Origin of the sequence: uncultured Mailhella sp. (assembly GCF_947631555.1) — a bacterium.
Taxonomy (GTDB): domain Bacteria; phylum Desulfobacterota; class Desulfovibrionia; order Desulfovibrionales; family Desulfovibrionaceae; genus Mailhella.
Genome location: NZ_CANRLT010000015.1, coordinates 1 through 42076, shown reverse-complemented (window position 1 = coordinate 42076; position 42076 = coordinate 1). Strand labels below are relative to the sequence as shown.

The window sequence follows — 42076 nt, the reverse complement described above, 5'->3', positions numbered from 1 at the left end:
ACAAACCCATTTTTAACAAAAGCCTCAGAACCACATTTCCGGCAATGCATCTCGGTACCCTCCGTTTTTTTTTGAAGGATAGCATAATTTCAAACATTTGTCATTATAAAAGTCAGTGTCTCCTGTTGTTCGGCCTGTTGCTCTTCTGGACATTTCGGACTATGCTGACAGACAGTGGTCATCCGATGAGATGAGGATGTCCCGTCTGTGGCACATGTTGCAATCCTGTACTTCTGAATTTGTCCGAACTTAAACTTTAGGAAACGACTGTATGAACAAACAGCAGCTTGCGGCCAAGATTTGGGAATCAGCGAATAAAATGCGTTCCAAAATTGAGGCTAATGAATATAAGGACTATATTCTTGGTTTTATATTTTATAAGTTTCTTTCTGATAAAGAAGTTCAGTTTTTGAAAAAAAACGATTGGACTGATGAATATATTGTTGACCTGAATGAAGATGATGCAGAGTCTGTGCAGATGGTTCGGCAGAATATTGGCTATTTCATATCCTACGATGGGCTTTTTTCCACATGGATAGCCAAAGGTATGGATTTTTCCGCTTCTGACGTAACGGATGCCATTTCTGCTTTTAATCGAAATATCAATCCCCATCACAAAAAAGTATTTGAGGGTATTTTCAAAACACTGGAAACCGGCCTTTCCAAGCTGGGGGAAACTTCCGGGGCACGAACAAAAGCCATCCGTGATTTGATTTATTTGATAAAAGACATTCCCATGGATGGCCGGCAGGATTATGATGTTCTTGGTTTCATTTATGAATATCTGATCAGCAACTTTGCGGCGAATGCCGGGAAAAAGGCGGGCGAGTTCTACACTCCCCATGAAGTCTCGCTGCTCATGTCAGAAATTGTGGCGCATCATCTGAAGGGAAGAAGTGCGATAAAGATTTACGATCCGACAAGCGGTTCCGGCTCTTTGCTGATCAATATCGGAAAAAGTACGGCACGCTATGTGGGCAGTGAAGATCATATTCAATACTATGCACAGGAGCTGAAGGAAAACACCTACAATCTGACACGCATGAATCTTGTCATGCGCGGTATTCTGCCGGACAATATTTTTACTCGCAACGGCGATACGCTAGAGGATGACTGGCCGTATTTTGATGAAAATGACCCGGTAAATACATATAATCCCCTTTATGTGGATGCCGTAGTCTCCAATCCTCCCTATTCCCAGGCATGGAATCCATCGGACAAGGAAAACGACGCACGCTATGCCTCGTTCGGTCTGGCCCCGCGCGGCAAGGCTGATTACGCCTTTCTGCTGCATGATTTATATCATCTGAAGCCGGACGGCATTATGACTATTGTCTTGCCTCATGGCGTTCTTTTTCGCGGAGGCGAAGAGGGGAATATCCGTAAGAATCTGATTGAACAGAATCACATAGATGCCATTATCGGCCTTCCGGCCAACATTTTTTTCGGAACGGGAATTCCCACCATTATCATGGTATTGAGGCAGAAAAGGAAAAATACGGATGTCCTTATTATTGATGCCTCCAGGGGATTCGCCAAGCAGGGAAAGAGCAACGTCCTGCGTGCCTGTGATATCAAAAAGATAGTGGATGCGGTCACACAGCGAACCTCGGCAGATAAATTTTCCCGTGTCGTCAGCCGTGAGGAAATCCGTGAGAATGAGTATAATCTGAATATTCCTCGTTATGTGGATTCTTCCGAAGAAACGGAAAGCTGGGATATCTGGGCTACCATGTTTGGCGGCATTCCTGATGTGGAACTTGCCGGACTGCGCGATTACTGGGCCGCTTTTCCCTCGCTCAAGGAAGCGCTGTTCCGGCCTTTGAATGAAGCCTATTATGAATTGAAGGTTGAAAAACTGAAGGATGCCGTTCTCGGCCATCCGGACATTACAGCATTTACCGGCCGGTATGCCGGAGCGTTCGCCACGTTTCCCGATTTTCTGAACACGGAACTGTTGAGCAGGATGGAGACTGTGAATACGGCGCGTACGGAAAATGTTCTTAGCGAGGACATTTTCAGGCGGTTGGATTCAATGCCGCTGATTGACCCGTATGAGGCGTATCAGCTTCTTGACAAGCGCTGGAACGACATTGCCGTTGACCTTGAAATCCTTCAGACCGAAGGCCTTGCCGTCGCGCGGCAGGTTGATCCGCGCATGGTCGTCAGGAAGAAGGACAACAGGGATGTGGAAGTGCAGGATGGCTGGCAGGGGCATGTCATTCCCTTTGAGCTGGTGCAGGCTCGTCTGTTGGCGGATAAACTGCAAGCCCTGAAGGAAGAAGAGGAAAAGCTGGCCGATTTTGCCGGACAATATGAAGAATTGCTGAATGAATTAAGCGATGAGGACAGGGAGCAGCCCTTTGTCAACGAGGAAGTCTTTGTCCCTGCTGAGGTGAAAAAGGCGCTTAAGGCTGGAGCGCTGGACGAGACGACGCTTGCCATCCTCAAAAAAGTGGACGTGCTGGGCAGCAGGGAAAAAAGCCTCAAAAAGAAAATCAAGGAAGACTCCGCCGCACTGCACATGCAGACAAAGCATGTCATTGAGAATCTTAGTGACGAGCAGATTTTTGACTTGTTGCGCCGCAAGTGGATAACGCCCCTTGTTGAAGACTTGAATGCTCTGCCTCTGAGTGTGGTTCACAAATTGATTGCCCGCCTTGAAGCTCTGTGCACGAAGTATGAGACGACCTTCGCTGGCGTAGACAGTGAAATTGATGAAACGGAAACGGTGCTCAATGGGCTGATTGATGAACTGACCGGAAATGCTTTTGACATGCAAGGGCTTGCGGAACTGAAAAAGCTGCTGGGAGGCGAATAGTATGTCCGAACATGCCGGAAAACCAGAGATTCGCTTCGCCGGATTTACGGAAGCTTGGGAACAGCGTAAGCTGGGGGAGATAACCGTCTTTAATCCCAAAGCGGAATTGCCGGACGTATTTGAGTATGTTGATCTTGAGTCTGTTGTTGGGACTGAAATGCTTTCGCATAGAACAGAAACCAAGCACACTGCCCCATCACGAGCGTAGCGTTTAGCGCGGACTGGAGATTTGTTTTATCAGACCGTCAGACCATACCAAAAAAACAATTATCTGTTTGAAAATCCTGATAAACACTATGTTTTTTCGACAGGATATGCTCAAATGCGGCCTCTGGTAGATAGTCGTTTTTTACTATGTCTTGTTCAGAACAACAATTTTGTAAAAGTCGTATTAGATAATTGTACGGGAACAAGTTATCCCGCCATTAACGCAAACGATTTGGCAGAAATTATGGTCTATGTGCCGAGGAATGAGTACGAGCAAAAGCAAATCGGCACCTTCTTTCGCTCCCTCGACAACCTTATCACCCTTCATCAGCGTAAGGTTGCCTTGCTGCAAAATATCAAGAAAGCCTGCCTAGAAAAGATGTTTGCATAGGGGAAGTCTTATGACATTGGAAAACAAACTAGGTTTGACCGAGGCGGCGGAACTTGCCCGCGTTGAGGAAAAACTGAGCAAGGCAAAGGCTGCACGGCTTTTTGAACAAGGCCTGCTGGATACCTTTCCAACAGGCACTTTTGCCGGACTCGCAGCTATCCATAAGTTTTTGTTTGAGGATATTTATCCCTTTGCGGGGCAGATACGGCAGGTGAATATTTCCAAGGGGCAATTCCGTTTTGCATCTGCTCTTTATCTGGAGGATGCCTTGCGGCGTATAGATGATATGCCGCAAAGCAGCTTTGATGAAATCGTGGAAAAGTATGTGGAAATGAATGTGGCTCATCCTTTTCGGGAAGGCAATGGCCGCAGCGCCCGCATCTGGCTGGACGCCATGCTGAAAAAGGAATTGGGCGTGATAGTGGACTGGGGCGGAATAGACCGGGAAGCATATTTGCAGGCAATGGAACGCAGTCCTGTGAATGATGTGGAAATTAAGGAACTTCTGAAAAAGGGACTGACCGATCAGGTCAATGACCGGACCGTCTATATGAAGGGTATTGACGCAAGCTACCACTATGAAGGTTATCATATCTTTCGTACAGAAGATCTGATCCATAATTGACGCGGGGAAAGCATGACATTTTGTAATGAAAAAGATTTTGAGAATGCGCTTATTGCCATGCTGCCTGGGATCGGGTGGGAGAATTCGGTTCTGGAAAATTATGATGAAGCCAGGCTCTTGCAGAACTGGGCCGATATTCTGTTTGAAAATAACAGAGGTATAGATCGTCTCAATGATTTTCCTCTGACGAAAGGAGAGATGCAACAGATTCTGGAGCAGGTGAAAGAACTCAGAACACCGCTCAGGCTTAATGGTTTCATCAATGGCGGCAGTGTTCAGATTACCCGTGATAATCCTGAGGATACGCTGCACTTTGGCAAAGAGATTTCCCTGAAAATTTATAACCGCAAAGAAATAGCCGCTGGTCAGAGCCGTTATCAGATAGCCCGGCAGCCTCGGTTTTCCGTCAAATCAAAAATACTTAATGATCGCCGGGGAGATGTGCTGTTGCTGATCAACGGCATGCCGGTCATCCATGTTGAATTGAAAAAAAGCGGCGTGCCTGTCAGCCAGGCTTGTAATCAAATCCAAAAATATGCTGCCGAGGGCTGCTTTACGGGTTTATTCTCGCTGGTACAGGTTTTTGTGGCCATGAACCCTGAAGAAGCGCTCTATTTTGCCAATCCCGGCCCGGAGGGTACATTTAATCCTGATTATTATTTTCATTGGGCCGATTTTTATAACGAACCAATCAACAGGTGGGACAAGTTCACCCGCGACCTGCTTTCCATCCCCATGGCGCATCAGCTTATCGGTTTTTACACCGTAGCCGATGATTCGGACGGCATATTGAAGGTGATGCGGAGTTACCAGTATCAGGCTGCCAATGCTATTTCCGACAAGGTGAGCAAAGCCCGCTGGGAAGCTGCACCGTTGGGCGCAAATCAGCGCGGTGGCTTTGTCTGGCATACCACAGGCTCCGGGAAGACCATGACTTCCTTCAAGTCCGCCCAGCTGATCGCTTCCTCCAGGGATGCCGACAAGGTCGTATTTCTGATGGATCGTATTGAACTTGGGACGCAGAGCTTAAAGGAATATCGGGGATTTGCTGAAGAAAATGAAGATGTGCAGGCAACGGAAAATACAAGCGCTCTTGCCGGTAAACTGAAAAGCAATGACCCGGCCGATACACTGATTGTCACGTCCATCCAGAAAATGAGCAATATCAGGAATGAGGGTGAATATGGTCTGAATGCTGCGGACTTGGAAAAAATGCGATCCAAACGCATTGTCTTTATTGTGGATGAATGTCATCGCTCCACATTTGGAGATATGTTGCTGGTTATCAAGGCAACATTCCCCCTGGCCATGTTCTTTGGTTTTACTGGGACGCCGATTCACGAAGAAAATCAAAAGAAGAAAAGTACGACAGCTACCGTGTTCGGCAATGAATTACACCGGTACAGTATTGCTGACGGAATACGCGATAAAAATGTACTTGGATTTGACCCTTATAAAGTAACGACGTACAGAGATCAGGATGTTCGGAAGGCTGTTGCGCTGGAACGGGCCAGAGCCTCAGATGAGGATGAGGTGCATTCCGACCCTGAAAAAGAAAAAATTTTCTATAAGTACATGAATATGCCCATGGCGGGGCATACCGATGCCGAGGGAAAGTATCGCAAGGGCATTGAGGACTATATTCCTCCTGCCCAGTATCAAACCCCTGAGCATCAAAACAAGGTTATGGAAGATATTCTGGAAAATTGGTCAGCGCTCAGCCATGGAGGCAAATTTCACGCAATTTTTGCTACATCATCCATTCCTGAAGCCATAGAATACTATCGTCTTTTTACGTCTGCCAATACAAAGCTCAAAATTACCGCCTTGTTTGACCCTAATATTGATAATGATGATGCCGCAAAGTCTCTCGACAAGGAGGCTGGGCTGAAAGAAATTGTTGAGGACTATAATGCGCACTACGGGCAACATTTCAGTATTCCCACTTTTTCCGCTATGAAAAAAGATATTGCCTCCAGACTTGCGCATAAAAAACCGTATGAACGCATTGAACGGGAACCAGAAAAGCAGCTCAATCTTTTGATTGTGGTCGATCAGATGTTGACGGGATTTGACTCAAAATGGGTCAATACGCTTTATCTGGATAAACTGCTTCAATATGAAAATATCATTCAGGCCTTTTCCCGTACCAATCGCCTTTTTGCACAGGACGAAAAACCATTTGGAACCATTAAATATTATCGTTATCCGCATACGATGGAGAAAAACATTGAGGCTGCCGTAGCTCTGTATTCCGGAAACAAGCCGCTTGCCCTCTTTGTTCAGAAGCTCCCCGAAAATATTGAGGGGATGAACAGACTGTTTGCACAAATTTCCGATTTGTTTAACAGCGCAGGAATTGAAAATTTCAGCAAACTTCCTGACGATACTTCGGAGCGGAATAGATTTGTCAAGTTATTTAATGAGTTTAACAGATATTTTTCCGCCGCGAAAGTGCAGGGCTTTTCATGGGATAAGACATGCTATAAATTTATGGACAGGCAGACAAAAAGTCTGGAGAGTATAGAAGTTATAATTGATAAATATACATATAACACCCTTGTAAAGCGGTATCAGGAGTTACATTCTGATATAGCTGATGGAAATAATGAAGACGCTGCCCCGTATGATCTTGTTGGATATATCACAACTATTGATACGGATAAAATTGACTCAGATTATATGAACAGTCGTTTTGTAAAGTATATCAAGACTTCGCGTCAAGAAAATATAAGTGAGAAAGAAAAACAACAAGCTCGGAACGAGCTGCATAAAACATTTGCAAGTCTTTCGCAGGAAGAGCAAAAGGTGGCAAATATTTTGCTTCATGAGATGCAGCGAGAAGATTTTGTTTATGAAGAGGGAAAGACTTTTCGAGATTATATTGCAGAGTATCTTTCAAGAAAGCATGACGAACGCATTCACGACCTGGCCACTGTTTTAGGCCTTGATGAAAAGATGTTGTCCAATATGATGAAGTTGCATTTAACAACACAAAACATCAATGAGTTTGGTCGATACGACGCATTGAAAAGCACCATAGACAAACAGAAGGCCAAAGTATATTTTGAATTCCTGGAAGGGAAAACGCTTCTTCCTCCAAAAGTAGTGGTAAAAGCGGATAATTTTCTCCGGGAATTTATCATCAGCGGCGGCTTTGATATTCAAAAGCCGGAAACTTACGATTAACCAAAGTGGAATGCTCATTTTGCATTTAAAGGGCCGGGGCTGCTGCTCCGGCCCATTTCGTATGTTTGGGAACAGCGTAAGCTGGGGGAGATAACTACTATAATAATGGGACAATCACCTAAAGGAGCCAACTACACATCAAATCCCAATGATCATATTTTGATTCAAGGTAATGCAGATCTTACTGATGGTTGGCTTACTCCTAGGGTTTGGACTACCGAAGTCACCAAAAAATGTACCCCAAAAGATATTATTTTCACTGTAAGAGCACCAGTAGGAGATATTGGGAAAACAGCTTACCACGCGGTTTTAGGCCGAGGTGTTGCTGCTATAAAGGGAAATGAATTTATTTATCAACAGCTCAAACATCTTAAAAACATTGGTTATTGGAAAAGTCTTTCGGCTGGGTCTACTTTTGAATCAATAAACTCTAAAGAGTTGGAAAATACAGCTTTTTGTGTTCCTAGCAGAACAGAACAATACAAAATTGGGGAGCTATTCCGCCACCTCGACCGCCTTATCACCCTTCATCAGCGTAAGCGCATTTTACACTCAACAGGAGGTAGAAGTATGTTAAGCAAGGTAAAAGCAACGGATCTTTTTTACCAATATTATGCACGTTGGATAAGAGTGTATAAAGATGGTGCTGTCAGAAATGTAACGATGAAAAAATATCTTATGACGCAGTCATGGATAACAAAGCTGGCACCTGATCTTCGTCTATGTGATATTACACGCGCAACATACCAGCAACTGCTCAACGATTATGCAGTATTTCATGAGCGCCAGACGACTATGGATTTTCATCATCAGCTGAAAGGAGCCATTCTTGATGCTATTGATGAAGGATTAATCGTAAAAGATCCAACACGAAAGGTAATTATAAAAGGGAAAAATCCTCGTGACAAGAAAATAAAATACCTGAATCAATTTGAACTGCATAAGCTTTTATCCAGCTTGAATCTCCATAGGGGAATAAGCTGGGACTGGCTGATTCTGCTTGTGGCAAAGACGGGGATACGCTTTTCAGAAGCATTAGCCATCACCCCAAAAGACTTTGATTTTGCGCATCAAACGTTGTCCATCAGCAAGACATGGGACTACAAAGGAAAAGGAGGTTTTCTCCCGACAAAAAATATATCATCGGTGCGTAAAATTCAGATTGACTGGCAGACGGTTATTCAATTTTCAGAACTTGTCAAAAATATGTCACCAGCAGAGCCCATCTTTGTTTTAAAAGAGCATATGTATAACTCAACAGCAAATTCAATACTAGCAAGGCATTGTAGAAATGTTGGAATTCCTGTAATTTCCATTCATGGATTACGGCATACTCATGCCTCATTATTATTGTTTGCAGGAGTATCAATTGCCAGTGTGGCACGCAGGCTTGGGCATTCCAGCATGACAACAACACAAAAAACGTATCTTCATATTATCCATGAACTTGAAAATCAAGACGTTGATTTGGTGATGCGTTCCATATCAAGTCTTAGTTGACAAGTTTATAGATATTGTACAGTGATGCGGATGAAGGGAGTTAAGCTTTGCCGAAGCGGAGCATATAGTTAATTCAGTATGTTATCATGTGACTACATAGGATACCCCCTGACATTGGAAAAAAGAGAGCTGCCAATCCTTTTTTGTGCCACACGTTCTCCGCTTCGGCAAAGCGCATTGCGCGCAAAGTACCGCAAAACACACCCGCCGCGAGACACGGCCCGCTGATAAACCAGCCGGAGGGCATGTGCAGAACCTCCGCCAAAGGAACATTTCTCCCCGTGTCGAGGCGGAAGCCCGCCCAGAGCATCAGGCTCCCATAGGCCAGCAGCCACATCGGCATCAATTGCCGTATTGAATCTTTGAAGTAAGGTTTTGAGCTTCTTTCACCACTCGGCCGGTGAGCCTGGCTTGCGCGGAAGTCTCCTTTTCGGCGGCAGCGGCCATGCCGCCCATGATGACACAGGACGCTTCGGTGATTTTCTCCGGCAACGCTTCATCTTACTTCCTTTATGGTTTGAGATCTCGGCCTTTAGGCCGATAGAGCCTCACCCCGCCCTGAAGGGCTTTGCTGCATTATTGCTAGTAGACGCGCTGATATTCCATCGCGGCCAGCAACGGCCAGAGTGCGTCGTCCTTCCGGAGCGTCCTTCCGGAGATTCAAGCTGTTGCCGATTTCGCGCAGGCGGGCCTTTTCCGCTTCGGACCATTCCCTGCCGCACGCCTTGCCGAGATCAATCACAGTATCCAGGCTCATCAAAAAGTCCTGACCAGTACTCCATTCGGCAACCTCGCTTTCAGCATAGCCGCTGCATTAAGGCAAGGTTTAAGATGCCTGTTTGCTCCGCTTCGGCGGTGTGACCATGTTCGCAGGCGAAGCCTGACGAACACGCCGCCTGCGCTATCTGCTCGCTGACGCTCGCGCCTCCGGCGGATAAGGATTTAGGCTTTACTTGCCTTTTCCTTCCTTAGACCGCCAGCAGATGCCTTTCGCCGAACTGGAAGTTCGGCGCTGTTCGCGCTTTTCCGGCAGGAAAAGCAAGATGCCTTCCTCTGCCTTTCTTTCCCAGCGTACACGCAACACCCTGAAGGGCTTTGCTATCTTAATATTTTATATTTGAATTTATACTTTCTTAACCATTCCTTGAACAGCTTATGATAAAGATGCAGCCGGTGGATGACAGGGAACGATACCCGCAGTCCGGCATTTTTCAAAGCTTCTCTGAGTTCATTTTCTAATCCACCTGGATAATTATTAAGCATTTTGTTAATGAAGAAATCACCCCATTTCTCATGGAAGTTTATATCCATGCCTTCTTCTTTCGCTATATTGTTCAGCATATCGCAGTAATTCGAGCGCATGGCGTGCATTTTTTCTATGGTTCTATTGCGTATTTCCTCTGGGCTGATAGTCAGGGCAAGCGCCTTATCTACCGCTTCTGCCACGGATTTTGGATCTGGATCGGTATAAATAACATAATCTTTATCAAAAAACTCATCTCTGCCTCCGATGCTGGCAGTGGTAACCACAGGCAGGCCGCATAAAAGATATTCGGCGGAGGCAAAGCATGCGCCCTCATAAGGAGAGAGAATAACCCCGCACCTGCTTTGCGCGTAGATATCGTTGACATCCTCACGCGACAGCCATTTCCATTGGCCATTCTGATATTGCGGAAAGTTCATATTCTTGCATACGCCCCGCCCATCTTCAGTAACATAGGGGACAATGGTTCTGGCATAATCCTGATCGGATGGGTCAAGAAAATAGGTTATAAGGCATGAATTTTTTATATCTCTGGCTAACTCTATTCGTTTGTATGGACTCATTCTTGAGTTTATAACAGCATCATATTTTTTCTGCTTTTCACTGTTAATTGTGTACAGATGTTCGTCAAGAAAAGCGTTATGACTACATAAGCAAGAGCGAATATTTTTTGAGCGCAGGGCGTCAAGTTCCTTTGGCTCATTGGCAAGAATAGTTACTATGATGTTTGGATATTTTCTTTTATATTTGAAATACTCATTTGCAAGAAGTTCAAGTCTGTTGTTTTGCAATATTGTCCAAGTTAGGGTAATAGTGATATGTACATGGCCATTGTTCTTGCCTATATACGGAGAGATTTGCGGTATGGGAGAGAGAACATTGCCAAAATTATATCCATGAATGATCCTTGGGCAGTCAGAGACGAAGTGGATGGCTGTCATGGAAAACTCCTTCGGTGATGTCGTGACGGATAAGGCGGCAGGCTGAAGTCCGGGCGGTTGTCCCGCCAGTCAGGTTGACATCCTCCCCCTCCTGAAGTCTGGGGATTCCCAGCGGAAGCCATCTTACGACAGCATCCCTGAGCGGGTTCCTGCTTCAACGGGACTGCCCGGAGGAACAAGGCCTGGTTTTCGCCGTAACTATTCCCACGTGGGGAATGTTACGGATTCGAACCAACCGCCTGTTCCCCCAGGTCTCACTCTCTCCACAGGCTGACACGGCATGTCCTGCCGCCGTGTTGGAAATTAACAAACAAAAGACAGAAGTGTCAAATTCCAGACAAGGAGCGCCTTATATCCTCCCCCTGAAGGGAGAGATTTTACGGCGCATTGGATAAAAGCGGGGCGCATGGCCGCTCACGCCGTCTTGCGGCATGAAGGTTCTCCGAACGCCGCCATGCAGCTCACAAAATTCCCTTTTTACGGAGTCCCGGACTATCGCGGAAGCAGACGTCCGGCAAGAGGCAGGAGCGATTGGTTTTGCGTCAGCCGTTCTAGCTGACGGGAGGGAACGTGACAGACGTTGACGCCTGCCCTGCCCGTGAGCGTTCTGTGTCCGTCCGCTAGTGGCTTTCCAGCCTCTGTTCGAGATCCGGGTCGAGAGTTACGCGGAACGCGCCTTCGCTGCGGTCGATGCGCACGGTGCCCGGGGCGGCGTTCTTCATGGGATGGATGAACCTGGCCAGGGCGTACTGGATTTCTGCACGTTCCTGATATTTCTGCCAGCTCTTCAGGGCGGCCAGAGCGCCGGCTTCGAGCAGGGTGCGTTCCGGCACGTCCTGCGCGGAGTGGTCGCGCCGGATGATGACGTGGGCGCCTGGCCCGTCTGCCGTGTGCAGCCAGTAGTCGTGGGGCGCGGCGAGCTTGAGGACAAGCCCGTTGCCCTTGCTGTCCCTGCCGCGCAGGATGAGAAAGCCGTCGCTGCTGCGAAAGGCCTGCACCTGCCTGGGCAGTCCGGGATCCGCGGCCTTGACGCTTTGCCGCGGAAGCTGGGGGGCGTTTGCCGGAAGGGAAGTTCCGTTCACGGCGGCGAGGCTGCGCAGTGCCGCGGCTTCGGCCCTGGCCTTTTCCTCCCGCACGGCTTCCCTCCGCAGGGCGAGATGTTCAAGCCCGCGGCGTCCCCGCCCGGCCTGACGGAAGAGTTCCAGCATGTTTTCCCGCACGGTGCGCGAGCCGTCGAGGGGCAGGACAACCGGGCCTTCAGGGCTGTCGAGAGTGACATGGGTGTGCTTTTCCCATGCATCGAAACGGTAGAGCTGGCTTTGGAGCAGGAGTGCGTCCTTCTGACGGTCGCGCAGGGCGGAAAGACGCTGCTCTTCGGCGTCGAGCTTTTTCAGGAGGCGCTCCAGCCGTGCGGCTTCGGCGGAGAAGGGCCGGGCCGCCGCAAGGCGCGCCTGTTCGGAAAGGGCGCCGTAGACCTGTTCTCCGGCCCGGCTCAGGGCAGTCAGCGGATCAGCGCAGGCCGTCTCACGCCAGCGCCCCTTCAGGCCCTCAAGCTGTGCGGGCGGAAGAGGCCACGCCGAAACTTCGCACCGCCCGTCATCGTTTTCGTAGAGAAAAACGTCCCCGTCTCCGGCTTCGAGGTCGGCGAGCAGGGCGGCGGCGTCCAGGGGGTCGAGGTGGGGCAGCGTGCGGCGCAGGGCCGGGGTGAGCACGTCCCAGCCGCGCCAGCCGTCCGGATCTGTGGGCAGTGCGGAAGGCCAGAGGGGTTCTTCGGGAGGCGGAGGCGCTTCAAAGCCGAGGGACGGGCCTTCGCGCAGGTCGAGGCAGAGCCAGGGCTGGGAGAGTCCGGAAAACCCGAGCCAGAGGCGGCGGGCCGTCCAATGGCAGACGGCGCGGACGACGCGTTCCCCCGAAAGGTGCTTGCGCAGGCGCATGACAAAGGCCGGGGGCTGGGCGTTCACCGGCACACGGTGATCAGAGACGAAGAGCAGCGGGGAAGAACGCCCGGAGCGGAGGGTGAGAAAGCGCTTGCCGTCTCCGCTGCGGCCTCCGTAGAGCGTGAAGACGATAAGACCCGGAGCCGGGGCGTGGATTTTTTCCATCCTTGCGCCCGAAAGTCCGGGGATGAGCGCGGAACAGAACCTGCGGAAAAGGTGGGCGTCCATAAGGCCCTGTGCGGGGACAGCGTGAGTTCAGGGCGGGCTAACTGCCCCGGATCTCCTCGCCTTCTTCCTGTTTGGCTTTGCAGGCCACGCAAAGAGTGGTGACGGGGCGGGCTTTCAGACGCGCGAGACTGATCTCTTCGCCGCATTCCTCGCAGATGCCGTATTCTCCGTCGTCCAGGCGTTTGAGGGCTTCCTGAATCTTGGTGATGAGTTTGCGTTCACGGTCGCGGATGCGCAGAGTGAAAGACCTGTCGGATTCCGCAGTGGCTCTGTCGGAAGGGTCGGCGAAGGCGGTTTGGGTGTCGGTCATCTCCTCAATGGTCGAGTCGCCGTTATGCTGGGCCTCGACGAGCATGTGGTTCAGGAGATCGCGAAAGTATTCCAAGTCTTGGGGAGTCAAGGTTCCTCCTGGCGCAGCGAGACGCCATACCTTTTGAGATAAGGTCTTTTAAACTAAAACTTTTTTTCTGTAAAGGAAATTTTTAAGGCCGCGTACTCTCTTCCCGGAAACGGGCCAGCGCAAGGCGCAGCGTGTCAAAATCAGCGATGGATGCCTCGGAAAGTCCTTCGGTCTGGAAGGTCAGGAAGGGGATGCCCGCCGCCTGCGCCGCGTCCCGATCCGTGACGCTGTCGCCGAGGAAGAGAAGGGCAGTGGGGGGCAGGTTCCACTGCCGGGCGATGGCCAGCGCCCCGTCGGGGAAGGGTTTGGGGCGGCGCACATGGCTGGCCAGCACGATCGGGTCGAAGTAGCCCCGCAGGCGGCAGTTGCCGAGGATCGTGTCCATGCCGTCCTCGCGGTTGGTGTCCATGCCCAGGCGGATGCCGGTCTCCCGGCACAGGTCGAGCAGCGCATGGATACCCGGGTAGTGCGTGATTTTCGGCAGGATGTCCCGTTCGTAGTCAATGCGCTTTGCGGCGTCGCGCAGGAGGGGCAGAAGGGCGCTGGGGCAGAGGGAGTTCAGGGCTTGGTGCACGGTGGCCATCTGCACGAAGTCCTCCTGTTCCGGCGTGAGCGGCGGGATGCCGAGATGAGCGCGCAGGGCGTTGTAGTAGCCGATATTGGCCTTTCGGGAATCGATGACGACACCGTCACAGTCAAAGATGATGCCCTTGGGCGCGGCGTGAAACGAATCTTCGAGCCAGTGGAAAAGCCCGGATACGGAAAGATGGGACATGGAGGCCTCAGGGACGGGGCAGGATGAGGGTGAGCGGGCGTTCGAGGGTTTCCGGCGTGAGCGTGTCTTCCAGAGCCTTCAGCGCGTTTCGTCCGCAGAGCCGGGCGAGGCTGCGGGCGGAGAGGCCTCGGGCTTCGCATCCGGGAAGCGGGCACTCTTCCGCCGTGCCCAGAACGGCGAGGGCGGCGGCCATGGCGCTGCTGTTCACGAAGAAGGCGGTGGGGGCGGGCATGTCCGGCAGGAAGGTCAGAGCCGCGGCGAGCGGGACGGTCCAGTCGGGCAGGGGATGGCCGGCGGGCAGGGGCACGGGGGCTTCTTTCCGCGCCTCTCCGGAAAGGAGCGCGGTCAGGCTGCGCCGCCGCTCCCGGACGCGCTGTTCCAGCGCCGTGAGTTCCAGCGCCTGTTCTTCCTGAAGCCAGGTCAGAAGCAGCGTCTTCTGGGCGCGGAGACGGGGCGGGAGCGAAGCGTCTTCCGCCGGTGCGCCGAGCATTTCCCGCAGAGCGTCGCGTTCCGCCCGGCTGAGTCCGGGAGGAGCGGGTTCCGCGCCCAGGGTCAGCACGGGAGTGCCGCTGAACCCGTCGCGGCTGGCGCGGCGAAAGTCTTCGAGACAGGCCGCGGCCTGGCCGCTGTCCCACGGGTACCTGGGCCGCCAGCTTCGCTTCGGCGGAGAAGGCAGACCGGGCCAGAGCGTGAGACAGCCTTCAGGGAGGCAGCTTTCAGGGAGCGGGCACAGTCCGGCGTGAAGCCGGGGCAGGGCGAGGGTGAACGGTGTCGGCATGGAGATTCCTTTGCCGCCAGTATACGGGGAGACAGCCCGCGAGGCAAGAGGAAAACAAAACCGCGGGAGAGGGGGAAGGGGAGGGGGAGGAAAACGAAGAGGGGGGGAGGGGAAGAGGGAAGATGCGCCGCCGTCTGCCCTGCCGCCGCGTTTTCCCGCAGGTTCGGGGCTTGCCATTGCCGCGGCTCTCCCGTATAAACGGAAACGAAATTGAGAGCTTCGGAGGCTGCTATGTTTGGTATCGGCACGCATGAACTTTTGATTATTTTTCTCCTCATTGTCGTGATTTTCGGTGCGAAGCGCCTGCCTGAGATCGGCAGGGGGCTTGGCCGGGCCATCCGTGATTTCCGAAAGGCCGCCTCGGAACCTGACGAAATTGATGTTACCAAAAAGAGCGGCGGCGAGTCCGGCAGCAAAGACGCCTGAAAGCGGGGTGAGCCATGACCACCGTTGAACAGATTTCCGTGTTCGTGGAGAACAGGGCCGGCCAGCTTGGAGACGTGACGCGGATTCTCTATGAGGCCGGGGTGAACATCCGTGCGCTGTCGCTTTCGGACACAACGGATTTCGGCGTGCTGCGGCTCGTGGCGGACGACATTGCCAAAGCCCGCGAAGCCCTGCAGGATGCGGGCTTCACCGTGGGAACCACGCCGGTGGTGGCCGTGGAGGTCTCGGACCGGCCGGGCGGACTGGGCGGCATTCTGGCATTGCTCTCGGAGCACGGCATCAACGTGGAATACCTGTACGCCTACACCCAGCGCGAGTCGTCCAAGGCGACGCTCATTTTCCGTTTCGACCGCAACAAGGACGCCATCGCCGTCCTGCGGGAACAGGGCGTGCGTGTCCTCGGACCGGAGGAACTCGGCGACTGACACCGCACGGCAGGGCGAAACAGCGCCCGGCCCGGCAGGAGTCTGCCGGAAGGGGAAGCGCCGGTTTTTCAGGCCGCCGTGCCGCGTTTGTTTTTTCACCGTTTCCAGGTACGTTTCAGCATCTCGCTGTTCTCTCATGCTTTTCATGCCTCCGGGGCGTGGTTGAGTGCGTTTTTCCAACACCATTCCGGCAGGGTTCGCTCGATGCGGCCTTGCCGGAATGTCGTTTTAAGCGCATTCACAAGCGCGGCACAGCGGAGAGTGCTGAAAAATTTGCGGCAGAAGCCGGGGAGTGCGCTCCGGTGCATGGGTGATGTGAAACGGACGGGTTTCAGAAAAACCACGGGTTTTCGAAAAACCGATGGGTTTTGATGGAAACCCAGGTAGTTTCCGAAAACCGGCGGGTTATGCGAAAACCTAAACCAATCCAAACCAATCCAAGTTAAACCAAACCAAGTTAAACCAAAAAAAGAGAGAGAGAAGAAAAAAGAAGAGAGAAAAAAAGTGTCCCTCCGATGGGGAGGGACACACACGCACACAGCGTAACGGGAACGGGGAGAAAGTCCTCCGTTCCCCCGCAAGCGTTCCGAGGGACTACAGGCCCTTGCTCTGCATGTAGCAGATGAGGTCGACAACGCGGTTGGAGTAGCCCCATTCGTTGTCGTACCAGCTCACCACCTTGGCGAAGGTGCCGTTCTGGACGGTGCAGTATTCGGATTCCACGATGGAGGAACGGCTGTCACCCTTGAAGTCCATGGAGACCAGCGGCAGATCGTTCACGCCGAGTATGCCCTTCAGGCTGGTTTGGGAGGCTTCGCGGAGAGCGGCGATCAGGGTTTCGGCGTCGGTGGACTTTTTCAGGAGGGCGGAGAAGTCCACGATGGACACCGTGGGCGTGGGCACGCGCAGGGCGTAGCCGGTGAACAGGCCCTTCAGGGAGGGGATGACTTCAGCCACGGCCTTGGCCGCGCCGGTGCTCGTGGGGATGATGTTCAGACCGGCGGCGCGGGCGCGGCGCAGATCCTTGTGCGGCAGGTCGAGGATGCGCTGGTCGTTGGTGTAGGAGTGCACCGTGACCATGTTGCCCAGGCTGATGCCGAATTCCTGATCCAGCACCTTGACCACGGGGGCGAGGCAGTTGGTCGTGCAGGAAGCGTTGGACAGGATGTGATGCTTTGCCGGGTCGTACATTTCCTGGTTCACGCCCATGACCACGGTGAGGTCGGGCTGCTTGGCGGGAGCGGTGATGACGACCTTGCGGGCGCCGCGTTCCATGTGTACGGCGGCCTGCTGGGCGCTGCGGAAGATGCCGGTGGATTCCACCACGATGTCCACGCCGAGTTCCTTCCAGGGCAGCTTATTGGGGTCGCGTTCGGCGAGGCAGGCCACGTTCCAGCCGCCGGCCTTGACGGGCGTATATTCCACGCCGCCCACAGAGGCCTTCTCGTCGGAGGGTTCCACATCGAAGGAAGCCTGGCCGTAGGAGCTGTCGTACTTGAGCAGGTGGAAGTTGGTGCGGGCGTCCATGAGGTCGTTGATGGCCACAATCTCGACGTTATCGCGATAGTTGTCGCAGGCAGTGCGGAAAACCTGACGGCCGATGCGTCCGAAGCCGTTGATGGCAATCCTGACTTTTTCCATGATTCCTTTCCTTTAGCCCGGATGACGGGCTTTTCTGATGGGCGGCGCGGTTCCCCGCAGGGTGTGGACGGAACAGCCTCTTCCGTCAGGGGGGGTATGCCGCGGACCGTGTTTTGTGACAAGATTTCGCAAACAAAGGCGAGCATAGCAGAAGAACCTGGGAGCGGCAATTTTTTTGTTTCGGGGAAAAATTTTTAAAAACGGGGAGTACAAGCCTTGCCAAGCTATCCTGGACGCGCTAAATTGCACTTTTTTCTGACGGTTTACCTCTTTCTGTCCGGGCTTTGTCCCGTCCTGCTTCCCGCAGGAGGCGGTGTACGGGCGCTTCCGGCCTGTGCCCGGCGTCTTGCCGGCGTATGGCCCGGCGTTTCTGGAGAATCGGAAAACATGGGGAACATCATGCCTCCTCGCGCTTCTTTCCCGCAGGCTACCGGCGCCGGGGAAAAATCCATACTTCCCGACCTGAGCGGCGTGACGGTGCCGGCGAAACTTGTCACCCGCAAGGCCCGCATTCAGGATGTGGACGGCATGTCCAATCTCATCAACGAGTTCGCCTCGGCGCGCATCATGCTCGCCCGCGGCCCGCTTTACCTGTACCAGAACATCCAGGACTACCGCGTCATCACGGCGGAGAGCGGCGGCCGGGAGCTGGTTCTGGCCTGCGGCGGACTGCATGTGCTGTGGGAGGATCTGGCCGAGGTGCGTTCCGTGGCCGTCCATCCGGCGCTTCAGCGCAGGGGCTTCGGCCGCCGCGTTGTCCTCGATCTCATCGAAGACGCGCGGAGGCTGGGAGCGGGCCGGGTGTTCACCTTCACGCTGGCGCCTGAGTTCTTCGCCTCGCTGGGCTTTGCCGCCGTGGCGCGGGATACGCTTTCCCCCGTGGTCTGGGCGGAATGCAGCAAGTGCCCCAAATTCTACAAATGCGACGAAGTCGGCATGATGCTGCACTTCTGATCCCCCCCTCTGCAGGAGGCTTTTCATGCAAAAGTTCAAGAACAGGGATTTTCTCAAGATTGCCGATTTTCAGCCGGATGAGCTTGACTATCTGCTCCGCCTGGCCGCCCGCCTCAAGCAGGCGCGCAGGGAGGGCCGGGAGCAGCGTTTCCTGGAAAACAAGAACATCGCCCTGATCTTTGAAAAAACGTCCACCCGCACCCGCTGCGCCTTTGAGACGGCCATCCACGACCAGGGCGCGCACTGCACCTACCTGAGCGAAGGCTCGCAGATCGGCAGGAAAGAGTCCATGGCCGACACCGCCCGCGTGCTCGCCCGCATGTTCGACGGCATCGAATACCGCGGCTTCGGCCAGCACATCGTGGAGCAGCTTGCCGCGTTTTCCGATGTTCCCGTGTGGAACGGGCTTACCAACGAGGCGCATCCCACGCAGGTGCTCGCGGACTTTCTCACCATGCGGGAACATGCCGGCAAGCCCCTGAACGAAGTCACCTTCGCCTACATCGGGGACGCCCGCTACAACATGGGCAATTCCCTGATGATGGGCGCGGCGAAGATGGGCATGAAGTTCCGTTCCGTGGCTCCGCGCGCTCTTCAGACCAGCGGCGGCGTCTACGAACAGTGCCTTGCCGTGGCCCGCGGGACGGGCGCGGAAATTGTGCGTACCGACAACGTGGCCGAGGGACTGAAGGGCTGCGATTTCGTCTATACCGACGTGTGGGTGTCCATGGGCGAACCCGAGGAAGTCTGGAAGGAGCGCATCGACCAGCTCCTGCCCTACCAGGTGAACGCCCGCAGCATGGAGTTCACCGGCAACCCCGGCTGCAAGTTCATGCACTGCCTGCCTTCCTACCACAACCGGGAAACCGCCGTGGGTGAGTCCATTTACCAGAAATTCGGACTGGACGGCCTGGAAGTGACCGAAGAAGTCTTCGAGTCGCCCAACTCCATCGTTTTCGATGAGGCCGAAAACCGTATGCACACCATCAAGGCGGTGATGGTGGCCACACTGGCGGACATTCCGCCCATCTTCTTCGACGACTGAACCTCCCCCTTTCTGCCCTCGGACGTGCCCGGTTCCGCGCCGGGCATATCTGTTCCCGGCACGGCACAAAAGACGGCAGGTTTTTTCATTTTTGGCAAAAAGAACGGCCCGGCAAGGCCCGAGCGGACAAAAATTTGAAAAAAATCAGCATGTCGCTTGCTTTTTTGTTTTCATAAATGTAAAGTCCCCCCTGCTGAGAAAATTGTTGAGGAGTCAATTTTATGGAGTTTATCACTCAGGTTATTACGGTACTGGACGACATCGTCTGGGGTCCGATCATGATGGCCCTCATCCTGGGCACGGGCCTTTATCTGACGGTCGGCCTGCGCTTTGTTCCCTGGCTTAAACTCGGGGAAGGTATGCGGCTGACCTGGCACGGCCGCACGAAGAACGATGAGGTTCACGGCGAGCTTTCGCCCTTCCAGGCACTCATGACGGCACTCGCGGCCACGGTCGGCACGGGGAACATCGCCGGCGTTGCCACGGCCATCTTTACGGGCGGCCCGGGCGCGCTGTTCTGGATGTGGTGCACCGCCATGGTCGGCATGGCCACCAAGTTCGCGGAAACCGTCCTTGCCCAGAAATATCGTGAAGTCACCCCCGCCGGGCATGTGGTGGGCGGCCCCATGTACTACATCAAGAACGGCCTCGGCCCCCGCTGGGCCTGGCTTGGTTCGCTGTTTGCCATTTTCGGCGGTCTGTGCGGATTCGGCATCGGCAACATGACGCAGGCCCATTCCATTGCTGACTCGATGCACGCCTCCTTCGGCATTCCGGTGGAAGTGACGGCCGTCGCGGTCTTCGTCCTGCTTGCCATCGTGGTGCTGGGCGGCGTTTCGCGCATCGGCGCGGTGTCGGGCAAGCTGGTTCCCTTCATGTCCGTGGTGTACGTTCTGTGCGCGGTGGTGGTCATCGGCATGAACCTTGACAAGGTTCCCGGCGTGTTTGCCCTCATCATCCACGATGCCTTCACGGGTACGGCCGCCCTCGGCGGTTTTGCCGGAGCCACGGTCATGCAGGCCCTGCGCATGGGCGTTGCCCGCGGCATCTTCTCCAACGAAGCCGGTCTCGGCTCCGCGGCCATGGCTCACGCCACCGCCACCACGGACGACGCCGTGGCCATGGGCTATGTGGGTATGCTTGGCCCGTTCATCGACACCATCATCATCTGCACCATGACCGGCCTGACCATTCTGTGCTCCGGTCTCTGGAACATTGAGGGCGCCGTTTCCGGCGCTCCGCTCACCTCGGCGGCCTTTGAAGCCTCCCTGCCCGGCATCGGCTCGGCCATGGTGGCCATCTGCCTGGCCATGTTCGCCTTCTCCACCATTCTCGGCTGGTGCGTGTACAGCGAACGCTGCTGGATCTACCTGCTGGGCGACCGCGCGCTCAAGCCTTTCCGCATCATCTTCGTCTGCGTTGTGCCCGTGGGCGCCATGCTCTCCCTTGACCTTGCCTGGCTCATCGCCGACGTGCTGAACGCGCTTATGGCCGTGCCCAACCTCATCGGCCTGCTCCTGCTCAGCCCCGTCCTGTTCAAGATGGTTCGGGAATACAACACGAAGAACTAGTTTTTTCAAGAACGCCTCTGCGAGTGCCGGTCCGTGCGCGGACCGGCACTTTTCTTTTTCCCGTCTCCGCGCTATGTTCGGGGCGTTCCGTTCCCTTTCGCCCGCCTGTGCCATGCCCCGGATATTGCTCCACGTCTGCTGCGGCCCGTGTTCGCTCATGCCCATCGTCCGCCTCCGCGAGGAGGGTTGGGAGGTCACGGCCTTTTTTTACAATCCCAACATCCATCCGCAGGACGAGTGGATGCGGAGGCTTGAGGCCATGCGCCAGGCCGCGGACGCCCTGAACGTGCCGCTCATGGAGGAGGGGGAAGCCGTTGTGCCCGCGTTCTGGGTGAAGGCGCTTGACGGGACGCTTGAGGAAGGGGAGCGCTGTCGCCTCTGCTACCGGCCGCGTATGGAGCGCACGGCAGAACGTGCGACGGCTCTGGGTTTTGAGGCGTTCACTTCCAGCCTGCTCTATTCCGTGTATCAGCATCATGAAACTATCCGCGCCGAGGCGGAACGTGCGGCAGAACACTGCGGCGCGGCCTTTCTCTATCGGGACTTCCGGCCGTGGTGGAGGGACGGCATCGCCCTGTGCCGCGAACTGGGACTGTACCGGCAGAAGTGGTGCGGCTGCATCCTGAGCCGCAGGGAAGCGCTCATCCAGCAGGAGGCTGCGGCACGGCGCAAGGCCGCAGAACAGGAGGCGAAGCGTGAACGGGCGGCCCGCCTTGCCGCTGAAGCCGAAGAGCGCCGCCGGCGCCGGGAGGCGGCCGAGGCGAAAAAGAGGCTGCGGGAGAAGTGGGCGCTTATGCGCGGCGCACTCCAGGGCTGATTATTTTTTAAGGATACGGCAGAGCCGCCCCTGGCCTTGGCCGCAGGAGACAGGGTTGAGAACGGTGCGGCTTTCTTCGTCTTTCACCGTTATGTTTTGAGCCTTGGCCTTCAGACCGGACGCAGCCCCGCCCGGAAGCGCGGGATGTCAGAAAGGCGGAAGCCCGGGAAGGAGGACTTCCCTGGAGAAGGCGCAAAACGCCAAGGGGTCTTGCTGCCTCAGGTTGATACCCGCGCCTGCCTCCCGCACGGGCAGATTCGGCTTGCATAGAACAGGCTATCGGGGCATACTTTTCCCATGAAATTTTTTTCGGAACAGGTTTCATCCTTCATCCAGCAGCGCAGAACCAGGCGCAATTTCGGCTACTTCTTCCAGTATATCTGCATACTGGGCGCCGTCATTCTGCTCTTCACCGTCATCTTCCATGTCATCATGGAGTACGAGGGGCGCTCGTATTCCTGGATCACCGGCCTGTACTGGACGCTCACGGTCATGTCCACGCTGGGCTTCGGCGACATTACCTTCTTTTCCGATGCGGGCAGGGCGTTTTCCCTGCTGGTGCTGCTTACGGGCATCCTGGCGCTGCTCATTGTCCTGCCCACCGCCTTCATTCAGCTTGTGTACACACCCTGGCTGGACGCGCAGAAGGCGCGGGAGGTCAAGCACAGCCTGCCCGCCAGCACTGCCGGCCATGTGATCATCGTGGGCGACAGCCCCATCTGCCGCAATCTGGCGCAGGTTCTGGGGCGCTACGGCTTCTACAGCGTGCTTTTGAGCGGCAGTACCCAGCAGGCCCTTGAACTCATGGATCAGGGACTGCACGCCGTCATGGGCGACTACGACGACGTGGAGGTCTATCGCAGTCTCCGCGCCGAAAACGCCCGCATGGTCGTCACGCTGGACGATGACGCCCGCAACATGAATTCCATTTTCAAGCTCCGCGAACTGACGGGCACAGTCCCCGTGGTTTCACGGGCGGAACGGGACGAGTCCATCGAGATCCTGAGCCTGGCCGGGTGTACCTGGGTCTTCCAGTTCCGCAAGGCGCTGGGCCGCTCGCTGACACGCCGCGTACTCACCGGCAAGCTTGCCCTGAGCACGCTCACTACGCTTGGCCCTCTGGTCATCGCCGAGGTTCCGGTGAAGCAGACCTCGCTGACGGGACTCAGCCTGCGTCAGAGCGGCCTGCGCAGCCGCTACGGGATCAACGTGGTGGGACTCTGGAACCGCGGAATCTTTGAATTTCCCACGCCGGACACCGAATTTTCCGAACACATGGTTCTCGTCATCGCCGGGACCCGCGAACAGATGGAGGGCTTCTCCCGCGCCCTGCTGCTCGAACCGGCAGCTCAGGCCGCCGGGCCTGTGCTGGTGCTCGGCGGCGGCAGAGTCGGCATGGCCGCGGCCCAGGCCCTGCACGACCGCGGGGTGGACGTCGTCATCGTGGACAAGAGAAATATCGCCCCTCTCGTGCCGGGGATACGGGTGCAGGTGGGGGACGCCTCGGATCTGGTCACGCTCAAGGCGGCGGGCATCGACACGGCTCCGTCCATCATCATCACCACCCACGACGATGACATCAATATCTACCTCACCATCTACTGCCGCCGCATCCGCCCGGACGTGCAGATCATCAGCCGCACCAACCTCGACCGCAACGTCCGGGTCCTGCATACGGCGGGCGCAAACCTCGTGCTCTCTCTGGCCTCGCTCGTTGCCAACCGCATCATCAATCTGCTTGACCCCGGGCGGGTGTTCATGCTCAACGAGGGCATGAACCTGTTCCGCGCCCCCGCCGGAAAGGCGCTGGCCGGACGCACGCTCGCCACCAGCGGCATCCGCACGGCCACCCACTGCAACGTGGTGGCGGTGAAGACCTCGGCAGGGGAAACGCTGGTCAACCCCGACCCGCACCGTGAATTTGAATCCGACGATGAACTCTTCCTCGTGGGCGGCTCCGAGGCCGAGGCTTCCTATTATGAGGAATTCTGGCCGGAGCGGGCTGCGGCTCCTGCCTCTGCCAGAATCAGGCCCATGCCCCCGCGTTCGTGAGCCGCATTCCGGAAGCGTTCTGACGGCGCATCCCCCGCCTTCCGGCATACGGTCTTTTTCTGCACGGAGCGCCGCTTTGCGCTCAGTGAGTTCCGGTAAACAGGGATTGTGCGGAAAAAGAAAAAAAACGCTTGACGGCCCGGGGGGATATGGCTAGAACAAAAAAGCCCTTCAGCAGAGGGGCTTCTCCCTGGACGGCAGGGAAGGGCAGGTTGAACCTGTCCTGATGTACTCTGAGCATTGCTTCAGGGTTTTGACATTTGCAGGCGTCACACATGCCTAGGATGTCAAGCCTCCAGCGGCTGCGCTTACCGCGGCTGCAAAGGTTTCCGGAAGCGGGGCAATCCTCTTCCGGGTGTGTTGGCTCCTGCGGGACCACCTGTCTGCCGGACGCAGTTCCGGCATGTCGGGTCGGCGACCAGGACGGCTTCTCAGAAATGATAGCAGGGGTGCGGAATGGCTGCCGCAAGGTCCGTTCCTCCTTTATCCCCCGTACAAGACATTTTTGAAGAAGCCTCGCGGCGAGAGCCGCGTCAAGGCGTCTTTGGCCGTTCCCGGCGCTGGGTGTAGGAACGAGAAGTATTTTTTTCGCAAGGTGAGCGAAGAAGAAACACTTCATGAATGATCGGTATCCTGACCGGTCAGCCGCCTCCGGGCGGTGAATTCTCCGGCTGAAATACTCCTGCGGGGATCGGCCGGAGCGGGTTTGCCAGAAAATGGAGATTCGCAATGACGACAGTTGGCAGTGATCGTATCCGTATCAAGCTTAAGGCTTACGATTACCGCATCCTGGACAAGGCTGTGGCGGAAATCGTGGACACGGCGCGCAATACCGGCGCCGGTGTGGCCGGGCCTATCCCCCTGCCCACCAATATTCACAAGTACACGATTCAGCGCTCGGTCCATGGGAACAAGAAGTCCCGTGAACAGTTCGAGATGAGGGTCCACAAGCGCCTTATGGACATCCTCGACCCCACGCAGCAGACCGTGGACGCTCTGGGCAAGCTTTCCCTGCCCGCCGGCGTCGATGTGGAAATCAAGCTTTAGAGAGGGGCGTCATGTCTGAAAAAATGGGAATTATTGGACGAAAGCTGGGCATGACCCGTATTTTCGCCGATGACGGCAGAGCCGTCGCCGTGACCGTGATCAAGGCGGGGCCGTGCCCCGTGACCCAGGTCAAGACGGTGGAAAAGGACGGGTACAACGCTCTTCAGCTCGCCTTTGGCGAGGTCGCCGAAAGGAAAGTGACCAAGGCTATGCGCGGTCATTTCGCCAAGGCCGGCGTGGCTCCGTGCCGCGAGACCCGCGAGATCCGCCTTGCCGAGCCTGCCGGCGTGGAAGCCGGTCAGGTCATCACCGCTGAAATCTTCTCCGCGGGCGACACTGTGAAGGTGACGGGCACCAGCATTGGTAAGGGCTACCAGGGCGTGATGCGCCGCTGGAACTTCCGTGGTATCGACGACGGTCACGGCGACGAAAAGGTGCATCGTTCCGGCGGTTCCATCGGTAACACCACCTTCCCCGGACATGTGTTCAAGGGTAAGAAGATGGCCGGTCACTGGGGCGCCGAGCGCGTGACCCAGCAGGGCCTGAAAATCGTCGAAGTCCGCCCCGAGGACAACGTCATCCTCGTCAAGGGCGCCGTCCCCGGCCCCGCGAACGGTCTGGTGCTGGTGCGCAAGCAGTAGTACGCTGCACAGGAGATGAAGCAATGGCTGTTATGAAAGTTTACGATCAGAACAAGCAGGAAGTCGGGGAAGTCACCCTCGCTCCCGAAGTGTTCGAAGTCGAAGTGAGGCCGGAGATTCTGAACCTTGTGGTTCGTGCCTACCGCGCTGCGCTGCGCGCCGGAACTCACGCCGTCAAGGCCCGTGCGTTTGTGTCGGGCGGCGGCAAAAAGCCCTTCAAGCAGAAGGGCACCGGTAACGCGCGCGAAGGTTCCAACCGTTCCCCCGTCATGCGTGGCGGCGCGATCGTGTTTGGTCCCCAGCCGCGCGATTACAGCTTCAAGGTTAACAAGAAAGTGCGCGCCCTGGCGCTGCGCATGGCTCTTTCCTCCCGCGTGGAGGACGGGCTCATGGTCGTGAAGGGCATCGAACTTGCCGAAGCCAAAACCAGGCTTTTCGCCGGCGTCGCCAAGGCTCTCGGCCTCACCAAGGCTCTGGTCGTGGCCGCTCCCGCCGAAGGCGGAGTGGATCCCAAGCTGGCGCTGGCCGCCCGCAACCTTCCCGGCGTCACGCTCGTCACGCCCGATGCCGTCACCGTGTACGACGTGCTCAACTGCCGGCAGCTCGTGGTGCTGGAAGGCGCATTGCCCCACCTGGAAGAGAGACTGAAGTAGTCGCTCGCCTTGAAAGGAATGGACATGGATTACACTAAAATTCTTCTTCGGCCCGTCGTGACAGAAAAGGCTACCGCTCTCCGCGAAGGCGGGGTGTATGCCTTTTTCGTCGCTCCGAGGGCCAACAGGATCGAGATCGGTAAGGCAGTGGAAGAAGCCTTCAAGGTCAAGGTCACGAATGTCAATGTGGTTACGGTCAAGCCGCGCCGCCGTGTGCGCCAGGGCCGTGTGAAGGGACGTATCGCCGGCTATCGCAAGGCTTATGTCACCCTCGCCTCCGACAACAAAATCGAATTCTTCGAGGGGGTCTAGGGATGGCTGTCATCAAGCTGAAACCGACCTCGGCCGGACGTCGCTTCCAGACCGTTTCCGACTTCGCTGAAATCACCAGATCCACGCCGGAAAAGGCTCTTACCGAAGGTCTCAACAGGAAGAGCGGCCGCAACAACAACGGCCGCGTCACCAGCCGCCGCCGCGGCGGCGGCCACAAGCGGGTATACCGCATCATTGATTTCAAGCGCGACAAGATGGGCATCGCCGCCCGCGTTGCCGAGATCGAGTACGATCCCAACCGCACCGCGCGCATTGCGCTGCTCAGCTACGCCGACGGCGAAAAGCGCTACATCCTCGCGCCCGTGGGCATTCAGCAGGGCGATGTGATCGAATCCGGCGACAAGGCCGACATCAAGCCCGGCAACGCCCTGGTTCTGTCACGCATTCCGGTGGGCACCAACGTGCACAACGTTGAAATGCACCCCGGCCGCGGCGGTCAGATGTGCCGCGCCGCCGGTACCTACGCCCAGATCGTGGGCAGGGACGGCAAGTACGTCATCCTCCGCCTCCCCTCCGGTGAAGTCCGCAAGGTGCTCGGCGCCTGCGTCGCCACAGTGGGCCAGGTGGGCAACGTGCAGCATGAGAACATCAGCCTTGGCAAGGCCGGCCGCAATCGCTGGCTGAACCGCCGTCCCAAGGTCCGCGGTGTCGCCATGAACCCTGTGGATCATCCTCTGGGCGGCGGCGAAGGCCGCAGCTCCGGCGGCCGTCATCCTGTGACGCCCTGGGGCATCCCCACCAAGGGTTACAAGACCCGTGCAAAGAAGAAGCCTTCCGGCCGCCTCATCGTCAAGAGCCGCGGTCAGAAGTAAGAGGAGCCGGACATGCCCAGATCTCTTAAAAAAGGTCCTTTTGTGGACGGCAGCCTCATGAAGAAGGTGGAAGCGGCCGTTGCCAGCAACGACCACAAGGTCATCAAGACCTGGTCCCGCCGTTCCATGGTTCTGCCGGAAATGGTTGGTCTGACCTTCGCCGTGCACAACGGCAAGAAGTTCATTCCGGTCTTTGTGACGGAAAACATGGTCGGCCATAAGATGGGCGAATTTGCGCCCACGCGCACGTTCCACGGCCACGCTGCGGACAAGAAGACGAAAGCGGTCAAAAAATAGCGAGTAGCGTCATGGAATCTAAAGCAATCTGCAAGTTTCAGCGCGTTTCTCCCCGCAAGACCCGTCTGGTTGCCCAGAATATCAAGGGTCTTCCCGTGGAAGATGCCCTGAACCAGCTCAAGTTCACGCCCAACAAGCCTGCCGGAGTTCTTTACGGCGTGGTGCGTTCGGCATTGGCCAACGCTTCCCAGTTCCCCGGCATCGATGTGGACTCCATGTACGTCAAGGACGTGGTGGTCAACGAAGGCCCCACCTGGAAGCGTTTCATGCCTCGTTCTAAGGGCCGTGCCATGCACATCCGCAAGCGCACCAGCCACATCACCGTAATTCTCGCGGAAGGACAGGAATAGGCTATGGGTCAGAAAGTACATCCTTACGGCTTCCGTTTGGGATACAATAAGAATTGGCAGTCTCGCTGGTTCAGCGCGAAGGAATACGCTTCCTTCGTGTTTGAGGACCACAACATCCGCAAGTACGTGAAGAAGCTGCTGTACAGCGCCGGTGTTGCCAAGATCGAGATCGAACGCTTCGGCGGACGCATCCGTCTCATCCTCTCCACCGCCAAGCCCGGCATCGTCATCGGGCGCAAGGGTGCGGAAATCGAGAAGCTGCGTGCTGACCTGAAGCAGAAATTCGGCCGTGAATTTGCGCTCGAGGTGAACGAAATCCGCCGCCCCGAAATTGAAGCGCAGCTCATCGCCGAGAACATCGCCATGCAGCTCGAACGCCGCGTTGCCTTCCGCCGCGCCATGAAGCGCACCGTGCAGATGGCCCGCAAGTTCGGCGCCGAAGGCATCAAGATCTCCTGCGCCGGCCGTCTCGCGGGCGCTGAGATCGCGCGCTCCGAATGGTATCGCGACGGCCGCGTGCCGCTGCAGACCCTGCGCGCCGACATCGACTTCGGTTTCGCCGAAGCGCATACCACCTATGGTCTCATCGGTATCAAGGCGTGGGTCTACAAGGGTGAAATCCTTGACAAAGAGGTTGAACGCTAATGCTTGCTCCCAAGAGAATCAAATTCCGCAAGTGGCAGAAAGGCCGCCTGCGTGGCCCGGCCAATCGCGGCGCCACCATCGCTTTCGGCGAGATTGGCCTGAAGGCTGTCGAACATGGCAAGCTTTCCAGCCAGCAGATCGAAGCCGCCCGTATCGCCATGATGCGCCACATCCGCCGCGGCGGCAAAGTCTGGATCAGAGTCTTTCCTGACCACCCTGTGACCGCCAAGCCTCTGGCCACCCGTCAGGGCAGCGGCAAGGGCGCCCCTGTGGGCTGGTGCGCACCGGTGAAACCCGGGCGCGTGCTCTATGAAATCAAGGGCGTCGAGCTTGAAGTTGCCAAACGCGCGCTCACGCTGGCCGGCCACAAGCTGCCCGTGAAGACCGTGATCGTGGTGAAGGAGGGAGCCTTCGCATGAAGATGAAGGAATTGCGCGAAATGAGCGTCGAACAGCTCCAGGCCAAGCTGACTGAACTGCGTCAGGAACTTTTCAACCTGCGCTTCCAGCATGCCACGGCACAGTTGGAAAAGACGGCGTCCATTCCGGCCGCCAAGAAAGACATTGCCCGCGTGCTCACGGCTCTCGCCGCGGCCGCGCAGAAGTAGGAGCGGATATGAACAGCGCAATCGAAAAGCGCAACGGCAGAACGCTCGTCGGGACTGTGGTGAGTGACAAGTGCGACAAGACCATTGTCGTGCTGGTCGAAACTCTGGTTCAGCATCCGCTGCTCAAGAAGTACGTTCGCCGGCACAAGAAATTCACTGCCCACGATCCTCAGAACGAGTGCGGAATCGGCGACAAGGTCAAGATTGTGGAATACCGGCCCATGAGCCGGAACAAGCGCTGGCATCTGGTGTCCGTGCTTGAAAAGGCCGTCTAGTCCTCTTCGGGCTGACTAAAAGGAAACATCCATGATTCAGGTAGAATCCAGACTTCAGGTGGCCGACAATTCCGGCGCCAAGGAAGTGGCCTGCATCAAGGTGCTGGGCGGCTCTCACCGTCGCTATGCCACGGTGGGCGACATTATCATGGTGTCCGTGAAGGACGCCATCCCCCACGCCAAGGTGAAGAAAGGCGATGTTATGGAAGCTGTGGTCGTGCGTACCGCCAAGGAAGTGCGCCGTCCCGACGGTTCCTACATCAAGTTCGACACGAACGCCGCCGTGCTTCTGACCAAGCAGGGTGAACCGGTGGGAACCCGTATCTTCGGACCCGTTGCCCGTGAACTTCGCGCCCGCAACTTCATGAAGATCGTCTCCCTCGCCCCTGAAGTGCTGTAGGAGCAAAGGCTATGAAACAGTTTCGTATCCATAAGGACGACAAGGTGATGGTGGTCACCGGCAAGGACGAAGGCAAGATCGGCAAGGTTCTGAAGATCCTTCGCAAGTCCGACCGCATTGTTGTGGAGAAGCTGAACGTTGCCAAGCGCAACGTCCGCCCCAATCCCTACAAGCGCGAACCCGGTGGCATCGTTGACAAGGAAATGCCTATCCACGTCTCCAACGTGATGGTGGTTTGCCCGCACTGCGCAAAGCCCACCCGCGTCGGGTATCGGGCAACCGAAGACGGGAAGAAAGTCCGTTTCTGCAAGAAGTGCAACGAAACCCTGTAGAAGGTGAACGACGATGACCCGTCTGGAAACGATATATCGTGAGAAGGTGGTTCCGGTATTGCAGAAGGAGTTTGCGTACAAGTCTCCCATGCAGATCCCCGGGATCGAGAAGATCTCCCTGAATATCGGTCTTGGTTCTGCCAATCAGAACCAGAAGCTGATTGAAGACTGTGTTGCCGACCTGACCGCCATTGCCGGTCAGAAGGCCGTAGTCACCCGCGCCAGGAAATCCATCGCCGCGTTCAAGCTGCGTGAAGGCATGCCCATCGGTGTGCGCGTCACCCTGCGCAAGGACGCCATGTGGGACTTCCTGGACAAACTCATGAACTTCGCCATGCCCCGCGTCCGCGACTTCCGCGGTATCCCGGATCGTGGCTTCGATGGTCGTGGCAACTTCACCCTCGGCATCAAGGAACACACGATCTTCCCCGAAATGGAGTCCGACCGTGTGGAAAACCCCGTGGGCATGAACATCACCATCGTGACCTCCGCAACCACGGACAAGGAAAGCAAGCTGATGCTCGAGCAGCTCGGCATGCCTTTCCGCAAGTAAGGAGTGAGCCATGGCTCGTACTGCTCTCAAGGTAAAAGCCGCCCGCAAGCCCAAGTTTGCTGTTCGCGCGTACAATCGCTGCCCGGTGTGCGGTCGTCCCCATGCATTCATGCGTCAGTTCGGCCTGTGCCGTATCTGCTTCCGCAATAAGGCGCTGAACGGCGAGCTGCCGGGCGTCCGCAAATCCAGCTGGTAATTCCGGCTCAGTTTCAGGAGTGATAAACCATGTTGACCGATCCCATTGCCGATATGCTCACGCGTATCCGCAACGCACACCTGGCCCTTCACAAGGAAGTGAGTGTGCCGCGCTCGAAGATGAAGGAAGCCATGGCGTCCATCCTCAAGCAGGAAGGCTATGTGGAAGATGTGAGCGTTGATGAACGCACCATCACCATTGCGCTGAAGTATGTGAAGGGACGCCCCGCCATCACGGGTCTCAAACGTATCAGCAAGCCCGGGCGCCGTGTCTATGTGGGCGCGCATGAGATTCCCCGCGTTCAGAATGGTCTCGGCATCTGCATCCTGTCCACCTCCCGCGGTGTTCTGGATGGCATGACCGCCCAGGAAGACAAGACGGGCGGCGAACTTCTTTGTGAAGTCTGGTGATCGCGGCTCTGGAGCCGTCCGACCTTCAGCCAAGGTAGAAAACTATGTCGAGAATAGGTAAGAAGCCCATCGTCCTTCCCAAGGGTGTGGAAGTGAAGCTGGGTGAAGATATGGTCGAAGTGAAAGGCCCCAAGGGGACCTTGCAGACTCCGCGCTGCGGACTGCTGAATTATGAGCTTGCGGACGGGCATCTTACCCTGACCCGCAAGGATGAAACCAGCGAGAGCAACGCCCAGCACGGCCTGCGCCGCACCCTCATCGCCAACTGCGTGGAGGGCGTGAGCAAGGGCTTCTCCAAGACGCTGGAAGTCATCGGCGTGGGCTTCAAGGTTGCCGTCAAGGGCAACATAGTCGATCTTTCCGTCGGCTATTCCCATCCCGTGCTCCTCGAACTCCCCAAGGGACTGGAAGCCAAAGCGGATGGCACGAAGCTCACCATCTCCGGCATCGACAAGGAGCTGGTGGGCGAGTTTGCCGCCCGCATCCGCCGTGTGCGCAAGCCTGAACCTTACAAGGGCAAGGGCATCAAGTACGAAAACGAAATCATCCGTCGCAAGGCCGGCAAGTCCGGCGGCAAGGGCAAGTAGAGGTAACGGCCATGATTCTTTCCAAGAATGAGAGCCGGAAGCGCCGCAAGGTGCATATCCGGAAGAAGATTTCCGGCACGGCCGAAAGGCCCCGCCTGGTCGTGTATCGCTCCAACCTGCACATCTACGCCCAGATCGTGGACGATACCACCGGCACCACGCTGGCGGCCGCTTCCACCCTGGCCCTGTCCAGGGGCGGTGAGAAGGCCTCCTGCAACAAGGCCGGCGCGCAGAGTGTGGGCAGGGAGATCGCCCGTCTGGCCCTGGAGAAGGACATCCATAAGGTTGTCTTCGATCGTAACGGCTATCTGTATCACGGTCGCATCAAGGCTGTCGCCGAAGGCGCCCGTGAAGGCGGCCTTGAATTCTAGTGGTCCTTCGGGACAGCAAGAGCAGGATAGATATGGAACAGCAGCAAACGCAGCAGGATTCCGGCTTTATTGAAAAGATCGTCAGTCTGAACCGCGTTGCCAAGGTCGTGAAGGGCGGCCGCCGCTTCAGCTTCAGCGCCCTCATGGTCGTCGGCGACGGCAAGGGCAACGTGGGCTATGGTCTGGGCAAGGCCCAGGAAGTGCCCGAAGCTCTGCGCAAGGCCACCGAACGCGCCCGCAAGAGCATGGTTCAGGTTCCCCTGGTGGAAGGCACGCTGCCTTATGAGGTGCTTGGCCGCTTTGGTGCGGGCCGCGTCCTCCTGAAGCCCGCCTCCCGCGGTACCGGCATCATCGCCGGCGGTGCGGTGCGTGCGGTGATGGAAGCCGCCGGCGTCACCGACGTGCTTGCCAAGGCCATCGGCACCAATAACCCGCACAACGTGCTTCGCGCCACCGTGGAAGGGCTGACCTCCCTGCGCAGCGCCGAGGCCGTGTCCGAAGTGCGCGGTAAGAAACTGGAAGCCCCCCGCAAGTAGGGCACAAGGTGGATCGCCATGTCTGAAATCAAGGTAAAGCTCATCAAAAGCCGTATCGGCACGACCCCGTACCAGAGAAAGGTTCTGGACGCCATGGGGCTGCGCCGCCGTGAGATGGTAAAAACCCTTAAGGATAACGCCGCCACCCGCGGCATGATCGCCAGCGTGTCCCACCTGGTTGAGGTCGTTGCATAATGAGACTTAACGAACTGTATCCCTTCCCTGAGGAACGCAAGGGCCGCAAGCGTGTCGGCCGCGGCGCCGGTTCCGGTCTGGGCGGCACGTCCGGCAAGGGCCACAAGGGTCAGAACGCCCGCTCCGGCGGCGGCGTCCGCCCCGGCTTTGAAGGCGGCCAGATGCCGCTTCAGCGCCGTCTGCCCAAGCGCGGCTTCAAGAATTATCTGTTCAAGGTCACCTACGAAGTCATCAACCTCGATCGCCTGCTGGCTGCCTTCCCTGAAGATCAGAAGGAGATCTCGCTTGAGGACATCTACAGCCGCGGGCTGGTCAGGGGCGCTCTCGTCAAGGTGCTCGGCAAAGGCGAAGTGTCCCGTCCCGTCAGCATCGAAGCCTTCCGGTTCAGCCAGTCCGCCAGGGACAAGATCCTTGCCGCGGGCGGCGAAGTGAAGGAACTTCTTGCTGACGCAGAACCTGCTGCCGCCGGGGAATAGCCCATGGCAGCCGGCATGGACAAAAGGGCGGTAAGCCCTGAGCTGCGCATCAAACTGGCCTGGACCCTGTTCATCCTGTGCATGTACAGGGTGGGGGTCCATGTGCCGGTGCCGGGCATCGATGTGAGCGCGCTCTCGCACTTCTTCGCCAGTCTCCAGGGGTCGGTGTTCGCTCTGCTGGACATGTTCTCCGGCGGCGGTCTCCGCAATGTCTCCGTGTTCGCCCTGGGCATCATGCCGTACATCTCGGCTTCCATCATCCTGCAGCTCATGCAGGTGGTCAGTCCCGAGATCAAGCGCATGGCCAAGGAAGAAGGGCAGGCCGGCAGACGCAAGATCACGCAGTACACCCGCTACCTCACCGTGCTGATCACCGTCATTCAGGGCTTCGGCATCGCCGCTCTCCTGGAGGGCATGGTCAGCCCTGAAAACGCTCCCGTGGTTCTCCATCCCGGCTGGGAATTCCGCCTGGTGACCATCGTCACCCTTACGGCGGGCACCATCCTGATCATGTGGCTCGGCGAGCAGATTACCGCGAAAGGCATAGGGAACGGCATTTCCCTCATCATCTTCTCCGGCATCGTGGTGGGCATCCCGGGCGCCCTTGTGCGTTCCTACCAGCTCATCAAGGCCGGGGACATCAATATCGTGTTTGCCCTCCTTATCCTGATCATGATGCTTGCCGTGACCGTGGGCATCGTCTTTGTCGAACGCGCCCAGCGCCGGATTCCCATCCAGTACGCCAAGCGCCAGATCGGCAGAAAGATGTACGGCGGCCAGACCACGCACCTGCCCCTGCGCATCAATACCGCGGGCGTCATCCCGCCCATCTTCGCCCAGAGCCTTCTGCTCTTTCCGGCAACGGTGGCGGGCTTCTCCACGGCACTGTGGCTTCAGCGGGTGGTCTCCTGGTTCCAGCCCACGTCCATTGTGTATAACATCATCTTCGTCGGCCTGATCTTCTTCTTCTGCTTCTTCTACACCGCGATCATCTTTGACCCCAAGGACATCGCCGAGAATCTGAAGAAGGCGGGGGGCTTTGTCCCGGGAATCCGTCCCGGCGAAAAGACCCGTGAGTATATTGACAACGTGCTCACCCGGCTGACCTTCTGGGGCGGCATCTATATCTCCATCATCTCCGTGCTGCCCATGCTGCTCATTGCGCAGTTCAACGTGCCCTTCTACTTCGGTGGAACAAGCCTGCTGATCCTCGTCGGCGTGGCCATTGACTTCATGGGGCAGGTGGAATCCCACATGATCTCGCAGCAGTACGAAGGTCTTATGGGCAAGTCCAGGCGGTAGCCTGCGAAGGTGCATCATGAAAAAGTTCCGGGGTATTTTTATCAAGAATGAGCATGAGATCGAACTCATGCGCGTGGCCAACGGCATGACGGCCGCCATTCTTGACGAACTGGTGGCCAACGTGCGCCCCGGCGTTTCCACCATGTTTTTTGACGAGCTGGCGCGGAAGATGTGCAGCGATATGGGCGTGACGCCCAATTTCCTCAACTACTGCGGCTATCCTTTCGCGGTCTGCTGCTCGGTCAACGAAACCCTGATCCACGGATTCCCTTCCAGGGACATCATTCTGAAGGAAGGGGACATCATCAGCTTCGATATGGGCGTGAACTATCAGGGCTTCAACGGGGATTCGGCCCGCACCGCCTTCTGCGGCGAGGTGTCCGAGGAGGCCAGGCATCTTTCCGAGGTGACGAGGCACTGCCTGGAACTCGGCATTGAGGCGGCCCGCCCCGGGAACAATTTGTATGCGATTTCGGCGGCGGTGCAGCGTTACGCCGAAGCGGAAGGGCTTCATGTGGTTCGTGATTTTGTGGGGCACGGCGTTGGCGCCAGCCTTCACGAAAAGCCGGAAGTTCCGAATTTCGTGCCACGCGGCGGCATGATCGACGGTGTTCCGGGCGGACCTCCGCTGAAACCAGGCATGGTTTTGGCCATTGAGCCTATGTTGGCAATCGGCACCCATGAAGTGGAGATCATGCCGGACGGCTGGACGACGAAGATGAAGGATCGCAGTCTGTCAGCCCACTGGGAACATACGGTAGCGATACACTCCGACGGCGCTGAGATCCTCAGCCTGTCGAGCAATTTCCGAAAGTGATTTCCGCGTCGTGAACTACTGCCCTTGACAGGGTAACGATAACCAGATAAGAGAAACGGTTCAGGCGAATCTTCGCCCTAATCGCGTATCGAAAGTAACTAACGGAGTGAGCGATGAAAGTCAGGCCGTCCGTCAAAAAAATCTGCCCCAAGTGCAAGGTGATCCGGCGCAAGGGTGTTTTGAGAGTGATCTGCGAAAACCCCCGGCATAAGCAGCGCCAGGGCTAACGTTGCAGGAGTCTTAACGTGGCCAGAATTGCAGGCATTGAACTGCCCCGTGGTAAAAGAGCGGACATCGCCCTTACCTATATTTACGGCATCGGCCGGGCTACCGCCCTTCAGATCCTCGCCGCTTCCGGTATCGACTGGACGCGCAGCATTGATGATCTGAGCGCCGACGAGGTGAACGAAGTCCGTAAGGAAATCGAAACGAACCACAAGGTCGAGGGCGATCTTCGCCGCGACGTGGCTTCGAACATCAAGCGTCTGATGGATATTGGCTGCTACCGTGGCCTGCGGCACCGCCGTGGTCTGCCCGTTCATGGTCAGCGTACGCACACCAACGCCCGTACCCGCAAGGGTCCGCGCCGCGGCAATGTGGGCAAGAAGAAGTAGGAAGCTGTTATCTGATACAGCCATGCTTCGGCTGATCAAGACACCCTAGCTCCAAGGAAGTGCAAGATGGCAAGAGCCAAACGTGCAGTCAAGAAGAAGGAAAAGAAGAATATTCCGCTGGGCATCGCCCATATCGCGGCTTCTTTCAATAATACGATCATTACCTTCACGGATACCCGCGGCAATACCGTGAGCTGGTCCTCTGCCGGTCAGAGCGGCTTCAAGGGGTCGCGCAAGTCCACGCCCTTTGCCGCGCAGGTGGCCGCAGAAAACGCCGCCCGCCGTGCTCAGGACAACGGTATGCGTACCGTGGGCGTGTATGTGAAGGGTCCTGGCGCGGGGCGAGAGTCCGCGCTGCGCGCTATCAACGCCGCCGGGTTCAAGGTCGCGTTCATCCGCGATGTTACGCCCATCCCCCACAACGGCTGCCGTCCTCCCAAGCGGCGCCGCGTCTAACGCATGAAGGCAAGGAGAACTAGCCTTGGCAAAATATAATGACGCCAAATGCCGGCTTTGCCGTCGTGAAGGCACCAAGCTGTTTTTGAAGGGCGACCGCTGCTTCACCGACAAGTGCGCTCAGGATCGCCGTCCCTATGCTCCCGGTCAGCATGGCCGTGCCCGCAAGAAGCTCAGCGAATACGCGCTTCAGCTCCGCGAGAAGATGAAGGTGCGCCGCATCTACGGCGTGCTGGAAAAGCAGTTCCGCGGCTACTTCGAGGATGCGGACATGGCCAAGGGCGTGACGGGCGCCAACCTGCTCATCATCCTGGAACGCCGTCTGGACAACGTGGTCTACCGCATGGGCTTCGCCAACTCCCGCAGTCAGGCGCGCCAGCTCGTCCGCCACGGCATCTTCACGCTCAACGGCCGCAAGGTGACCATTCCGTCCCTTCAGGTGCGCGTGGGCGATGAGATCGCCGTTCCCGAAAAGCATCGCGGCATCCCTGTCATCGCCGCCGCTCAGGACGTACTCGCCCGCCGCGGCTGCCCCGCCTGGGTGGAAGTGGACGGTTCCGCGTTCAAGGGTGTTGTCAAGGCCCTGCCCCAGCGCGACGATATTCAGACTCCCATCGAAGAATCTCTTATCGTCGAACTTTACTCGAAATAAGCAGGAAGCGCCATGCTCAGCAAACAAGCCAACAGACTCATCAACGCCCGCAACTGGGCGGTGCTTGTCAAGCCCGAACAGATCGTCCGCGAGAACGACCCCGAAGATACCATGTACGGGAAGTTCGTGTGCGAGCCTCTGGAACACGGCTATGGCACCACCATCGGCAACGCGCTGCGCAGAGTGCTTTTGGCGTCCCTTCAGGGTGCGGCTTTCGTGTCCGTCAAGATCGCGGGCGTGCAGCATGAGTTCACCACCATTCCCGGTGTGCTCGAGGATGTGACGGATATCATCCTGAACATCAAGCAGGTTCGCCTCGCCATGGATACGGACGTTCCCCAGGTCATCACCCTGAGCGCAGGCACCAGGGGTGAAGTGACCGCGGGCGACATTCAGGGCAATCAGCACGTTTCCGTGCTCAACCCCGAACTGCATATCGCCACGCTCACCGAGGACGTGGAGTTCAATCTCGAGTTTGAAGTGCGCATGGGCAAGGGGTACGTCCCCGCCGATATGCACGAAGGTCTCGGCGACGAGATTGGCGTCATCAAGCTCGATTCCAGCTTCTCTCCCGTGCGCAAGGTTGCCTACACCGTCGAGGCTGCCCGTGTCGGTCAGATGACCAACTACGACAAGCTCATCCTTGAGGTCTGGACGGACGGCTCCGTTACCCCTGAAGACGCTATCGCCTACAGTGCCAAGATCATCAAGGATCAGATCTCCGTGTTCATCAACTTTGACGAACAGATTTCCGAAGACGGCGGTCTTGGTGTCAGCGACAACGGGGAATGCAACGAAAATCTCTTCAAGAGTATCGATGACCTTGAGCTTTCCGTGCGGGCCACCAACTGCCTGCGCAGCGCCAACATCTCTCTGGTGGGCGAACTGGTGCAGCGTTCCGAGAATGAAATGCTCAAGACCAAGAACTTCGGCAAGAAGTCCTTGGACGAGATCAAGAATGTTCTCTTGGAAATGGGCCTTGATTTCGGCATCAAGATCGATTCTTTCGATAAGAAATACCAGGAATGGAAGAGGAAGCAGCACCATGAGGCATAGCAACTCTGGCAAGAAATTGAGCAGAAATCCTTCGCATCGCAAGGCTCTGCTTCGCAATATGTCCAAGGCCCTGCTCACGCACGGCCGTATTCGCACCACGGAGATCAAGGCCAAAGAGCTGCGCGGCGTGGTCGAATCCCTTATTACCCTGGCCCGCCGCAATGATCTGGCCGCCCGCCGTCAGGCGTATCGCGATCTTGGCAGCCATCAGCTCGTGCAGAAGCTGTTCGATGAGATCGCTCCGCGCTTTGCGGGCATCCCCGGCGGCTTCACCCGCGTAGTGAAGCTTGCCCTGCCGCGCCGCGGCGACTGCGCTCCCATGGCCATCATTGAGCTGACGAAGCAGGAAGCCGACAAGCCTGCTGAAGCGGCGCAGGCCTGAGCGCCCTTTGATTCAGGTTGTTCCCGGGGGAACCACGTCTTTTCGTGGCTCCCCCTTTTCCTTATTTGCACTGTCTTTCGCCGCGTGAAGCGCGAAGTCTTGTCCAGCGGATGGCCGCCATGTTGAAATTTTTCTGTTCTCTGGTCACGGTTCTGGCTTTTTTTCTGACGTTCTCTCCGGTTTTTGCGGCTGAGCAGGAACCTGCTGCCGCGCAGACCGCTGCTGAAGCTCAGCCTGACACAGCCACAGCACCGGAAGCCGCCGCCCATGACGGCTCTCTGCAGGATCGTGAGCTTTTGGATCGGCTTCAGCGGGACGCCTTCCGCTATATGTGGGAACATACCTTCCCCGAATCCGGGCTGGCCTATGAGGACAGCCGCAACAGCAAGAGCGGACAGGCCACCACCGGCGGCACGGGCTTCGGCGTGGCCGCCATCGTTGTGGCAGTGGAACGCGGCTGGATAGAGCGGGATGCCGCTGTGGAACGCCTGCTTACCATGACGGGCTTTCTGAAGGACAGGACAGAACGGCAGAGCCTGCACGGGGCTTTCCCGCACTGGCTGGACGGACGCACGGGCAAAACCATTGCGTTTGGAGAAAACGACAACGGCGCGGACATCGTGGAGACGGCCTTCCTCATGCAGGGGCTGCTCATCGCCCGCGCCTATTTCGATGCCGACCTGGAGACCGAACAGCAGCTGCGCCGGGACATCACCGAACTCTGGGAAGGCGTGGACTGGCACTGGTTCACCAAGGCCGAAAACAACGGTCTGTTCTGGCACTGGAGTCCGGATCACGGTTTTGACATGGGCATGAAGATTTCAGGCTTCAACGAAGCGATGGTGGCGTATGTGCTGGCGCTCGGCTCTCCCACGCATCCCATCTCGCGGGAAGCGGCGAAGTTCTGGTATTCCACCGAGGAATACACCCCCAAGACCGGCAACGGCTATACTATCGAGGCGGCCAATAAATACGCCGGGTGCATGTTCCTTTCCCATTATTCCTTCATCGGACTTGACCCGCGCCGCATGGCAGACGCGCATGTCCGCCGCGGCTACATGGTGCGCAACACCACCCACGCGCTCATGAACCGGGCCTACTGTCTGGAATCCGCCCCGGCTGAACATCAGTTCAGCGAGGGCTTCTGGGGGCTGACCTCCTGCGACATCAAGGGCGGCTACCGCTACCAGTCGGCCTATAACGAGGTGGGCACGGTGGCGCCGACCGCAGCACTGGCCTCCATGCCCTACACGCCTGAGTACTCCATGCGTGTCCTGTGGAACCTCTGGGAGAATTACCGGGAACAGATGTGGGGCAAGTACGGGCCGTATGACGCCTTCAGCCTCAAGGACGGCTGGTTTGACGACAGCTATCTGGCCATTGACCAGCTTCCCATCGTTTGCATGGTGGAGAATTACCGCAGCGGGCTTCTGTGGACGCTGTTCATGAATATTCCGGAAGTTCAGCAGGGACTCGACCGCATGGAAGTGCGGGAACTGCCGCCTGCCGATGGCTTTTCGCAGATTGTCCTGCCCCTGCGCAGAACGGATTCCGGCTACGAAACCGACGCTCTGGATCTGCGGCGGCATCCCGATTCCGGCCTGTACACGGTTCCCTACGGCAGCTCGGAACAGCGGGTGATCTTCTTCAGTGTCACGGATGCTGAGGGCAGAGTGGTGAAGCGCTTTACCCGCGAGGCGCGCACGGGCGAAAACGTCCTGGCTTTCGAGCCGTTCGCTCCGGCATCAGATGAGGTTTTTACCCTGCACATGCGCTCGGGCGGTGTTTCCGACTCTCTGCCGCTCCGCTTCCACTGAACGGGAAGCAGCACTTGCCTCGCAGGAAGGGCGGCTTTTCGTCCGGGCAGTGGTCCTGAGGTGAAGGAGCACAGCGGCGCTTTCTGCCTTTTGTGCGGGAAGGGCTGCGGGGTACGTCAAAAAAGAGTTTGACGGGTGGCATGTTTTTTAGGCAACCCCACATGTCAATCTGCGGTCTTTTTTTGGGAAACTCATTGAAATAACGGAGTTATCGTATGTTTACCCCTCCCTCTCCCCCACACGCAGCAAACCGGAACGCCGCCGAACGATCCTTCCTTGAAACTACACGTTTTGACCGGGTCATCAGCCTTGGAGAGAATTGCGGCTGCGCAAACTATCTTAGAGCTTTTTATCTGCGGGATGCTGCCTATCCCTTTGATTGGCTGGGGGGAGCTGCTTTTAAAAGAAGGGTTGAACTCATCCTTAACGATTTTCTTGGTTTTCTAGAAAAAGATAACTTAGAAAAAGTCGGTACGCACGAGAATGGTGATATTTACAAAGATAAAAATATCGGTCTTATTTCTCCTCATGATTTTAGCAAGGGGGCAATTTTAGATAGAGCCTACCCTGAAGTCATAAAAAAATATCAGCGCCGAATCAAGCGCCTTTACAGTACAGTTAATGAAGTAAAATATGTTCTTTTTGTCTGGTGGGGTTTTACAGGAGAAAATATTTCTGATGAAGATATCATTGATACTCAAGAAAGACTTTCTCGAAAGTTTAATAAAAATATTTATCTTTTGATAATTCAGAATAATAATGCTTCTGACAAAATTGAAGAAAGATGTTTAGGAAAATTTATTATAAAGATTATAGCGCATATCAATAATGGGTGAAATACTGACGGTGATATAACTATAGGAAATGCGATTTTTTCAAGAATAAAAACAAAGAATTATCTAAGAGTAAAGATATATAGACAATGCATAAGAAAGTTGCTTAACATAGTTGGTTGTTTTCTGCCAAGCAAATCTCTTCACCACAAAGTACGGGCCAGACTGAAACGGGAATTGCTGGGGGACGACTGGTAAAGGGGGAGCCTATTGCCCTTATGTGGCATGAATGCGTACATGTGCTTTTTTGAAGCCGTTTTATATTATCTCAAGAGTTTTTTCTGATGGAGATGATCCCCCCTCTTCCTTGACCAGAAGCTCAAGTCACATGGTCTTCACGCCCATGCGGAGAGTATCACTTTAATAATGATAAAAGTTCTTCGATCTTGCCGTTAACGCGAAATCGCTGAAACAACGCCAGAG

Annotated in this window: 52 protein-coding genes; 44 read left to right on the top strand and 8 right to left on the bottom strand. The window is 56.3% G+C overall.

What is annotated here, in order from left to right; all coding sequences use genetic code 11:
* Nucleotides 1–271: 271 nt before the first annotated feature.
* From Q0Z94_RS03755 to Q0Z94_RS03730, 6 genes are read left to right on the top strand one after another with little or no spacing between them, the layout of a single operon-like run.
* Complete coding sequence (locus Q0Z94_RS03755) at nucleotides 272–2821, top strand: type I restriction-modification system subunit M (protein WP_298067684.1); 2550 nt, start codon at nucleotides 272–274, stop codon at nucleotides 2819–2821.
* Nucleotide 2822: 1 nt separating this feature from the next.
* Complete coding sequence (locus Q0Z94_RS03750; protein WP_298067683.1) at nucleotides 2823–3029, top strand: hypothetical protein; 207 nt, start codon at nucleotides 2823–2825, stop codon at nucleotides 3027–3029.
* A 21-nt stretch (nucleotides 3030–3050) separates the two neighbouring features.
* Nucleotides 3051–3419, top strand: coding sequence for a restriction endonuclease subunit S (locus Q0Z94_RS03745; protein WP_298067682.1), 369 nt, complete (start codon nucleotides 3051–3053; stop codon nucleotides 3417–3419).
* A gap of 10 nt (nucleotides 3420–3429) precedes the next feature.
* Complete coding sequence (gene fic / locus Q0Z94_RS03740) at nucleotides 3430–4044, top strand: protein adenylyltransferase Fic (RefSeq protein WP_298067681.1); 615 nt, start codon at nucleotides 3430–3432, stop codon at nucleotides 4042–4044.
* Between the two features lie 12 nt (nucleotides 4045–4056).
* Complete coding sequence (locus Q0Z94_RS03735) at nucleotides 4057–7233, top strand: HsdR family type I site-specific deoxyribonuclease (RefSeq protein ID WP_298067680.1); 3177 nt, start codon at nucleotides 4057–4059, stop codon at nucleotides 7231–7233.
* Nucleotides 7234–7272: 39 nt separating this feature from the next.
* The gene (locus Q0Z94_RS03730; RefSeq protein WP_366517568.1) at nucleotides 7273–8733 is read left to right on the top strand and encodes a tyrosine-type recombinase/integrase; all 1461 of its coding nucleotides are present in this window, start codon (nucleotides 7273–7275) and stop codon (nucleotides 8731–8733) included.
* Between the two features lie 342 nt (nucleotides 8734–9075).
* Here the strand turns inward: Q0Z94_RS03730 and Q0Z94_RS03725 are convergent, their stop codons facing one another.
* The 7 genes from Q0Z94_RS03725 to Q0Z94_RS03695 all read right to left on the bottom strand — a co-directional run bounded on the left by Q0Z94_RS03725 (nucleotide 9076) and on the right by Q0Z94_RS03695 (nucleotide 15056).
* On the bottom strand, nucleotides 9076–9225 hold the full coding sequence (locus Q0Z94_RS03725) for a hypothetical protein (RefSeq protein WP_298067679.1): 150 nt from the start codon (nucleotides 9223–9225) through the stop codon (nucleotides 9076–9078).
* Nucleotides 9226–9265: 40 nt separating this feature from the next.
* Nucleotides 9266–9490, bottom strand: coding sequence for a hypothetical protein (locus Q0Z94_RS03720; protein WP_298067678.1), 225 nt, complete (start codon nucleotides 9488–9490; stop codon nucleotides 9266–9268).
* Nucleotides 9491–9831: 341 nt separating this feature from the next.
* Nucleotides 9832–10938 carry a glycosyltransferase gene (locus Q0Z94_RS03715; protein WP_298067677.1) on the bottom strand — a complete coding sequence of 369 codons (1107 nt, stop codon included), beginning with the start codon at nucleotides 10936–10938 and terminating at the stop codon, nucleotides 9832–9834.
* Between the two features lie 620 nt (nucleotides 10939–11558).
* Nucleotides 11559–13103 carry an NFACT RNA binding domain-containing protein gene (locus Q0Z94_RS03710; protein WP_298067676.1) on the bottom strand — a complete coding sequence of 515 codons (1545 nt, stop codon included), beginning with the start codon at nucleotides 13101–13103 and terminating at the stop codon, nucleotides 11559–11561.
* Between the two features lie 37 nt (nucleotides 13104–13140).
* Nucleotides 13141–13503: an RNA polymerase-binding protein DksA gene (gene dksA, locus Q0Z94_RS03705; protein WP_298067675.1), complete on the bottom strand. Its 363-nt coding sequence runs from the start codon at nucleotides 13501–13503 to the stop codon at nucleotides 13141–13143.
* An 82-nt stretch (nucleotides 13504–13585) separates the two neighbouring features.
* The gene (locus Q0Z94_RS03700) at nucleotides 13586–14278 is read right to left on the bottom strand and encodes an HAD hydrolase-like protein (protein ID WP_298067674.1); all 693 of its coding nucleotides are present in this window, start codon (nucleotides 14276–14278) and stop codon (nucleotides 13586–13588) included.
* 7 nt (nucleotides 14279–14285) lie between these two features.
* Nucleotides 14286–15056, bottom strand: coding sequence for a hypothetical protein (locus tag Q0Z94_RS03695; protein ID WP_298067673.1), 771 nt, complete (start codon nucleotides 15054–15056; stop codon nucleotides 14286–14288).
* Between the two features lie 231 nt (nucleotides 15057–15287).
* Between Q0Z94_RS03695 and Q0Z94_RS03690 the strand changes: the two genes are divergently transcribed.
* Both Q0Z94_RS03690 and Q0Z94_RS03685 read left to right on the top strand, forming a co-directional pair.
* Nucleotides 15288–15482 (top strand): twin-arginine translocase TatA/TatE family subunit, encoded by a 195-nt coding sequence (locus tag Q0Z94_RS03690; protein ID WP_298067672.1) that lies wholly within the window; start codon nucleotides 15288–15290, stop codon nucleotides 15480–15482.
* A 14-nt stretch (nucleotides 15483–15496) separates the two neighbouring features.
* Nucleotides 15497–15928 carry an ACT domain-containing protein gene (locus Q0Z94_RS03685; protein ID WP_298067671.1) on the top strand — a complete coding sequence of 144 codons (432 nt, stop codon included), beginning with the start codon at nucleotides 15497–15499 and terminating at the stop codon, nucleotides 15926–15928.
* A 594-nt stretch (nucleotides 15929–16522) separates the two neighbouring features.
* Here the strand turns inward: Q0Z94_RS03685 and gap are convergent.
* A complete protein-coding gene (gene gap / locus Q0Z94_RS03680) occupies nucleotides 16523–17569 on the bottom strand; it encodes a type I glyceraldehyde-3-phosphate dehydrogenase (RefSeq protein WP_298067670.1) in 1047 nt (348 codons plus the stop codon).
* Nucleotides 17570–17812: 243 nt separating this feature from the next.
* On the opposite strand from gap, the gene Q0Z94_RS03675 reads away from it, so the two are divergent.
* The 36 genes from Q0Z94_RS03675 to Q0Z94_RS03500 all read left to right on the top strand — a co-directional run bounded on the left by Q0Z94_RS03675 (nucleotide 17813) and on the right by Q0Z94_RS03500 (nucleotide 41656).
* The gene (locus Q0Z94_RS03675; RefSeq protein ID WP_298067669.1) at nucleotides 17813–18523 is read left to right on the top strand and encodes an N-acetyltransferase; all 711 of its coding nucleotides are present in this window, start codon (nucleotides 17813–17815) and stop codon (nucleotides 18521–18523) included.
* 25 nt (nucleotides 18524–18548) lie between these two features.
* On the top strand, nucleotides 18549–19568 hold the full coding sequence (gene argF / locus Q0Z94_RS03670; protein WP_298067668.1) for an ornithine carbamoyltransferase: 1020 nt from the start codon (nucleotides 18549–18551) through the stop codon (nucleotides 19566–19568).
* 221 nt (nucleotides 19569–19789) lie between these two features.
* Nucleotides 19790–21139, top strand: a complete 1350-nt coding sequence (locus Q0Z94_RS03665; protein ID WP_298067667.1) for a sodium:alanine symporter family protein — start codon at nucleotides 19790–19792, stop codon at nucleotides 21137–21139.
* 112 nt (nucleotides 21140–21251) lie between these two features.
* On the top strand, nucleotides 21252–21956 hold the full coding sequence (locus Q0Z94_RS03660) for an epoxyqueuosine reductase QueH (protein ID WP_298067666.1): 705 nt from the start codon (nucleotides 21252–21254) through the stop codon (nucleotides 21954–21956).
* A 297-nt stretch (nucleotides 21957–22253) separates the two neighbouring features.
* The gene (locus Q0Z94_RS03655) at nucleotides 22254–24008 is read left to right on the top strand and encodes an NAD-binding protein (RefSeq protein ID WP_298067665.1); all 1755 of its coding nucleotides are present in this window, start codon (nucleotides 22254–22256) and stop codon (nucleotides 24006–24008) included.
* A 729-nt stretch (nucleotides 24009–24737) separates the two neighbouring features.
* Nucleotides 24738–25055, top strand: coding sequence for a 30S ribosomal protein S10 (rpsJ, locus tag Q0Z94_RS03650; protein ID WP_298067664.1), 318 nt, complete (start codon nucleotides 24738–24740; stop codon nucleotides 25053–25055).
* Between the two features lie 11 nt (nucleotides 25056–25066).
* On the top strand, nucleotides 25067–25696 hold the full coding sequence (gene rplC, locus Q0Z94_RS03645; RefSeq protein ID WP_298067663.1) for a 50S ribosomal protein L3: 630 nt from the start codon (nucleotides 25067–25069) through the stop codon (nucleotides 25694–25696).
* Nucleotides 25697–25719: 23 nt separating this feature from the next.
* Nucleotides 25720–26349 (top strand): 50S ribosomal protein L4, encoded by a 630-nt coding sequence (rplD, locus tag Q0Z94_RS03640; RefSeq protein WP_298067662.1) that lies wholly within the window; start codon nucleotides 25720–25722, stop codon nucleotides 26347–26349.
* Between the two features lie 24 nt (nucleotides 26350–26373).
* Complete coding sequence (gene rplW, locus Q0Z94_RS03635; RefSeq protein ID WP_298067661.1) at nucleotides 26374–26661, top strand: 50S ribosomal protein L23; 288 nt, start codon at nucleotides 26374–26376, stop codon at nucleotides 26659–26661.
* 2 nt (nucleotides 26662–26663) lie between these two features.
* Nucleotides 26664–27494 (top strand): 50S ribosomal protein L2, encoded by an 831-nt coding sequence (gene rplB, locus Q0Z94_RS03630; protein ID WP_298067660.1) that lies wholly within the window; start codon nucleotides 26664–26666, stop codon nucleotides 27492–27494.
* A gap of 12 nt (nucleotides 27495–27506) precedes the next feature.
* Entirely contained in the window at nucleotides 27507–27791 is a 285-nt protein-coding gene (rpsS, locus tag Q0Z94_RS03625) for a 30S ribosomal protein S19 (protein ID WP_298067659.1), read from the top strand.
* A gap of 11 nt (nucleotides 27792–27802) precedes the next feature.
* Nucleotides 27803–28141, top strand: a complete 339-nt coding sequence (rplV, locus tag Q0Z94_RS03620; protein ID WP_298067658.1) for a 50S ribosomal protein L22 — start codon at nucleotides 27803–27805, stop codon at nucleotides 28139–28141.
* 3 nt (nucleotides 28142–28144) lie between these two features.
* Complete coding sequence (rpsC, locus tag Q0Z94_RS03615) at nucleotides 28145–28786, top strand: 30S ribosomal protein S3 (protein ID WP_298067657.1); 642 nt, start codon at nucleotides 28145–28147, stop codon at nucleotides 28784–28786.
* The gene (rplP, locus tag Q0Z94_RS03610) at nucleotides 28786–29205 is read left to right on the top strand and encodes a 50S ribosomal protein L16 (RefSeq protein WP_298067656.1); all 420 of its coding nucleotides are present in this window, start codon (nucleotides 28786–28788) and stop codon (nucleotides 29203–29205) included. The genes rpsC and rplP overlap by 1 nt, the downstream gene beginning before the upstream one ends.
* Nucleotides 29202–29393 (top strand): 50S ribosomal protein L29, encoded by a 192-nt coding sequence (gene rpmC, locus Q0Z94_RS03605; protein WP_298067655.1) that lies wholly within the window; start codon nucleotides 29202–29204, stop codon nucleotides 29391–29393. The genes rplP and rpmC overlap by 4 nt, the downstream gene beginning before the upstream one ends.
* An 8-nt stretch (nucleotides 29394–29401) precedes the next feature.
* Nucleotides 29402–29668 (top strand): 30S ribosomal protein S17, encoded by a 267-nt coding sequence (gene rpsQ / locus Q0Z94_RS03600; RefSeq protein WP_298067654.1) that lies wholly within the window; start codon nucleotides 29402–29404, stop codon nucleotides 29666–29668.
* 31 nt (nucleotides 29669–29699) lie between these two features.
* Complete coding sequence (gene rplN / locus Q0Z94_RS03595) at nucleotides 29700–30068, top strand: 50S ribosomal protein L14 (protein ID WP_298067653.1); 369 nt, start codon at nucleotides 29700–29702, stop codon at nucleotides 30066–30068.
* A gap of 11 nt (nucleotides 30069–30079) precedes the next feature.
* Nucleotides 30080–30400, top strand: coding sequence for a 50S ribosomal protein L24 (gene rplX / locus Q0Z94_RS03590; protein WP_298067652.1), 321 nt, complete (start codon nucleotides 30080–30082; stop codon nucleotides 30398–30400).
* 13 nt (nucleotides 30401–30413) lie between these two features.
* Complete coding sequence (rplE, locus tag Q0Z94_RS03585; protein WP_298067651.1) at nucleotides 30414–30953, top strand: 50S ribosomal protein L5; 540 nt, start codon at nucleotides 30414–30416, stop codon at nucleotides 30951–30953.
* Between the two features lie 10 nt (nucleotides 30954–30963).
* The gene (locus tag Q0Z94_RS03580; protein WP_298067650.1) at nucleotides 30964–31149 is read left to right on the top strand and encodes a type Z 30S ribosomal protein S14; all 186 of its coding nucleotides are present in this window, start codon (nucleotides 30964–30966) and stop codon (nucleotides 31147–31149) included.
* Between the two features lie 29 nt (nucleotides 31150–31178).
* Nucleotides 31179–31559 (top strand): 30S ribosomal protein S8, encoded by a 381-nt coding sequence (gene rpsH, locus Q0Z94_RS03575; RefSeq protein WP_298067649.1) that lies wholly within the window; start codon nucleotides 31179–31181, stop codon nucleotides 31557–31559.
* Between the two features lie 44 nt (nucleotides 31560–31603).
* Nucleotides 31604–32146 (top strand): 50S ribosomal protein L6, encoded by a 543-nt coding sequence (gene rplF / locus Q0Z94_RS03570; protein WP_298067648.1) that lies wholly within the window; start codon nucleotides 31604–31606, stop codon nucleotides 32144–32146.
* An 11-nt stretch (nucleotides 32147–32157) separates the two neighbouring features.
* Nucleotides 32158–32517 (top strand): 50S ribosomal protein L18, encoded by a 360-nt coding sequence (gene rplR, locus Q0Z94_RS03565; RefSeq protein WP_298067647.1) that lies wholly within the window; start codon nucleotides 32158–32160, stop codon nucleotides 32515–32517.
* 32 nt (nucleotides 32518–32549) lie between these two features.
* On the top strand, nucleotides 32550–33053 hold the full coding sequence (gene rpsE, locus Q0Z94_RS03560; protein ID WP_298067646.1) for a 30S ribosomal protein S5: 504 nt from the start codon (nucleotides 32550–32552) through the stop codon (nucleotides 33051–33053).
* Between the two features lie 18 nt (nucleotides 33054–33071).
* On the top strand, nucleotides 33072–33248 hold the full coding sequence (gene rpmD / locus Q0Z94_RS03555) for a 50S ribosomal protein L30 (RefSeq protein ID WP_298067645.1): 177 nt from the start codon (nucleotides 33072–33074) through the stop codon (nucleotides 33246–33248).
* Entirely contained in the window at nucleotides 33248–33724 is a 477-nt protein-coding gene (gene rplO / locus Q0Z94_RS03550) for a 50S ribosomal protein L15 (RefSeq protein WP_298067644.1), read from the top strand. Before rpmD ends, rplO begins: the two co-directional genes overlap by 1 nt.
* Before the next feature lie 3 nt (nucleotides 33725–33727).
* A complete protein-coding gene (secY, locus tag Q0Z94_RS03545; RefSeq protein ID WP_298067643.1) occupies nucleotides 33728–35026 on the top strand; it encodes a preprotein translocase subunit SecY in 1299 nt (432 codons plus the stop codon).
* Nucleotides 35027–35042: 16 nt separating this feature from the next.
* Nucleotides 35043–35843 carry a type I methionyl aminopeptidase gene (gene map, locus Q0Z94_RS03540; RefSeq protein WP_298067642.1) on the top strand — a complete coding sequence of 267 codons (801 nt, stop codon included), beginning with the start codon at nucleotides 35043–35045 and terminating at the stop codon, nucleotides 35841–35843.
* Nucleotides 35844–35956: 113 nt separating this feature from the next.
* Nucleotides 35957–36070, top strand: a complete 114-nt coding sequence (gene rpmJ / locus Q0Z94_RS03535; RefSeq protein WP_005027799.1) for a 50S ribosomal protein L36 — start codon at nucleotides 35957–35959, stop codon at nucleotides 36068–36070.
* An 18-nt stretch (nucleotides 36071–36088) separates the two neighbouring features.
* A complete protein-coding gene (rpsM, locus tag Q0Z94_RS03530) occupies nucleotides 36089–36457 on the top strand; it encodes a 30S ribosomal protein S13 (RefSeq protein WP_298067641.1) in 369 nt (122 codons plus the stop codon).
* 66 nt (nucleotides 36458–36523) lie between these two features.
* Complete coding sequence (gene rpsK / locus Q0Z94_RS03525; RefSeq protein WP_298067640.1) at nucleotides 36524–36913, top strand: 30S ribosomal protein S11; 390 nt, start codon at nucleotides 36524–36526, stop codon at nucleotides 36911–36913.
* A 25-nt stretch (nucleotides 36914–36938) separates the two neighbouring features.
* On the top strand, nucleotides 36939–37565 hold the full coding sequence (gene rpsD / locus Q0Z94_RS03520) for a 30S ribosomal protein S4 (RefSeq protein WP_298067639.1): 627 nt from the start codon (nucleotides 36939–36941) through the stop codon (nucleotides 37563–37565).
* 12 nt (nucleotides 37566–37577) lie between these two features.
* Nucleotides 37578–38621 carry a DNA-directed RNA polymerase subunit alpha gene (locus tag Q0Z94_RS03515; RefSeq protein ID WP_298067638.1) on the top strand — a complete coding sequence of 348 codons (1044 nt, stop codon included), beginning with the start codon at nucleotides 37578–37580 and terminating at the stop codon, nucleotides 38619–38621.
* Nucleotides 38611–39003, top strand: a complete 393-nt coding sequence (gene rplQ / locus Q0Z94_RS03510) for a 50S ribosomal protein L17 (RefSeq protein ID WP_298067637.1) — start codon at nucleotides 38611–38613, stop codon at nucleotides 39001–39003. The genes Q0Z94_RS03515 and rplQ overlap by 11 nt, the downstream gene beginning before the upstream one ends.
* Before the next feature lie 119 nt (nucleotides 39004–39122).
* Nucleotides 39123–40820, top strand: a complete 1698-nt coding sequence (locus tag Q0Z94_RS03505; RefSeq protein ID WP_298067636.1) for a glucoamylase family protein — start codon at nucleotides 39123–39125, stop codon at nucleotides 40818–40820.
* 215 nt (nucleotides 40821–41035) lie between these two features.
* A complete protein-coding gene (locus Q0Z94_RS03500; protein WP_298067635.1) occupies nucleotides 41036–41656 on the top strand; it encodes a DUF1796 family putative cysteine peptidase in 621 nt (206 codons plus the stop codon).
* Nucleotides 41657–42076: the final 420 nt, after the last annotated feature.

Bases quoted from the DNA above. Each gene is read 5' to 3' on its own strand.
- Q0Z94_RS03755 (WP_298067684.1), top strand. From the start codon at position 272: ATGAACAAACAGCAGCTTGCGGCCAAGATTTGGGAATCAGCGAATAAA.
- Q0Z94_RS03750 (WP_298067683.1), top strand. From the start codon at position 2,823: ATGTCCGAACATGCCGGAAAACCAGAGATTCGCTTCGCCGGATTTACG.
- fic (WP_298067681.1), top strand. From the start codon at position 3,430: ATGACATTGGAAAACAAACTAGGTTTGACCGAGGCGGCGGAACTTGCC.
- Q0Z94_RS03735 (WP_298067680.1), top strand. From the start codon at position 4,057: ATGACATTTTGTAATGAAAAAGATTTTGAGAATGCGCTTATTGCCATG.
- Q0Z94_RS03720 (WP_298067678.1), bottom strand. From the start codon at position 9,490: ATGAGCCTGGATACTGTGATTGATCTCGGCAAGGCGTGCGGCAGGGAA.
- Q0Z94_RS03715 (WP_298067677.1), bottom strand. From the start codon at position 10,938: ATGACAGCCATCCACTTCGTCTCTGACTGCCCAAGGATCATTCATGGA.
- Q0Z94_RS03710 (WP_298067676.1), bottom strand. From the start codon at position 13,103: ATGGACGCCCACCTTTTCCGCAGGTTCTGTTCCGCGCTCATCCCCGGA.
- Q0Z94_RS03700 (WP_298067674.1), bottom strand. From the start codon at position 14,278: ATGTCCCATCTTTCCGTATCCGGGCTTTTCCACTGGCTCGAAGATTCG.
- Q0Z94_RS03695 (WP_298067673.1), bottom strand. From the start codon at position 15,056: ATGCCGACACCGTTCACCCTCGCCCTGCCCCGGCTTCACGCCGGACTG.
- Q0Z94_RS03690 (WP_298067672.1), top strand. From the start codon at position 15,288: ATGTTTGGTATCGGCACGCATGAACTTTTGATTATTTTTCTCCTCATT.
- Q0Z94_RS03685 (WP_298067671.1), top strand. From the start codon at position 15,497: ATGACCACCGTTGAACAGATTTCCGTGTTCGTGGAGAACAGGGCCGGC.
- gap (WP_298067670.1), bottom strand. From the start codon at position 17,569: ATGGAAAAAGTCAGGATTGCCATCAACGGCTTCGGACGCATCGGCCGT.
- argF (WP_298067668.1), top strand. From the start codon at position 18,549: ATGCAAAAGTTCAAGAACAGGGATTTTCTCAAGATTGCCGATTTTCAG.
- Q0Z94_RS03665 (WP_298067667.1), top strand. From the start codon at position 19,790: ATGGAGTTTATCACTCAGGTTATTACGGTACTGGACGACATCGTCTGG.
- Q0Z94_RS03660 (WP_298067666.1), top strand. From the start codon at position 21,252: ATGCCCCGGATATTGCTCCACGTCTGCTGCGGCCCGTGTTCGCTCATG.
- Q0Z94_RS03655 (WP_298067665.1), top strand. From the start codon at position 22,254: ATGAAATTTTTTTCGGAACAGGTTTCATCCTTCATCCAGCAGCGCAGA.
- rpsJ (WP_298067664.1), top strand. From the start codon at position 24,738: ATGACGACAGTTGGCAGTGATCGTATCCGTATCAAGCTTAAGGCTTAC.
- rplC (WP_298067663.1), top strand. From the start codon at position 25,067: ATGTCTGAAAAAATGGGAATTATTGGACGAAAGCTGGGCATGACCCGT.
- rplD (WP_298067662.1), top strand. From the start codon at position 25,720: ATGGCTGTTATGAAAGTTTACGATCAGAACAAGCAGGAAGTCGGGGAA.
- rplW (WP_298067661.1), top strand. From the start codon at position 26,374: ATGGATTACACTAAAATTCTTCTTCGGCCCGTCGTGACAGAAAAGGCT.
- rplB (WP_298067660.1), top strand. From the start codon at position 26,664: ATGGCTGTCATCAAGCTGAAACCGACCTCGGCCGGACGTCGCTTCCAG.
- rpsS (WP_298067659.1), top strand. From the start codon at position 27,507: ATGCCCAGATCTCTTAAAAAAGGTCCTTTTGTGGACGGCAGCCTCATG.
- rplV (WP_298067658.1), top strand. From the start codon at position 27,803: ATGGAATCTAAAGCAATCTGCAAGTTTCAGCGCGTTTCTCCCCGCAAG.
- rpsC (WP_298067657.1), top strand. From the start codon at position 28,145: ATGGGTCAGAAAGTACATCCTTACGGCTTCCGTTTGGGATACAATAAG.
- rplP (WP_298067656.1), top strand. From the start codon at position 28,786: ATGCTTGCTCCCAAGAGAATCAAATTCCGCAAGTGGCAGAAAGGCCGC.
- rpmC (WP_298067655.1), top strand. From the start codon at position 29,202: ATGAAGATGAAGGAATTGCGCGAAATGAGCGTCGAACAGCTCCAGGCC.
- rpsQ (WP_298067654.1), top strand. From the start codon at position 29,402: ATGAACAGCGCAATCGAAAAGCGCAACGGCAGAACGCTCGTCGGGACT.
- rplN (WP_298067653.1), top strand. From the start codon at position 29,700: ATGATTCAGGTAGAATCCAGACTTCAGGTGGCCGACAATTCCGGCGCC.
- rplX (WP_298067652.1), top strand. From the start codon at position 30,080: ATGAAACAGTTTCGTATCCATAAGGACGACAAGGTGATGGTGGTCACC.
- rplE (WP_298067651.1), top strand. From the start codon at position 30,414: ATGACCCGTCTGGAAACGATATATCGTGAGAAGGTGGTTCCGGTATTG.
- Q0Z94_RS03580 (WP_298067650.1), top strand. From the start codon at position 30,964: ATGGCTCGTACTGCTCTCAAGGTAAAAGCCGCCCGCAAGCCCAAGTTT.
- rpsH (WP_298067649.1), top strand. From the start codon at position 31,179: ATGTTGACCGATCCCATTGCCGATATGCTCACGCGTATCCGCAACGCA.
- rplF (WP_298067648.1), top strand. From the start codon at position 31,604: ATGTCGAGAATAGGTAAGAAGCCCATCGTCCTTCCCAAGGGTGTGGAA.
- rplR (WP_298067647.1), top strand. From the start codon at position 32,158: ATGATTCTTTCCAAGAATGAGAGCCGGAAGCGCCGCAAGGTGCATATC.
- rpsE (WP_298067646.1), top strand. From the start codon at position 32,550: ATGGAACAGCAGCAAACGCAGCAGGATTCCGGCTTTATTGAAAAGATC.
- rpmD (WP_298067645.1), top strand. From the start codon at position 33,072: ATGTCTGAAATCAAGGTAAAGCTCATCAAAAGCCGTATCGGCACGACC.
- rplO (WP_298067644.1), top strand. From the start codon at position 33,248: ATGAGACTTAACGAACTGTATCCCTTCCCTGAGGAACGCAAGGGCCGC.
- secY (WP_298067643.1), top strand. From the start codon at position 33,728: ATGGCAGCCGGCATGGACAAAAGGGCGGTAAGCCCTGAGCTGCGCATC.
- map (WP_298067642.1), top strand. From the start codon at position 35,043: ATGAAAAAGTTCCGGGGTATTTTTATCAAGAATGAGCATGAGATCGAA.
- rpmJ (WP_005027799.1), top strand. From the start codon at position 35,957: ATGAAAGTCAGGCCGTCCGTCAAAAAAATCTGCCCCAAGTGCAAGGTG.
- rpsK (WP_298067640.1), top strand. From the start codon at position 36,524: ATGGCAAGAGCCAAACGTGCAGTCAAGAAGAAGGAAAAGAAGAATATT.
- Q0Z94_RS03515 (WP_298067638.1), top strand. From the start codon at position 37,578: ATGCTCAGCAAACAAGCCAACAGACTCATCAACGCCCGCAACTGGGCG.
- rplQ (WP_298067637.1), top strand. From the start codon at position 38,611: ATGAGGCATAGCAACTCTGGCAAGAAATTGAGCAGAAATCCTTCGCAT.
- Q0Z94_RS03505 (WP_298067636.1), top strand. From the start codon at position 39,123: ATGTTGAAATTTTTCTGTTCTCTGGTCACGGTTCTGGCTTTTTTTCTG.
- Q0Z94_RS03500 (WP_298067635.1), top strand. From the start codon at position 41,036: ATGTTTACCCCTCCCTCTCCCCCACACGCAGCAAACCGGAACGCCGCC.